Here is a 56,998-nt window from a genome sequence, read left to right as displayed (position 1 = left end):
TGCTCTTCACCGCCTTCTTCAGCAGCTCGGCCAGTTCATCCTTGCTGGCCCCCAGCTGGGCTTTCAAGGCGACCAGGCCCAGCTGCGCCTGCATGTTGTTGGCATCCTTCTGCAGCAGCTTGCCGAAACGGGCCTCGGCTTCCGCGCCCTTCTTGTCCTGCAGATCCATCGAGACCAGGCCGGCCACCGCCGGGTAGTAGGACGGGTCGATCGCCAGCGCCGCGTCGAACGCCTTGCGGGCCGCATCGCGGTTACCGCGCATCAGCTCGATCCGGCCGCGCAGATTGGCATTGGACGGCTTGCCGGCCTGCTTGCGCTCCAGCCCCTCCAGCGCCTTCAAGGCCGACTCATATTCCTTCTTGCGCAGATGGGTGCTGATCAGGGCCAGGTCGGCACTGACCCCGGTATCGCTGGCCGCGATCGCCCGCAGCTCGTCGAGCCCCTGGTCGGTACGCCCCTTGACCACCTGGGTCAGGGCCAGCGCGGTGCGGCTCTTGGCATCCTGCGGGTTCAGCTTGCTGGCCTGCGCGAACAGAGCCTCGGCCTTGCTCATATCGCCCAGATGCAGCTGCGACTCCGCCATCAGGGCCAGCGCCTCGGGCACCGGCGGCTGCGCCTCCACCAGCGGCTGCAGCACGCTCTGGGCCTTGCTGAAGTCGCCGCCGCGCAACTGCACCTGGGCCAGCAGCAGGCGCACGCCGCGGTGGCCCGACGCCAGCTTCAAGGCCTTCTGCAGATGCGCCTCGGCCTGCGGCAGGTTGCCGCGCCGGTACTCGATGCCACCGGCCACATAGAGCGCGCGCGCATTGTCCGGCGTCAGCCGCAGCGCGGCCTGGATCTGTTCATGGGCGGCCTTCAGCTCGCCCTGTTCCATCGCGACCACCGCGCCGTAGAAGGCCGTCTGCGGATGTTTCGGTGCCAGCGCCTTCAGCGCATCCAGCTGCGCCTGCGCACCCGGCAGATCCTTCTTGCTCAGCAGCACCGAGATGACCGCACCACGCGCGGCGATGTCGTTCTTGTTGTGCTTGATGGCCTCCAGATAGGCCGCCTGCGCCGCATCGCGCGAGGCCGGCTGCACGATCAGCAGATCGCCCTTCAGATGCCAGGCGTCCGCCTTGGCGGGCTCAGCCGCGATCACCTGCTCGATCAGCGCCAGCGCGGTCTCCGCGTTGCGATCGGCCATCGCCAGTCGCGCCTTCAGCAGCAGCGCCTCCGGATAGGCGGCCTTGGCTTCCAAGGATGCTTCTGCCGCGGCAGCGGCCTCCTGCTTCTTGCCCAATGCAGCATAGGCCGTGCCGAGCGAAACCTGGAGATCCGCCATGCCGCTGGGCGAGCGCAGCACGGTGCTCGCATACTGCGAGATGAGCTTGGAATACAGCTGCTGGCCCAGCAGGCTGCGCGCCGCCCAAGGCGCCACCCGATCCGGCGGGAAGCCCAGCTCCGCCGCCTTGCTCAACTCGACACCACCGCCGACGAAGTCACCGCTCTCGACCAGCAACTGGCCCAGCAGGAAGCGCGCCTCGGCCAGCGACGAATTCTTCTGCAGCGCATTCTTCAGCTGGATCACGGCCGCCTTGCCGTCCTGCTTCTCGATATGCGTCTTGGCCGAGGCCAGCAGGCTCTCGGCCGATTCGCCGCCGCAGCCGGCCAGCAGCAGGGACAGGCTCAGCCCCAACCCGATCCCCAGTCCCCTCGACATCCCTTGTTTCTTCTTGTGGTTCAGCATGGCTCCGTTCCGGCTTGTTGTGTTCTTGGTATCGGCTACTTGATCTGCAAACGGTTCATCAGGTCGTACAGGGTCGGCCGGCTCACGCCGAGCAGCTCCGAGGCCTTGACGATATTGCCGTCGGCACGCGCCAGCGCGGTCACCACCGCCTGCCGCTCGGCGCGCTCGCGCACCGTGCGCAGGTCCAGCACATGCTCGGCATCCTCGAGCGCCGCCTCGGGCACGCGCAGGCCCAGATCCTCGCCGGTCAGGCGGTCGCCGTCGGCCATGATGACGGCGCGTTTCATCAGATTCTGCAGCTCGCGCACATTGCCGGGCCAGCGGTAGCTCTCGATCAGGCGCGCGGCATCCTCGCTCAGCGCCAGTTGCGGGCGGCGCTGCTCGCTGGCATAGCGCTTCAGGAAGGCGTGGGACAGCAGCACCGCGTCGCCCTGGCGCTCGCGCAGCGGCGGGATCTCGATCACGATCTCGGCCAGGCGGTAGTACAGGTCCTCGCGGAAGCGTCCCTCGGCGATCAGCTGCTTCAGATCCTGATGGGTCGCGCCGACCACGCGCACATCGATCGGGATCTCCTGGCGCCCGCCGACCCGCTCCACCGTGCGTTCCTGCAGGAAGCGCAGCAGCTTGGCCTGCAGCGCATGCGGCAGATCGCCGATCTCGTCCAGCATCAGGGTGCCGCCATGGGCAGTCTCGATCTTGCCGATGGTGGTCTTGTTGGCGCCGGTGAAGGCGCCCTTCTCGTAGCCGAACAGTTCGCTCTCGAGCAAGTTCTCGGGAATCGCCGCGCAGTTGATCGCGACAAAGCGCCCCTTGCGCTTGGAGGCGTCATGCAACCCCTGCGCCAGCAGCTCCTTGCCGGTACCGCTCTCGCCCAGCAGCAGCACGGTGGCATCGCTGGGCGCCACCTTCTCGATGGTGCGGCAGAGCTTTTGCATGCGCGCATCTCGCGTAACCAGCCCGCCCAGCACATCGGGATGCTGGATTGCCTGCAGGCGCTGGTTCTCCTGCTGCAGCTCGTAGAGCCGGTAGGCGCGCTCCACCGTCAGCGACAGCACGTCCGGGTCCACCGGCTTGGCCAGGAAGTCGTAGGCACCCAGGCGGATCGCGCGCAGCGCATTGCTCTGGTCGTTCTGTCCGGTCAGCACGATCACCTTGACCGCCGGATCCAGCTCCAGCAGCTTCTCCAGCAGCTTGAAACCCTCGGAGACGGAGTCCTGGTCGGGCGGTAGACCCAGGTCCATCGTCACCACCGCCGGTGAGTGGCGGCGGAACTGCAGCACAGCCGAGGGGCCGTCATCCGCCAGCACCGAGTCGAAGCCGTCCAGCGACCACTTGATCTGCTTTTGCAGCGCCAGATCGTCCTCGACGATCAGCAGGGGTTGAGAACGCGGCGTACTCATTTGGCGCTCAGCATACCCAGATCCGAGGCCTGCGAGGCGCGGAACAAGGGCAGCAGGATGGTGATCCTGGTGCCACGGTCGAGTTCACTGTCCACTTTGATCTTGCCTCCCAATTCGTGCAGGTACTGAAAACTCTCGAAGGCACCGATGCCCATGCCACTGGTCTTGGTGGTCTGGAAGGGCTTGAAGAGCCGGGTACGGATGAATTCCTCGGACATGCCGCAGCCGGTGTCACCGACCTCGATGCGCGCATAGCTGCCCTCCACATCCAGCTGCAGCCAAACCTGACCCTGCTCGGGTGTGGCATCGAAGGCGTTCTGCACCGCATGCCCGATCACGCGCTCGACGCGCTCCTCATGGCCGCGGGTGCTGGCCGAGGCGCGGATGTCCAGCCGCAGTGCGCGCCCCTTGCCCTCGGCCGAGGCCGCCAGGCGCTTGGCGATCGGCACCAGCTCGACGCCATGCGCCGTACCATGTGGTGCCTCGCCCTCGCGCAGCTGCAGCATCAGCTGGCGCATCTTGTCCAGCGAGTTCTCGACGGTCGCCAGCATGTCTTCCTGGAACTCGGGGTTGTCGCGCAAGCGGCGCGCATTCTTCATCATCAGCGAGAGCTGGGTGACGATGTTCTTCAGGTCATGCACAACGAAGGCCGACATGCGGTTGAAGGCATCGAACTTGCGCGCCTCCAGCAGCGCCTCGGTGGCCTGCATCTGCGCCAGGTAGCTGGAGGCCTGGCTGCTGGCCGTGCGCAGCAGGTCACGCACCTCCCAGTTCAGCTCCATGCGGGTGCGCGGATGCCCCAGCAGCACGAAACCGGTCAGCTCCGGACCGACCAGCAGCGGCACCAGCAGCCAATAGCGGCCATCGTCCCGCAACCAGGCCGGCGCCTCGAAGCCGCGGTAATGCTGAGGCGCACGGCGCAGCTCATCCAGATCCACAATCCAGCCGCTGCCGCGCAGGAACTGCGCCATCGGCGCGTCGCCGCTCTCCGGCTCCGTTCGCGGCTGCAGGTTCCAGATGGCGGCCTGCACATAGTCGCCCTGCCCGCTCTGGCGCAGCCACAGGCCGCCGCTGGGGCTTTCGACCAAGTTCGCGATGCCCTTGATGACCGAGATGCCGAGCTCCTGTGGTGAGCTCTGCGAGGACAGCATCGCGGTGAACTTCAGCCATTCCTCGCGATAGTCGTAGCGATAGCTGAAGAAGTTCTTGTTGATGTAGACACGCAGCTTGGCCCGCAGTGCGCCGGAGAACAGCATCATCACCAGGGCGAGCAGCCCGATGAACACCAGGGCCATCTGCATCGCGCGGCCCCAGTTGCCGCCGGTGTAGCGCACGTAGTAGCCGACGCCGGACACCAGCAGCAGGTAGGCGCCAGCGATCAGCAGGGTGGCCGACTGGAAGGCCGCCGCGCGCGAAACATGCAGCTTCAGCAGCCAGTCCCGATGCCGGCGCAGCGCGATGTAGAGCAGCGGCGCCGCGACGCTATGAACCGCGGGACGGATGCCGTAGGCATCGCCATCGAACTGCTGGAACAGCGCGGCCTGCGAGAAGGTGTAGAGATCGAACACGAAGACCGAGCCCAGCGCCAGACAGACCGGTTTGGCACCCCAGCGCGCGTCGCCGCTGCTGTTGCGCAGTAGCTGCTCCACCAGCATCAGGCCGACCACCGCCAGCGCCAAGCCCGAAAAGGCCACCGCGCGCTCCCAGACATGCGCACGGTAGGGTCCCAACTCCTGCAGCAGCTGCAAGCCCAGCGCCAGCAGCACCGCGACGGCGGCGAGGCGGGTCATTGAGCGAGGGGAGCGCGTCAGCGGCGTCTGGCCCGGGTCCGGGCGCAGGAGCAGCAGCACGAAGGCAAACCAGGCGCCATAGCGCAACGCATCGACCACCGGCAGCCAGAAGTCCGCCAGCGACCACCAAGCCTGCGCCTGCGAACCCAAACCCAGCAGCGACCAGCACAGGCTCAGCAGCAGAGCCAGGCAGAAGCTCTGGTCGGCCCGGGCCGGCCGCTGGCGCATACGCAGCAGCCGGGTCAGATAGACCAGCAGCAGCGTCGCATAGCTCAGCGTGGCCAGGGCATAGGACGCCACGCCGATATTGATCTCCCCGTCAAGCATGAGTCATTCCACCATGCCCGATACCCGCCGAGCCATCGGCGCAAACGCCGAGTCGGCCTTGCACAAGAAGATCAGCGTGCGCCCTTGCCCGTCAGCACCACCGCCACCGTTTCCAGCAGGATCAGCAGATCCAGAAATAGGGTGTGGTTCTTCACGTAGTAAAGGTCGTACTGCAGTTTCTCGATCGAGTCTTCGACGGTCGAGCCATATTCGTAGCGGACTTGGGCCCAGCCGGTGACACCGGGCTTGACGCTGTGGCGCACCGCGAAATAGGGAATCTTGGCAACCAGCTCGTCGACAAAGAACTGGCGCTCGGGGCGCGGCCCGACCAAGCTCATCTCGCCCTTCAGCACATTGATCAGCTGCGGCAGTTCGTCGATGCGCACGCGGCGGATGAACCGCCCGACCCGGGTGACCCGGTCGTCGTTCTTGCTGGCCCAGCGCGGCTTGCCATCCTTCTCCGCATCCGCCCGCATGCTGCGGAACTTGATGACCTTGAAGCCCTTGCCGTTCAGACCCACGCGCTCCTGGCGATAGAACACCGGACCACGCGATTCCAGCGCCACCGCCAGCGCCGTGATCAGCATGATCGGGGCGGTCAGGATCAGGATCAGCGAGGAGAACAGCAGATCGAAGACGCGCTTGACCGCGGTCCGCAGCACGCCCTGGTTGAAGCCGTCGCCGAAGATCAACCAGCCCGCATTCACATGGCTGATCTTGATCTGAGCCAGCGTCTTCTCGAAGTAGGTGGCAATATCGACCACTTGGATGCCGTAGAGCTTGCAGTCCAGCAGTTGCCGCAGCGGCATGCTGCCGCCACGCCGCTCGGACAGCGCCACGACGATCTCGTCCACGCCCAGGTGCAGCGCCGTTTCGGTCAGGCTGCCCTGCGGCTCGATCAACTCGGCACGCGCCACTTCGGGCAGGGTTTCATTGGGGCCGGCGAAATAGCCGACGATGTGCACATGGGGGTCGGCCGCCTTCAGCGTCAGACCCACGGTCTTGGCCACCTCGCCGGAACCGAAGATCATCACCTTGGTCTTGGCCTGGGCCTGCACGCTGGAATGCGCGGCATAGACGCGATGCGCCAGCACCGCTGCCACAGCGGCCATCGCGGCGAAGGTCATCAGTTCGCGGTGGTCGGCGCTGCTGGGCAGCAGGCTGAAGATGCCGTAGGCCAGCGGCAACGCGATCAGCAGGGCCAGCAGGCCGCGAGCGCAGGATTCGGTCAGCGAGCGGTTGTGCACATGCTGATAGAAGCCGGTGGCGGAATTGATCACGAACATGCAGCCCGCCAGCGACAGGCCATGCGAAGCCGCGAACGGAATGATCTTGCCGGCCCCTTCTCCTTGACTCAGCACCACGGCAAACAAGGCCACGATGATCAGACCGACGTCAAAGAAAATCTGGAGCAGCGTGCGCCTGTGCAAATAGTGATTGAATATCCGAACCATGCTCATCCCCAGTCGCATTGCCCGGATGACCATTGCCACATCCGAGCTGGATTTCTGCCTGCCCTGAACCTCTTGGGCTGCCTAGTCGACTCACACTGGCTCGGCGCCTGTGCCGTACCACTGATTCGGCATCAGGATCTTTGAAGACCCGCTTCGAGGTATTGCGATGATGAAACCCGCTGTGCGGCCGCATCATGCCCTCCTGCCTGGGTCTTGAAAGCCCCCCGTTTAAAGGGTGCTTCGCCCCTGGAAAAAGCCTCGTTGGCCCGAGGTAAACAGGGCCTTCTTGTGGCACCCCTAATTCATAGGATGCCACCCGCCGGAGCCGTTCTGGAACCAGTAACGACCGCAGTAGATCCGAACTTCAGCCCGCCGTTACAAGCACAGCCCAGGCGCCGCGTGCGTATTCCACAAAGCCCTGCGTGGCGAATTGGAATGGCAAAAAAAAACTGACTAGGAACGAAGCTCAGCCAGGCTCACATGGTGAGCGAGCGGGCGAGGAGGATGGCGGCATGTATCCCCGAGGAGGTGAGTCGCCTGACCTGCTCGGGAATTCCGAGACAGTAATTCCTAGAAGACGGCGGGTTGCAGGTCTTGACGGAGTTGCTGCTTGAACTCCGCCGGGGTCAAGTATTGCAGGCTGCTGTGCAGCTTGACCTCGTTGTAGTGCTGGCGCCATGACTCGATGACGACCGTGGCCTCACGGCGCGAACGGAACCACTCGACTGACAGGCACTCGTCGCGGAACTTGCCGTTGAAGCTCTCGTCAGCGCCGTTCTGCCAGGGCTTGCAGGGGTCGTTGAGCACGGTGGCGATGCCGGCGCCAGCGATCCACTCCAGGATGGCCAGGCTGACGAACTCCGGCCCGTTGTCCGAACGCATGAACAGCGGCGCTCCGTGCACGCTCACTAGGCGCGACAGCACCTCGATCACGCGCTTGGAGCGGATGGAGCCGGCCACGTCGATGGCCAGGCATTCCCGGGTGTACTCGTCGATGACGGTCAGGCACTTGAGCTGCTGGCCGGTGGCCGTGGTGTCGAAGACGAAGTCGTAGGCCCAAACCATGTTGGCCTTGAAGGGCATGTGTACGCGCGGCCTTGTCGACGCAATGCGCTTGCGCGAGCGCTTCCTGGGCACCAGCAGGCCCGTCTGACGCCACAGCCGATGCGTGCGCGACCAGCTCAGCTCGAAGCCGCGCCGACGCAGGAAGATGCGGATGCGCCGGTAGCCGTAGCGTGGGTACTGGGCCGACAACTCCTTCATCGCCTCGATCACCGGCGCGTCCTTGGCCGGCAGGCGCGGCTTGTAGCTGGGCGTGGCTCGCGACATGCCAATGAGCCCGCAAGCCCGACGCAGGCTCAGGCCCCGCTCGCGAGCGAAGGTGACCTGGGCACGTCGAGCCGGCGGGCTCGCCATTTTTTTTCGTTGATTTCCTTCAAGATCGCGTTGTCCAGCGTGGCCTCCGCCAGAAGCTTCTTGAGCCGGCTGTTCTCTAGCTCCAGCGCCTTCAGCCGCTTGACGTCGGCCACCTCCAACTGGCCGAAGTGCTTGCGCCACGCGTAGATCGTGGGCTCACTGACCTTGTGCTTCTTGGCCGCCTCGGCCACCATCTACTCTTCCGTGAATCGACTCTTTCTCATGGGCTCCTCGGGGAATGGAGCCATCTTCTCTGGGAATCAATGTCTCGGAGAAACCGGGCAGGTCATGAGCCGCCGCAGACAAAGAGAAGCAGGTACAGGCCACTGCCGTCGCCCAGACGCCTGCGGGGATCACCCAACTTGATGGTCCGGATCGTCAGATCAGACGGGATCAGGTTGCGAGCCATGCAGTAACTCCTGACGCGCTTCGCGTGCTTTTTTCAGGTTACTGCGAAAGTTACTGCATTGCCAGTCGGACGTCCGGGGACAAAGCGGCATGGTGCAGGCAAAAGAAAAGACCTAAGTGATTGATTCATTAGGTCTTTCGGATCTCTCGGGACCGTCTGGGACGTCCTGAGATCGTTGAATGGTGGAGCCGGGGGGAATTGAACCCCCGTCCGCAAGCCATCACCGGGCAGTTCTACATGCTTAGCCTTCTGATTTGAGTCTTACGCCGTCGTCGCGCAGGGGCACGCTACGAACAACGCCAGTCACTAGATCTCGCGCCCGGTTGTGTGACCCAACTGGACGCCAGCCGATGTGAATGACCTCTCAGCCTAGCCTTGCGGCATCGGCCCGGCCCATCGGCCAACCGTTGAGAGGCTCACCGTTGTTTAAGCGGCGAGGGCAAACTTTTCGTCGTTTGCAGTTACTTTGTTTCCAGTGGTTTTACGAGCGGACTGGTGCTCGGCATGCCCTACTCCGGATCCGCACCCACGTCGAAACCTGGTCGGCCCCAGAAGTTCCTAGATTATGCCAGCTGCAGACAATTCAAGAGCCGTGCTCAGGAAGAAACTTCCATCGCGACGCTCGCCGTCGGAGCAATGGCGGCGGCGCTGATCACATGCGCGAGCAGCTGCTGTGGCGTGTCGACGATCAGATCCGCCCCCCAGGCCTCGATCGGCTCGCCCTGCCCCAGATAGCCCCAGGCCACGGCCACCGTCTGCATGCCAGCGGCGCGACCGGCGGCGATGTCGCGCGCATCGTCGCCCACATAGAGGCAATGCTGGGGCACGATGCCGGCGCGGCGCGCGGCCTCCAGCAGCGGCGCCGGGTGCGGCTTGGTATGCGGCGTGGTGTCGCCGCCGATCACTGCGGCGGCGCGCTGCGCCAGGCCCAGGCCGGCGGTGAGCGGCAACGCAAAGCGCTCGGACTTGTTGGTCACGATGGCCCAGCAGAGGCCTGCCGCGGCCAGGCCGTCGAGCAGCGCGGCGACGCCGTCGAAGGGCCGGGTTTCGCGCAGCAGGCGCGCCTCGTAGCGGTCGAAGAATTCGGCTCTCAGCGCCTCGAAGCGCGGATCCTGCGGCGTCACCGCAAAGGCCAGGCCCATCATGCCGCGCGCACCGGCGCCGACCATCGGGCGCAGATGCTCCAGCGGCAGCATCGCCAGGCCGCGCGCGGCCAGCATCTCGTTGGTCGCGCCGGCCAGGTCGGGCGCGCTGTCGACCAGGGTGCCGTCCAGGTCGAACAGCACCGCGCGCAGGTCGGTGCGCAGCGCGGTCGACGCCAGGGAGGATGAAACGGTGGCGCTCATCGTCGTCAGGCCGGCCTGCGGCAGGCGATCATGTAGTTGACGTCGGTGTCGCTGTTCAGGCTGTAGCGCTGCGTCAGCGGGTTGTAGCCCAGGCCCTTGGCGCTGTGCAGTTCCAACCCGGCCTCGCGCGCGAAGGCGGCCAGCTCGGCCGGCTTCAGGAAGCGCGCATATTCATGCGTGCCGGCCGGCAGCATCTTCAGCACATACTCGGCGCCGACGATCGCGAACAGGAAAGACTTCAGGTTGCGGTTCAGGGTCGAGAAGAAGACCCAGCCGCCGGGCTTGACCAGCTCGGCGCAGGCGCGCACCACCGAGGCCGGATCCGGCACATGCTCGAGCATCTCCATGCAAGTGACCGCATCAAACGAGGCCGGCCGTTCGGCCGCCAGCGCCTCGACCGCGATCTCGCGGTAGTCGACGTTGGCGGTGCCCGCCTCCATCGCGTGCAACTGGGCCACCTTCAGCGGCTTGGTCGACAGGTCGATGCCCAGCGCGTTGGCACCCTTGCGCGCCATCGAGTCGGTCAAGATGCCGCCGCCACAGCCCACGTCCAGCACCGTCAGCCCGGCCAGCGGGCACAGGCCGTCGATCCAGGCCAGGCGCAGCGGGTTGATCTGGTGCAGCGGCTTGAATTCGCTCTCGGGATCCCACCAGCGGTGGGCCAGTTCGCCGAACTTGGCGAGCTCTTGGGGGTCGGCATTGATCATGATGGATCGGCATGGTAGCGGATGGGCCGCCACAAAAAAGAAAACCCCGCCGAGGCGGGGTTGGTAAGCGCAGGCGGCACAAGGCCGCCGGACACATTACTTGTTGCGGGTACCGACCACTTCGATTTCCACGCGGCGATTCTTGGCGCGGCCTTCGGCGGTCTTGTTGTCGGCGACGGGCTGCTTCTCGCCCTTGCCTTCGGTGTACACGCGGTTCTTCTCGACACCCTTGGAGACCAGATAGGCCTTCACGGCTTCCGAGCGCTTGACCGACAGCTTCTGGTTGTAGGCATCGGTGCCGACGGAGTCGGTGTGACCCACGGCGATGATGACTTCCAGATTGATGCCACCGGTCTTGGAGACCAGGTCATCCAGCTTGGCCTTGGCTTCCGACTTCAGCACCGACTTGTCGAAGTCGAAGAAGGCGTCGGCGGCGAAGGTCACCTTTTCGCTCACGGGAGCGGGCGGGACGACCGGAGCGGCAGGCTTCGGCGCGGGGGTCGGCGCGGGGGTCGTGGCTGGCTTAGCAGGCTCAGCCTTGGGCACCGGCTTCAGTGCACCGTCGCAATCCTTCGCGGCGGTAGCCGGGGTCCAGTTGGAATCGCGCCAGCACAGTTCGTTGGTACCGTTCTTCCAAACGGTGCCATCCGTTGCACGCCAGTTATCCACGGTCTGAGCGAATGCGCCAGACGTGGCAACAGCAGCGACTGCGAAGAGCGACGCCACGCGGTTCAGTTTCTTCATGATTCTCCTCTCAAGGAAGGCCGCAGTTGCCCTGCGAAATTGTCCGAAGCTGGAACAAAACCTTAGGAGACACCTTGCTACGGGTTTCTCCTAGGGACTGAGCGATTGTGCCATAGGGCATCGGGACGTCTGCATTGTGGCGGGCCTCTTCGTTAGCTATACGCTCAATGTTGCGCAGGTACTACAGCGCGGCGCAATTAGAATTCCCGCTTTCAGCCTCTATCGACGCAGGCGCGGGCCCGCTGCGGCCGCGCGTCTCACCATCGCATGACCCAATTCGCCAAGGAAACTCTGCCGATCAGCCTCGAAGAGGAGATGCGGCGCTCCTACCTCGACTACGCGATGAGCGTGATCGTCGGCCGGGCCCTGCCCGACGCGCGCGACGGCCTGAAGCCGGTGCATCGCCGGGTGCTGTTCGCGATGCACGAGCTGAACAACGACTGGAACCGGCCATACAAGAAATCGGCCCGTATCGTCGGCGACGTGATCGGTAAATACCACCCGCACGGCGATACCGCGGTGTACGACACGATCGTGCGTATGGCCCAGGATTTCTCGCTGCGCCATATGTTGGTCGACGGCCAGGGCAATTTCGGCTCGGTGGACGGCGATAACGCCGCAGCCATGCGATATACCGAAATCCGGCTGGACAAAATCGCGCATGAAATGCTGGCCGATATCGACAAGGAAACGGTCAATTTCGGTCCCAACTATGACGGTAGCGAAAAGGAACCCCTGGTCCTGCCGACCCGGCTGCCCAACCTGCTGGTCAACGGCGCCACCGGCATCGCGGTGGGCATGGCCACCAACATCCCGCCGCACAACCTCAACGAGGTGGTCGACGCCTGCCTGCACGCGCTGAAGAACCCGGACTGCTCGATCGACGAGCTGATGGAGATCATCCCGGCACCGGACTTCCCGACCGCCGGCATCATCTACGGCATGGCCGGCGTGCGCGACGGCTACCGCACCGGCCGCGGCAAGGTGGTGATGCGCGCCAAGGTCCATTTCGAGGACATCGACCGTGGCTCGCGCCAGGCCATCATCGTTGACGAGATCCCGTTCCAGGTGAACAAGAAGACCCTGCTCGAGCGCATCGCCGAGCTGGTCCACGAGAAGAAGATCGAGGGCATCAGCCACATCCAGGACGAGTCGGACAAATCCGGCATGCGCGTCGTGATCGAGCTCAAGCGCGGCGAAGTGCCCGAGGTGGTGCTGAACAATCTGTACAAGCAAACCCAGCTGCAGGACAGCTTCGGCATGAACATGATTGCGCTGGTCGACGGCCAGCCCAAGCTGTGCAATCTGAAGGACCTGATCTCGGTGTTCCTGGAGCACCGCCGTGAGGTCGTCACCCGCCGCACCATTTTCGAGCTGCGCAAGGCGCGCGACCGCGGCCATGTGCTGGAAGGCCTGGCCGTCGCGTTGGCCAATATCGACGAGTTCATCGAGACCATCAAGACCTCGCCGACCCCGCCGGTGGCCAAGGCGGCGCTGATGAGCAAGAGCTGGGACAGCTCGCTGGTGCGCGAGATGCTGACGCGCGCCGAGGGTGGCAGCGCGGCCTACCGCCCCGAGGGCCTGCCGGTGCATTACGGCATGCAGGCCGACGGTCTGTACCGCCTGTCGGAAGACCAGGCCGGCGAGATCCTGCAGATGCGCCTGCAGCGCCTGACTGGCCTGGAGCAGGACAAGATCGTCAGCGAGTACAAGGACGTGATGGCCGTCATCGCCGACCTGCTGGACATCCTGGCCAAGCCCGAGCGCGTCACCGTGATCATCGGCGAGGAGCTGATCCAGGTGCGCCAGGAGTTCGGCCAGACCAAGATCGGCGCGCGCCGCAGCCTGATCGAGCACAACGCCCAGGAACTCGGCACAGAAGACCTGATCACGCCCACCGACATGGTGGTCACGCTCTCGCACACCGGCTACATCAAGAGCCAGGCGCTGAGCGAATACCGCGCCCAGAAGCGCGGCGGCCGCGGCAAGCAAGCCACCCAGACCAAGGACGACGACTGGGTCGACCAGCTCTTCATCGCCAACACGCATGACTGGATCCTGTGCTTCTCCAACCGCGGCCGCGTCTACTGGCTGAAGGTCTGGGAAGTGCCGCAGGGCTCGCGCAACTCGCGCGGCAAGCCGATCGTCAACATGTTCCCGCTGCAGCAGGACGAGAAGATCACCGTCGTGCTGCCGCTGACCGGCGAGTTCCGCACCTTCCCCGAGGACCATTTCATCTTCATGGCCACCGCGATGGGCACCGTGAAGAAGACCTCACTGAAGGACTTCAGCAACCCGCGCAAGGCCGGCATCATCTCGGTCGACCTGGACGAGGGCGACCACCTGATCGGCGCCGCGCTGACCGACGGCAAGCATGACGTGATGCTGTTCAGCGACGGCGGCAAGGCAGTGCGCTTCGACGAGGACGATGTGCGCCCGATGGGCCGCCAGGCCCGCGGCGTGCGCGGCATGATGCTGGAGCCCGATCAGCGCCTGATCGCGATGCTGGTGGCCGAGGACGAGAACCAGAGCGTGCTGACCGCCACCGAGAACGGTTACGGCAAGCGCACCGCGATCACCGAGTACACCCGCCACGGCCGCGGCACCAAGGGCATGATCGCGATCCAGCAGAGCGAGCGCAACGGCCGTGTCGTCGCCGCGACCCTGGTGCATGCCGATGACGAGATCATGCTGATCACCGACAAGGGCGTGCTGGTGCGCACCCGCGTCAGCGAGATCCGCGAGCTGGGCCGCGCCACCCAAGGCGTGACCCTGATCGCGCTGGACGATGGCGCCAAGCTCTCGGGCCTGCAGCGCATCGTCGAGAACGACGCCAACGAAAGCGGCGAATCCACCACTCCGGACGCCACCCCGGACGCCGATGCCGGCGACGACAGCAGCAGTAGCAACCAGGAATGAATATCTTGTCCCACTCCAGCAAGTCCTTCCCCGCCCGCTTCCGCACCCTGACCGCGGCCACCCTGATCGCCGCCGGCGGCGCCGCCATCGCCCAGACCGCCGCCGCCCCGGCGGCCACGCCGGCCAGCCCGACGAGCAGCCCCGCCAAGAAAGAGCTGGTCGCCCGCGCGCTGCAGGCGCAGCAGGCCGGCCTCGAGGCGATGTCGCGCGCGATGCTGCAGCAGCCGGTCGGCAATCTGATGCAGGGCGCCGGCCAGGCGCTGCAGCAACTGCCTCAGGACAAGCGCGAGGCCACCGCCAAGGCGATCGAGGCGGACATCAAGAAATTCGTCGACGAGACCACGCCGCTGATGCGCGAACGCGCCCTCAAGCTGGCGCCCAGCACCGTTGGCGCGATTCTGGAAGAGCGCTTCAGCGAGGACGAGCTGAAGCAACTGGTCACCTGGCTGGAATCGCCGGTCAACAAGAAGTTCAACCAGATCGGCCCGGAAATGCAGCGCGCGCTGGCCGAGAAGCTGGTGGGCGACACTCGCAGCACCATCGAGACCCGCCTGAAGGCGCTGGAGCAGAGCATCGTGGCCAAGCTGAATGCCGCCCGCCCCGCCCCGGCCGCCGCGCGATAGATTCAGCGGCACGATCGCGTTCTCGGCCAGGTCGACCTGGTCGTCACCGGCTCCTGGTCCAAGAAGAGCGCGGCCGAGGCGCGCCGCTACGCCGATGTGCAGATCGCGGCCGATGGCGCTGCGAGCCGCTACACCGACATCCCGGCGCCGAGCGGCTGGCAGTTGCGCCGGGACGCCGCCTATGTGCACCTGTGCAGCAACGAGACCATCGACGGCGTCGAGTTCCACGAGTTGCCGGACCTGAAGGCCTTGGGCAGCGATGCACCGCTGGTGATCGACTGCTCCTCGCATCAGCTGTCGCGCCCGCTCGACTGGGCCAAGGTCGGCCTGGCCTTCGGCGGCGCACAGAAGAACGTCGGCCCCTCGGGTGTCACCCTGGTGTTCGTGCGCGAGGACCTGCTGGGCCAGGCGCTGCCGATCTGCCCCTCGGCCTTCGACTACAAGACCGTGGCCGAGGCGCAGTCGATGTACAACACCCCGCCCACCTTCGGCATCTATGTCGCGGGCCTGGTGTTCAAGTGGCTGAAGAACTTTCGCTATGCCGGCAAGAGCGGCGTGGCGGCGATCGAACAGCGCAATATCGACAAGGCACGCCTGCTCTACGAGGCGCTGGACGCCTCCGATTTCTACGACAACCGCGTCGCGGCCCATTGCCGCTCGCGCATGAACATCCCCTTTTACCTCCGCAACGAGGGCCTGAACGAGGCCTTCCTGGCCGGCGCCAGGGAACGCGGACTGCTGCAACTCAAAGGCCACAAGTCGGTGGGCGGCATGCGTGCATCCATCTACAACGCCATGCCGCTGGAAGGCGTGCAGGCGCTGGTCACGTACCTGAAGGACTTTGAGAAGCACCATGGCTGATCCGGCCGACACCCACCCCAAGACCCCGATGCCGCCGGAACCGGTGGCCGATCCCGCGCTGCTGGCGCTGCGCAACGAGATCGACACGCTGGACCGCCAGCTGCTCGCGACCCTGAACCAGCGCGCCAAGGTGGCCGAACAGGTCGGCGAGCTCAAGCGCCGCGAGGGCACGCCCTTCTTCCGCCCGGACCGCGTGGCCCAGGTGATCGCGAAGATCCAGAACGCCAACCAGGGCCCGCTGAAGGGCGAGCATGTCGCCGCCATCTGGCGCGAGATCATGTCGGCCTGCCTGGCGCTGGAGTCGCCGCAGCGCGTCGCGGTGCTGGGCCCGATGGGCACCTTCTGCGAGCAGGCCGCGATCGAGTATTTCGGCGGCGCCGCCGACCTGATCTACTGCAACAGCTTCGACGAGGTCTTCCACGCCACCGCCAGCGGCAGCGCGCAGTACGGCGTGGTCGGCGTCGAGAACATGACCGAGGGCGTGGTCACCCGCTCGCTGGATCTGTTCCTGCACACCCCCGCCCATGTGGTCGGCGAGGTCAGCCTGCTGATCCGCCACAACCTGGTGCGCAAGGAGAACTCGCTGCAGGGCGTCGAGGCGGTGCTGGCCCACCCCCAGGCGCTGGCCCAATGCCAGAACTGGCTCAACAAGCACCTGCCCGGGGCCGAGCGCCGCGCCGTCTCCAGCAATGCCGAGGGCGCGCGCCTGGCGGCCGAGAACCCCGCCTGGGCCGCGATCTGCAGCGAGCGCGCCGCCACCCTGTTCGGCCTGCATATCGCGGCCCACGCGGTGCAGGACGAGGCCTACAACCGCACCCGCTTCGCCGTCATCACCCTGCCGCAGACCATGGCGATGCCGCCGGTCAGCGGCCGCGACTGCACCAGCCTGATCGTCTCGGTGCCCAACAAGCCCGGCGCGATGCATGACCTGCTGGTGCCGCTGAAGACCCATGGCGTGTCGATGACGCGGCTGGAATCGCGCCCGGCGCGCACCGGCCAGTGGGAGTACTACTTCTACATCGACCTGGACGGCCACCCGAGCGAGCCCCATGTGGCCGCCGCGCTGGCGGAATTGCGCCAGATCTGCGCGTTTTACAAGATGATTGGGGCCTACCCGATCAAGACCTGAAGTAGCTTTTCCATGTTCAATCAACTCGGCGTGATCGGCTGTGGCCTGATGGGCGGCTCCTTCGCGCTGGCCATGAAGAAGGCCGGCCTGGTCAGGCGGGTGGTCGGCTACAGCAAATCGCCCTCCACCACCGAGACCGCCAGGAAGCTGGGCGTGATCGACGTGGCGGCCGAGTCGGCCCTGCTGGCCGTCTCCGGCTCGGACATCGTGCTGCTGGCGGTGCCGGTGGCCGCGACCGAATCGACCCTGCGCGCGGTGCGGCATCTGGTCGACCCCAAGGTGCTGTTCATGGACGTGGGCTCGACCAAGTGCGACGTGGTCGACGCCGCCAAGCGCGCGCTCGGCAAGCAGCTGCCGGCCTTCGTGCCGGCGCACCCGATCGCCGGCAAGGAATCGGCCGGTGTCCAGCATGCCGACGCGACGCTCTACCAGGGCCGCCAGGTGATCCTGACCCCGCTGCCGCAGACCGATGCCGCCCTGGTGCAGAAGGCCACCGATGTCTGGTCCGCCCTGGGCGCCCAGGTACTGAAGATGACGCCGGAGAACCATGACGCCGCCTTCGCCGCCGTCAGCCATCTGCCGCATCTGCTGGCCTTCGCCTTCTTCCAGGCGGTGGCCAGTCAGCCGGCGGGGCGCGATTTCCTGTCGCTGGCCGGCCCGGGCTTTCGCGACTTCACCCGCATCGCCGCCAGCGACGCGGCGGTCTGGCGCGACATCCTGATGGCCAACAAGACCGAGGTGCTGCTGCAGTCGCGCCTGTTCCGCCAGGCGCTGGACGCGCTGGAGGCCATGATGCAGGGCGGCGACGCCGCGCAGCTTGAGGCCCGCATCCGCCTGATCGCCGAGGCGCGTGCCAACTGGCACATGAACGTGCCGCGCGGCGCCTCCCGCAAGGACTCCTGAATCCCCTTCTCCCCCATGTTCAAGACCCCCTTCCTCGACCTGCCGCCGCTGCGGTCGGCGGCCGGCACGGTGCGCCTGCCGGGCTCCAAGAGCATCTCCAACCGCGTGCTGCTGCTGGCCGGCCTGTCCGAGGGCCAGACCCTGGTGCACGACCTGCTGGATTCGGACGACACCCGCGTGATGCTGGCCGCACTGCGCGAGCTGGGCTGCCGCCTGGAGCAGGAGCCGCTGGGCCCGCTGAAGGTCACCGGCATCGGCGGCCGCCTGAGTGTCCAGCAGGCCAAGCTGTTCCTGGGCAACGCCGGCACCGCGATGCGCCCGCTGACCGCCGCGCTGGCCCTGCTGGCCGCGACCCAGGGCGGCGACTTCGAGCTCTCCGGCGTGCCGCGCATGCACGAGCGCCCGATCGGCGACCTCGTCGACGCGTTGCGCGGCCTGGGCTGCCCCATCGACTGCCTGGGCCATGAAGGCTACCCGCCGCTGCGCCTGAAGGGCCAGGCCGCGCTGCGCCTGGATGCGCCGGTCAAGGTGCGTGGCGATGTGTCGAGCCAGTTCCTGACCGCGCTGCTGCTGGCCCTGCCGCTGGTGGCCGAGCGGGACATCGAGATCGAGGTGGTCGGCGAGCTGATCTCCAAGCCCTATATCCACATCACCCTGGAACTGCTGAAGCGCTTCGGCATCGAGGTGCGCCGCGATGCCGACTGGCAGCGCTTCACCATTCCCGCCGGCAGCCGCTACCGCTCGCCCGGCGCGGTGCATGTCGAGGGCGACGCCAGCTCGGCCTCCTATTTCGTCGCGCTGGGCGCGATCGCCGCCAGCGCCGCACCGATCCGCATCGAGGGCGTCGGCAGCAGCTCGCTGCAAGGCGACGTGCGCTTCATCGAGGCCGCCCAGGCCATGGGCGCCGAGGTGCGCGCCGAGGCGAATGCGCTGGAGGTCAAGCGCGGCGCCTGGCCTCTGAAGGCCCTGGACCTGGACTGCAACCATATCCCCGACGCGGCGATGACCCTGGCCGTGATGGCGCTCTATGCCGACGGCCCCAGCACCCTGCGCAATATCGCCAGCTGGCGCGTCAAGGAGACCGACCGCATCGCCGCGATGGCGGCCGAGCTGGCCAAGCTCGGCGCCCGGGTCGAGGAAGGCCCGGACTGGATCACCGTGCATCCGCTGGGCGCCGGCGCCTGGCGCCCGGCCGCGATCCGCACCTATGACGACCACCGCGTCGCGATGTGCTTCTCGCTGGCCGCCTTCAATGCGCTGGTGACGGATCGGCCGGTGCCGGTGCGCATCCTGGAGCCGCATTGCGTCGCCAAGACCTTCCCGGACTACTTCGAGACCCTGTTCGAGGTGGTCGAGGCCCGCATCGAAGACATCCCGGTCATCACGATCGACGGCCCCACCGCCTCCGGCAAGGGGACCCTGGCCGACGAGGTGGCCCGCTCGCTGGGCTACTGGGTGCTGGATTCTGGCGCGCTCTACCGCGCCACCGGCCTGGCGGCCAGCCGCGCCGGCATCAACCTGGACGATGGCCCGGCGGTCGCCCGGGTCGCGGCCGGCCTGGACCTGCATTTCGAGCAGGGCCGCGCCTTCCTCGACGAGGAGGACGTCAGCGACGCGCTGCGCCAGGAGGCCACCGGCCTGATGGCCTCGCGGGTCGCGGTGCATGCCGAGGTGCGCACCGCGCTGAACCAGCTGCAGCTGGACTTCCGCCGCCTGCCGGGCCTGGTGGCCGACGGGCGCGACATGGGCTCGATGGTGTTCCCGGCCGCGCCGCTCAAGGTCTTCCTGACGGCGAGCGCCACCACGCGCGCCGAGCGCCGCCATAAGCAATTGATTTCCAAGGGAATTTCGGCTAATATCGCGGACTTGCGTGCGGATCTTGAGGCACGCGATGCGCGCGACAAGGGTCGCAGCGCGTCGCCGCTGCAGGCCGCGCCAGACGCGCTTTCGCTGGACAATTCGGCCCAGACCATCGAGGAATCGAGGGACCTGGTGCTGGCTTGGTGGCGGGAGCGCCGGCCGTTCGGTTCGCAAGGCTGAACGGTCTTTACCCGGGCCCGCCGCCCTTCCCTCCGAACGTCAGTTCATCGAGGGCGGCGAACTCAACAACCTAACCCGCGGGTCCGCCCGCAGACACCATGTCCCAAACCCAAAACGCCACCGGTGGTGAGTCCTTCGCCGCTCTGTTCGAAGAGTCGCTGCAAAAAGCCGACATGCGCTCCGGCGAGGTCATCTCGGCCGAGGTCGTGCGCATCGACTACAACTTCGTGGTGGTGAACGCCGGCCTGAAGTCGGAAGCCTACGTCCCTATCGACGAATTCAAGAACGACCAGGGCGAACTGGAAGTTCACGTCGGTGACTTCGTCTCGGTGGCCATCGACGCCATCGAAAACGGCTACGGCGACACCATCCTGTCGCGCGACAAGGCCAAGCGCCTGGCTTCCTGGCTGGCCCTGGAAACCGCGCTGGAGTCCGGCGACTTCGTGACCGGCACCGTTTCCGGCAAGGTCAAGGGCGGCCTGACCGTCCTGGTCAACGGCATCCGCGCCTTCCTGCCCGGCTCGCTGCTGGACACCCGCCCGGTGAAGGACATGAGCCCGTTCGAGGGCAAGACCATGGAATTCAAGGTCATCAAGCTCGACCGCAAGCGCAACAACGTTGTGCTGTCGCGTCGCGCCGTGGTGGAAGCCTCCATGGGTGAAGAGCGCGCCAAGCTGCTGGAAACGCTGTCGGAAGGCGCGATCGTCCAGGGCGTGGTCAAGAACATCACCGAGTACGGTGCGTTCGTGGACCTGGGCGGCATCGACGGCCTGCTGCACATCACCGACATGGCATGGCGCCGTGTCCGCCACCCGAGCGAAGTCGTTCAGGTCGGCCAGGAACTGACCGCCAAGGTCCTGAAGTTCGACGCCGAGAAGAACCGCGTCTCGCTGGGCCTGAAGCAGCTGGGCGACGACCCGTGGTTCGGCGTCTCGCGCCGCTACCCGACCAGCACCCGTCTGTTCGGCAAGGTCACCAACATCGCCGACTACGGCGCGTTCGTCGAGATCGAGCCGGGCATCGAAGGCCTGGTGCACGTCTCCGAAATGGACTGGACCAACAAGAACGTCGCTCCCTCGAAGATCGTTTCGCTGGGCGACGAGGTCGAAGTCATGGTGCTGGAGATCGACGAAGACAAGCGTCGCATCTCGCTGGGCATGAAGCAGTGCAAGGCCAATCCTTGGGAAGAGTTCGCCGAGAACGTCAAGCGCGGCGACAAGGTCAAGGGCCCGGTCAAGTCGATCACCGACTTCGGCGTGTTCGTGGGTCTGGCCCAGGGCATCGACGGCCTGGTGCACCTGTCCGACCTGTCCTGGCAAGAGACTGGCGAAGCTGCCGTGCGCAACTTCAAGAAGGGCCAGGAAGTCGAAGCCATCGTGCTGGCCGTGGACGTCGAGCGCGAGCGCATCTCGCTGGGCATCAAGCAGCTGGACGCCGACCCGTTCACCAGCTACACCTCGGTCAATGACCGCGGCATGTCCGTGACCGGCAAGGTCAAGACCGTCGACGCGCGTGGCGCCGAGATCGATCTGGCCGAAGACGTCACCGGCTACCTGCGCGCTTCGGAAATCTCCCGCGACCGCGTGGAAGACGCCCGCAACGTGCTGAAGGAAGGCGACGAAGTGACGGCCATCATCGTCAACATCGACCGCAAGACCCGCAACATCCAGCTGTCGATCAAGGCCAAGGACAGCGCCGACCAACAGGAAGCCATGCAGCGCCTGTCGGCCACGTCCGAGCGTGAGAACGCCGGCACGACCAGCCTGGGCGCCCTGCTGCGCGCCAAGCTGGACAACCAGAACAACTAATCCCTGTTCTGCGACCCCGGAGCCCTCACGGGCCCCGGGGTCCGGTGATCCGCAGGCTCGCCACTCATCCGAGGGCGAGCCTGCTCTTCTTCCGAACCACCCTTCTACAAGAATTCCATCGTCATGACCCGTTCCGACCTTGTTGCCCACCTGGCCGAGCGCTTTGGCCAGCTGACCCAGCGCGACACCGAGTTCGCGGTCAAGACGATCCTGGACGCGATGTCCGACGCGCTGGCCAAGGGCCACCGCATCGAGATCCGCGGCTTCGGCAGCTTCTCGATCAACCGCCGCCCGCCCCGCATGGGCCGCAATCCGCGCAGCGGCGCCCAGGTGCTGATCCCCGAGAAGCTGGTGCCCCATTTCAAGCCGGGCAAGGCCCTGCGCGAGGCGGTCGACATCCAGTTGCCGGCCGACGACAGCGACGCACGCTGACTGAGCCGCCGGGCGTCCGACGGCGCCTAGAATCCGCGCAATGCGAGTTTTCGTCTGGCTCTTCCGGGCCTTCATCTTCTTTGCCCTCTTCGCCTTCGCGCTGAACAACAGCCAGGAGGTCGAGGTGCGCTGGTTCTTCGGCCACGAGTGGCATGCCCCGATGGTGATCATCGTGCTGCTGGCCTTCGGCTGCGGCGCCGCCCTGGGCGTGCTGGCGATGGTGCCGGCCTGGTGGAAGCACCGCCGCGTGGCCCAGCGCCAGCAGCAGTTCCCGCCTGATACTCCGGCCGGCGCCACAGCGGAACCTCCGACCCCCAACGCCGGCGTGGTGCGCGATGGACTTTGACCTGCGCTGGCTGCTGATCGCGCTGCCGATCGCCTTCGCCCTGGGCTGGCTGGCCTCCAAGCTGGACACGCGCCAATGGAAGCGCGAACAGCGCGATGCCCCCAAGACCTTCTTCAAGGGCCTGAACCTGCTGCTCAACGAGCAGCAGGACAAGGCCATCGATGCCTTCATCGAGGCGGTGCAGAACGACCCCGACACCTCGGAGCTGCATTTCGCCCTCGGCAATCTGTTCCGCCGCCGCGGCGAATATGAGCGCGCGGTGCGGGTGCACCAGCATCTGCTGCAGCGCGGCGACCTGCCCAAGAGCGAACGCGAACGCGCCCAGCATGCGCTGGCGCAGGACTTCTTCAAGGCCGGCCTGTTCGACCGCGCCGAGGAGGCTTTCGGCCAGCTGCAGGGCACGCCCTTCGAGACCGAGGCCGAGCTGGCCCTGCTCTCGCTCTACGAACGCTCGCGCGAATGGCGCAAGGCCGCCGAGGTGGCGCGCCACCTCGAGCAGGGCGGCAGCGGCTCCTTCGCCGCGCGCATCGCCAACTACCTGTGCGAGCTGGCGCTGGAGGCCCAGGGTCGCGGTGACGATGCCGAGGCCCAGGCCCTGCTGGCCGAGGCGCGCAAGGTGGCGCCACGCGCCGCGCGCGCCCATGTGCTGGCCGGCCAGCTGCTGGCGCGGCGCGATCAGCCCGAACAGGCAATGGCCGCCTATGCCGGCCTGCTGAGCGCCAACCCCGAATCCTTCCACCTGGTCGCGCGCGACTATGCCGAAGCCGCCCTGGCCGCCGGCCTAGGCAACCAGGCCCTGGCCACCCTGCAGGCCCAGTACCAGCGCAGCCCCGGCATGCAGTTGCTGGCCGCCATCGCGCGCCTGGAGCCCGCCACCAGCGCGCAGCGCCAGCGCCTGCTGGAACATCTGCGCGCCGAACCCAGCCTGTCGGCCGCGCGCGCGCTGCTGACGCACAGCGGCGCCAGGCTCAGCGAGGAGGAAGCCCCGCTGGTCGGCGCCGCGCTGGACCGCGCGGTGCGTCCGCTGCAGCGCTACCGCTGCGCCGCCTGCGGCTTCGAGGCCCAGCATTATTTCTGGCAATGCCCCGGCTGCCTCAACTGGGACACCTATCCCCCGCGTCATGTCGAAGAGCTCTGAGCGCGTCATCCTGTGCATGAAATGGGGCACCAAGTACGGCCCCGAGTATGTCAACCGCCTCTACGCGATGGTGCGCCGCCACCTGCGTGGCGAGTTTCGTTTTGTCTGCCTGACCGACCTCAGCGAGGGCGTGCGCGCCGAGGTCGAATGCCTGCCGATCCCGCCGCTGGCGCTGCCGCCCGGCAGCCCGGAGCGCGGCTGGACCAAGCTGACCACCTTCGAGGCCGATCTGCACGGCTTGCAGGGCACCGCCCTCTTCCTCGACCTGGACGTCGTGATCGTGGACGACATCACGCCCTTCTTCGAGGTGCCGGGCGAGTTCCTGATCATCCACGACTGGAAGCGCCCCTGGCGCATCACCGGCAATTCCTCGGTCTACCGCTTCGAGATCGGCAAGTACCCCGAACTGCTGGCCAAGTTCCGCCGCGAGTTCGACGCGATCCGCCAGAAGTTCCGCAACGAGCAGGCCTACCTCTCGGACGAGATGCAGCAAAAGGGCCTGCTGCAGTACTGGGACGGGTCCTGGTGCGCCAGCTACAAGTACCACTGCATCCCGCGCTGGCCGCTGAACTATCTCCGCGCGCCCGCCATCCCGGCCGGCGCGCGCATCCTGATCTTCCACGGCGTGGTGAACCCGCCCGACGCGCTGGCCGGCCGCAACAACGGCAACTGGCGGCGCGCCAAGCCGGCGCCGTGGATTGCGGATCATTGGCGCGAATGAACGCGCGGCATGCGGCCGTCCGCCTGTTTGCTTGAGCTCTTTTCACATGAGTATCGACACCCGCCCGCACACGGCCGTCCAGATCCAGCTCAACGGCATGGGAGATCTGGTCTGGCATGCGCAGTACCTGCGCTGCATCGCCGAGCAGAGCCGCGACGGCCAGATCACCCTCATCGCCCCGCCGACCGCGATGGCCCGCGACCTGATCGGCCATGAGCCCTGGCTGCGCGAGGTGGTCGACTTCGACCGCCGGCCCCGCCGCGTCGAGCGCCGCCGCGGCCGCCACAGCGGCCTGCCGGGCCTGATGCGCCTGGGGGCCGAGCTGGCACCGAGCCGCTTCGACCGGATGATCATGTTCTCGGACCATCCGGGCCGTACGGTCATCGTCTGCTGGCGGGCCGGCATCCGCCAACGCATCGGCTACGGCGCGACCTGGCTGCAGCGGCTGATGCTGAGCAAGACGCCCTGGATCGACTTCTACGACGGCCCGGATGTCCGCAGCTATCACGAGGCCACCCGCTTCGCGATCACCCAGGGCTTCTGTGATGCCCCCATCGTGCCCCGCATCAGTGTGCGGCCCGATGCCGTGGCGCGGATGAGCGAGCGCCTGGCCGGCCTGCCCCGCCCCCTGTATGCGCTGGCGATCGGCTCCTCCGAGCCCTGCAAGCAATGGGGCGCCGCCAACTTCTCCGCGCTGGCCACCCTGCTGATCGAGTCCGGAGGCGGCGTGTTCCTCACCGGCGGCCCGCTCGAGGCCGAACTGGCCGAGGAGATCCTCGGCGGCATCCCGGCCGAACTCCGCGGCCGCGCGCTGGCCGTCACCGATGGCAGCGCCGCCGACACCGTGGCGGCCATGTCGCTGGCCACGGTCTGCATCGGCAACGACACCGGCGCCACCAACATCGCCGCGGGCGTCTGCACGCCGAGCTGGGTGCTGCTCGGCCCGCGCCCCCCGCTGCCCCATGACCCCGAGATGCTGAAGCTGCTGCAGGCGCCACAGCTGGCCGACATCCAGCCGGCCGAGGTGGTCCGGCAGGTGCTCGCGAGCATGGCCGCCCCGCTCGCCACTCACGACCCACTTTCCCGACCATGAGCCTCCAGCCCCCAGCCAGCACGCCGACGATCTATCTGGACCTCACGGATCTGATCCTGTGGGTCAAGAAGCATTCGAACGTCACCGGCATCCAGCGCGTGCACCTCAACTACGCGCTGCATTCCCTCGACAAGGGCGTCAAGTTCATCATGTTCCACGGCCGCGCCTGCAAGCGGGTCAGCCTGGTGGCCCCCGAGGTGGTCGAGTACATGGGCGCCCTGCTCTCCGGCCAGATCGAGCCCGATGCCGCGCGGCTTTATCGCCTGTGCCCGAATGCGCGCCTGAGGCCGTGGAAGGACTACCAGGACAAGTACCGCGACAAGCCCGCCAAGTACTACTGGCACACCTCCGCGAGCGCGCTGCAGTTCTACATCACCCAGCTGCTGTTCCAGCGCCGCATGCCCGCGCCCGAGTTCAAGCCGGGCGACGTGCTGCTGAATGTCGGCCGCAGCTGGATCATCGGCGGCTATGTGCAGAACATCGAGCAGCTCAAGCGCCAGCATGGCATCTCGGCGCAGATCCTGCTGCACGACGTGATCCCGGTCGGCTTCATTCAGAAGTCCAGCGAGAGCCGGATCTTCACCCAGTTCATCAAGGAGAGCTTCCGGGCCTTCGACCGCTTCTTCACCAGCTCGGAATACAACCGGGGCGAGATCCGCAAGTACATGCTGGAGTTCACCGGCGCCGAGAAGCCGATCGAGAAGTCCCTCTTCGGGCAGCACATCAATTCGGAAGGCGTGGCCAAGGCGCCGCTGCCCGCTGGGCTCACGCCGGACCGCTACCTGCTGACGGTCGGCCGCGTGGCCGAATCCAAGAACCAGGCGCGCCTGCTGCAGGCCTGGGCCCGGGTGATCGAGACCCGACAGGATGCCGGGCTGCAACTGGTGGTGGTCGGCAGCGTCAACAAGAAGTACCAGGCGCTGAACGAGATCCTGAAGGCCAAGCCCGTGCTGCAGGAACGCGTGCGCTTCGTCAGCAATGCATCCGACGAGGAGCTCGACGCGCTGTACCGGGCCTGCCATTTCACCGTGTTCCCGTCGCTGATCGAAGGCTACGGCCTGCCGGCGGCCGAGTCGGTCAGCTACGGCAAGTTCTGCCTGGCCTCCCATGCCGCCTCGATCCCCGAAGCGGCGGGCGAGCATGCGGGCTTCTTCGATCCGCTGGATGTCGACGACATCTACGCCAAGCTGGTGCAGTTCATCCAGGACCAGCCCCTGCTGCGCGAGCGCGAGGCCCTGATCCGCGCCACGCCGCGCATGTCCTGGGCCGAGGCGACCGCCGACCTGCTGGCCAAGGCGCGCCGCCCGATCCGCGCAGCCGCCGGCTAACGCCGCGTGAGCAGTTGGTCCACCGCGGCAGCCAGGCTTTGAGCGATGCTGGCTTCTAACCCCGGCGGCAATTCGGGCAGCGGTCCCTGCCCGTTGGGCGTCAACAGGAAAGCCCGGCCGACCTCGGCGCCCTGGGCCGCCTCGATGTCCGAGGCCTTGTCGCCGAACATCACCGAGCCGCCCAGATCGATATCCAGCACTCGGGCGGCCCGCAACAGCATGCCGGGCGCCGGCTTGCGGCAGTCGCAGCGGATCCGGTAGACCGGCAGTTGTGCATCCGGCAGATGCGGGCAATGCTCGATCGCCGCCAGCCGCACGCCCTGCGCCGCCAGATGCTCGTGCAGCTGCGCGCTCAGGCGCTGGAAATCGGTCTCACCATACATGCCGCGGCCGATGCCCGACTGGTTGGTCACCACCACCAGCAGATAGCCGGCCTCCTGCAGGCGCCGCATCGCCGCCACCGCCCCGGGCACGAACTCGAAATCCTCCCAGCGGTAGACATAGCCATGGTCGATGTTGATGACGCCGTCCCGGTCCAGGAAGGCGGCCTTGCGCGTCCCGCTCATCGGGCCGGCGTCCCGCGGATGCTGTGCACCAGGGCCGTGGTCGAGTAGCCCTGCACAAAGGGGATCGCCAGCGAGCGGCCACCCCAGGAGCGCACCAGCCGCGTCTCCTCCAGCGTCTCCATGTCGTAGTCGCCGCCCTTGACATAGATGTCGGGCCGCACCCGCGCCAGCAGGGCCACCGGCGTCGCCTCGGCGAAGAAGGTCACGGCATCGACGCCGGCCAGGCCGGCCAGCACCAGGGCGCGGTCTACATCCCGATTCAGCGGGCGCTCCGGCCCCTTGCCCAGGCCGCGCGCCGAGGCATCGGTGTTGACGGCCACGATCAGGCTGCCGCCCAGCTGGCGCGCCGCATGCAGATAGCTGACATGGCCACGATGCAGCACGTCGAATACACCGTTGGTGAAGACCAGGGGACGCGGCAGCCGGGCCAGGCGCTGCGCCAGGGCCTCGTCGCTCAGCGTCGCGGCGTCGATCAGCTTGTCTTCCAGCGCCCAGCTCGGCGTCGCCGTGCTCATTGGGTAATCTCCGGGCTTCGCACTGCGGCGCGAGCCCCCTTCGGGGTGGCCGGGCGGGGACTCATGCGCTCAGCTCCTCGTAGCTGACCGTCGCGGTGCCGAACTTGCCAACCACGATGCCGCCCGCCTTGTTGGCCAGGCGCATCGCTTGGCTCAGCGGCAGGCCGGCGCTGAGCAGCACGGCCAGGGTGGCGATCACGGTGTCGCCCGCGCCGGTGACGTCGAAGACCTCGCGCGCACGCGCCGGCTCATGGGTCACGCCCTCGGCGTCGAACAGGGTCATGCCCTCCTCCGAGCGCGTCAGCAGCACCGCGCCGACATCGATGTCCGAACGCAGCTGCCCCACCTTGCGCAGCAGTTCGGCCTCGTCGCCCCAGGCGCCGGTCACCTGTGCCAGTTCGGCGCGATTCGGCGTGATCACGCTGGCGCCGGCATAGCGGCGGTAGTCGCGGCCCTTGGGGTCGATCAGCACCGGCTTGCCGGCGGCACGGGCCAGCTCGATCATGCGCGGGATATGGGTCAGCCCGCCCTTGCCATAGTCGGAGAACAGCACCACATCATGCCGGGCCAATTGCTCCTGGAAGGCATCCAGCATCTCGCCCAGCACCTCATGGTCGGGCTCGTTCTCGAAGTCCACGCGGATCAGTTGCTGGGCGCGGCCGATCACGCGCAGCTTGACGATGGTGTTGAGCTTGGGGTCGTCGCGCAGCGCGGTCTCGACCCCTTGCGCATGCAGGAGCTCGCGCAACCGGCGCGCGGGCTCGTCCTGGCCCACCACGGTCAGCAGGGTCGCGCGCGCGCCCAGGACCTTGACGTTGAGCGCCACATTGGCCGCGCCGCCCAGGCGCTCCTCCTCGCGCTCCACCCGCACCACCGGTACCGGCGCCTCCGGGGAGATGCGATCCACCGCGCCGTACCAGTAACGGTCCAGCATCACATCCCCCACCACCAGCACGCGGCGCTGGGCCAGCAACTCGCGGCCGGGCAAGCCTGCGGCATTCGTCTTCATGTCGGAAGCGCCCATCTCAGTCCAGGCCCATCTCGGCTTCGATCACGCCGCACAAGGTATGGCCGATCAGGATATGGGCCTCCTGGATGCGGGCCGTCACCGCATGCGGCACGATGATGGCCGCGTCGCAGAGCCCGGCCAGTTGGCCGCCATCGCGGCCCAGCAGGCCCAGCGTGAAGACGCCCAGGACTCTGGCCGCCTCGACCGCCCGCAGCACATTGCCCGAATTGCCCGAGGTGGAGATCGCGACCAGGCCGTCACCGCTGCGTGCCAGCGCCGTCAGCTGGCGGGCGAACACCTGGTCGAAGGCATAGTCGTTGCCGATGCAGGTCAGCGCCGAACTGTCCGTGCTCAGCGCGATCGCCGCCAGCGGGCGCCGGTCCTTGATGAAGCGCCCGGTCAGCTCGGATGCCAGATGCTGGCTGTCCGCGGCCGAACCGCCGTTGCCGCAGAACATCAGCTTGCCGCCCGCGCCGAGGATGCGCGCCAGCTGCTGCCCGGCCGACTGGACGGCCGGCTCCAGGGCATGCAGCCCGGCCATCAGTTGCTGATGTTCGGCGAGATTGCGAAGAAACAGGGAACTCATCGGATCGGGTCTCGAGGCGGTTGAAGCGGTTCGCGCCACCTTCCCGAGGCGGCACCGGCGCATGATTATCGGGCCATGGCGCGGGCGGCCAAGCCGGCAATCGAGGCGACAATACCGCTCCCGCTTCACCCGGCCCTCGGGCCGCCAGCCTTGATGTCAGCCGTCCCGGACACGAAAGCCACCCTCCGAAGCCTGCTGGTCTTTGTCCGCCCCTACCGCCTGGGCGTGGCCCTGACCCTGCTCGCCTACCTGGCCGCCGCGGCCACCGAGCCGCTGATCCCGGAGCTGCTCAAGCGCGTGTTCAAGCCCGGCTTCGAGCAGGAGACCTTCTCGATCTGGTGGGTACCGATCACCCTGATCGGCCTGTATGTGGTGCGCGGCCTGGCCAGCTTCGCCGGCCAGTACCTGCTGAACTGGACCGTGCTGCGCAGCGTCAACGACCTGCGCCAGGCCCTGGTCAACGCCCTGCTGCGCGCCGACGCCAGCGTCTATACCAGCCTGCAGCCCGGCATGGCGGTCACCAAGGTGATCAACGACCCGCAGCAGTCGCTCTCGATGCTGGGCCATACCCTGGGCACCCTGCTGCGCGACGGCCTGCCCGCCGTCGCCATGCTGGTCTACCTGTTTGCGCTGAACTGGAAGCTGACGCTGATGTCCATGGTGACCTTGCCGGCCATGGCCTTCGTGGTCAAGAAGGTCAACCTGCGGGTGCGCAAGATGGGCACGCTCAGCTACGACGCGCAGATGAACCTGGCAGCCAAGGTGGACGACGTGACCCGCGCCTGGCGCGTCGTGCGCAGCTTCGACGCGGCCAACCATGAGCGCGAGCGTTTTGCCGATATCTCCATGGAGGTGCGCCGCAACTCGCTGAAGCAGGCCGCCGCCGGCGCGCTGAACCAGCCGCTGTCGCAGCTGGTGGCCAGCGTCGGGCTGTCGCTGATCGCCAGCATCGCGCTGCTGCAGGCGCGCAGCGAACAGGCCTCGGCCAGCGAGTTCGTCGCCTACATCACCGCGCTGCTGCTGCTGATCTCGCGCCTGCGCCACCTCAGCGACCTGGCCACACCGATCACCAACGCCACCGTGCTGGCGCGCGGCTGCCTGCAGCTGCTGGATCTGCCGGCCGAGCCCGACGCCGGTCAGCGCGAGCTGCGCGGCCCGGTGCAGGGCGAACTGCGGCTGCAGCAGGTGCGCCTGCAATACCCCGGCGCCGACAAGCCGGCGCTGAACGGCCTGGACCTGCTGATCCCGGCCGGCAAGACCACCGCCCTGGTCGGCGCCTCCGGGGCCGGCAAGAGTTCGGTGATCCATCTGTTGCTGGGCTTCGGCCGGCCCGATGCGGGCCGCATCCTGCTGGACGGCCTCGACATCACCGAGCTGAAGAAATCCGAGCTGCGCCGCCAGTTCGCGGTGGTGTCGCAGGACATCGTGCTGTTCGACAGCTCGGTGGCCGACAACGTCGCCTATGCCCAGCCGCGCGACGAGGCCAAGCTGGAACAGGCGCTGCGCGCCGCCCATCTGTGGGACTTCGTGCAGGGCCTGCCGCAGGGTCTGGAAACCAATGTCGGCGCCAACGGCAGCAAGCTCAGCGGCGGCCAGCGCCAGCGCCTGGCGATCGCGCGCGCTCTCTACAAGGATGCACCGGTCTGGGTGTTCGACGAGGCCACCTCGGCGCTGGACACCGAGAGCGAACGCGCGGTGCAGCAGGCGCTGGACCAGTGGCAGGGCAAGAAGACCCTGATCCTGATCGCGCACCGCCTGTCCACCGTGCGCGCGGCCGATGCGATCCATGTGCTGGCCGACGGCCGCGTGCTGGAGTCCGGCAGCCATGCCGAGCTGCTGGCGCGCGACGGCGCCTATGCCGCGATGGTCCAGGCCCAGCTGGGTGACTGAAGAAAGATGAAAACATGCCGGCGCCGGTGGCTCGCGATGGCGCTGCTGGCGCCGGGCTGGCTGTGGGCGCAGCCCCATCTGCTGGAACTCAATCAGGCCGACCGCGCCGAGCTGGAATCGTTGCCGGGCATCGGCCCGCAACTGGCCGAGCGCCTGCTGGCGGCACGCGCCCAGGGCCCGTTCGCCGACTGGGCCGAGCTGCGCCGCCGCGTGCGCGGCATCGGCCCGGCGCTGGCGCGGCGCCTCTCCGACGCCGGCCTGCGCGTGCGCGGGCGGGCGCTGGAGGAGGCGCCGCCCGCGGCAACCGCCTCGGCATCCAGCGGCTGAAGGCGCGCCTCGTCGATCAGCCCGCCAGCGCCCGCGCCGCCTCGTCGATCAGCGCCGCCACCTCGGCCGGCCGCGAGGCCAGCGAGGCATGGCTAGCCGGCAGGCTCAGCAGCTTGCGTGGCTGCATGCGCTCGGCCATGTGGCGCTGGTTGTCCGGATGGATCATCCGGTCCTCGGTCGAGAGCTGGTACCAGCTCGGCTTGTGGCGCCAGGCCGGCACATCGATCGTGTCGCCGAAGGTGCCGGCCAGCGGCGCCTTCTGCGTGACCGCCATCACCAGCGCCTCGTCCGCGCTCAGGTCCTGGCAGAAGCTTTCATGGAACTTGTCGTGGCGGGCCCAGAGGTAGCCGTCGCTGTCCGGCTCGATATTGGCGATCGCGGCGGGCGGCCGCGCATGGGTGATGCCACCCGGGCTTTCGCCGGCATCGGGCGCGAAGGCCGCGATGAAGACCAGGCCCTGCACCTGCGGCAGATTGCCGGCCTGGCTGATCACCGCGCCGCCATAGGAATGGCCGACCAGCAGCACCGGCCCGGGCTGCTGCGCCACCATCTTGCGGGTGCGCTCGGCGTCATCGGCCAGCGCGGTCAGCGGCAGTTCGACCGCGCGCAGGCGTTGATGCCCCAGGCGCGCCAGTTCGACGATGGTCTTGCTCCAGTGCGCCGCGCCGCCCCAGAAACCATGCACCAGGACGATGCTCAATGCTTCACTCATGATCGGGTTCCTTTGCTCAAGATGATGATCGATCGGGCTCCCTGTCACGGCATGCATGCTATGCCGCCCCGGCGCTGCGCGGTGCGATCAGATGCCCGCCAAAAGGGGCATAGCAGATCCGGGGCGCCTCAGCCCGGGATGCTCTCAACGAAGCCGGCGCGCCGGCGCCGCATCGCGGCCGGATCGACCGTCGGCGCCTGGGCCGGCCAGCCGAAGAAGCGCTGCACCTCGGCGCGGCGCGCCAGGGTGTCGGCCATGCCCAGCATGATCAGCTCGCCGGTGAAGGCCGGCTCGAACAGCAGATAGCTGGTCAACGCCGAACCGCTGGCGCCCTTGCCTTCGCCGGCCACGCCGACGCTGCGCAGCAGCCCGCGCATGCTGGGTGGCAGGCTGCCCTGGTGCTCGGCCGCCAGCTCGTCCAGGCGCCGGCTGGGCGCGATCACCAGCACCTCGACCGGGCGCAGCGGCGTGTTGCGCCGCGCCTCGGGCGGCAGCAGCGACAGGGTATGGTTGATGCGCTGCAGCCGCTCGACATCGACCGCCAGTGCGTCCAGGAAGATGTTGGACAGCGCATGGCCGGCGATCTGGGCCATGCTGGGATGGCCCTCGTTGATCACCTCGCGCCGCCCCGGCGGCTCATGCATGCGGCCGGCGCCGATCACCAGCACCCGCTCGGCGCCCAGATGCACGGCCGGCGAGATCGGCGCGCTCTGGCGCATCGAGCCGTCGCCGAACCATTCCGGCTGGCCATCCAGTTCCAGCTGCTCGGCCGGGAAGATGAAGGGAATGGCCGAGGAGGCCAGCAGATGCTCGATGCTCAGCCGCGTGCGCACCGCCAGGCGCTGCGAGCGCTGCCAGGGCGCGATCGGCGCATGGGTTTGATAGAAGGTCACATGCTGGCCCGAGGTGTAGCTGGAGCCGCTGATCGCCAGCGCCCGCATATGGCCCTGGTCCAGCATCTTCTCCAGCCGCTCCAGCCGCACCCAGCGCCGCAGCAGATCGCCCAGCGGCGCGTTGTCCAGCAGGCTGCGAGGCCGGCTGCGCTTCCAGCGCGCCAGCGCCCAGCCCAGGCTCATCATCGTCATCCAGCGCGCGCCGGTGCGTATCACCCCCAGCGAATCGGCCGCATAGACCTGCTCGACATGGATGTTCTGCCAGATATGCATCAGCCCGTCGACCGCGGCGTCGAAATCGTCCGCGATGCAGGCCAGGGTCGCCGCATTGATCGCGCCGGCCGAGGTGCCGGCGATGATCGGAAAGGGGTTCAGCCCGGTCGGGCCGCCGACACCCGCGTCGCGCCGCAGCTGCGCCAGCGCCGCCAGCACGCCGACCTGGTAGGCCGCACGGGCGCCGCCGCCGGTCAGGATCAGGCCAGTGATGGGGATGGGGCTGCCGAAGGATGTACTGGGCTGCTGCGACACCCCGCCAGCTTACGTCCAGATACAGCCCCCGATCATCCGATCTCACCCGATGCCGGCCACCAAACCCGCTTTGTGGCGCCGCTGCCTCGCCCGTAACCAGCGCCGCAGGCGCTGCGGCAGGCTCAGCCCCTGCAGCGGATAGTCCGGCACCGGCCGCCCGGCCAGCGCGTAGTAGCGCTCCAGCAGACCGGAGCGCAGCAGGGCCTGCTCCTGCGCCTCGCAGGCGAAATGCGCCACCAGCACATCGCCGACCACGCAGCCATGGCGCCCGGTCAGCGAGGGCAACACCGCCGACAGCCATTCCTCCTCGTCGGCATCGTCGGGACAGAAGCGCTGGCCCAGCCTGAGCACGTCCTGACCCCAGAAGCCCAGGCAGTTGATCGACAGGCGCGACAGCGAGACCGGGAAATCCGGCACCCGGAACGGCTCCAGCCGGCCCTGCTCCACCTGGGCCAGGAAACGCTCGTGCAGACGCAGGGCGAACGCCGGGCAGGCTCCACCGAGCGGGTCCGAGGCCTGGCAGCTCAGCCGCTCCGGCAGCTCGAGCTTGGCGTGGTGCTTCAGCAGCCAGCTGCAGATCGCGTTGTTGACCACCAGGGCCGACCACCACAGCGGCACCGGCCGCCCCAGCAGCTGGGCCGCCTGGCGCTGCGCCCGCGCGGTCTGGCGCAGCCGCTCGAGCGCGCCGGGTTCCAGGTAGACCACATCGTCGTCGATCTTGATGTAGAAGGCGCGCGGGTCGTCGCAGCGGCGGTAGAAGCGGTTGCTGCTGCGATGGCAGCCCTCGAAGGCCGGGATGGAGACGACACGGATGCGCGGGTCGCGCTGGGCCAGGCGGCGCAGATAGACCCGGTCGCTCTCCCGGCGGCAGTTGTCCCACAACTGCCATTCGTGCAGCCCGGGCTGGCTCAGCAGATGGTGGGCCAGCAGCTCCAGGTAATGCTCGCGCCCGGCGGGCGTGACGACGACAAGTTTGCTCGGCATGCCCGGATCATCCCGATGCGGCCTGAGATTTGCATGAACCGCCGGATGGGCCGCGCGGCCCAGCAGCTGTCACCGAAGCAAGTGACAAATGCGCTTCACGGGGCAATGAAACAGGGCGGCGTTGACCGTACGCAATGGCCGCCGCGCGCCACCCTTTAGCGTTGGGAATCCGGCCGATGCCCATGCCATCCCATGCAGCCCGCGCTGCGCGAGGAGACCCCGATGAGCCCAGCTCCGCTGCTGCCGCTATGCCTGTCGATGGCCGGCCTGCTCACCCTGTCCCTGCCGCTACGGGCCGCCCCCCCGAGCTCTCGTCCGAGCGCCTGGAGACCCTGCGGCGCCAGTTTGCCGAACAGGCCCAGCGGCTGGATGCGCTGAAGCGCTCGATCGCCAATGAGGAAGCCCGCATGTCGGAGGCCCTGCGTGCGCTGGGCCTGGAAGCGCTGGCAGAGCGCCGCGGCACCGGAACGCAGGTAGTGGCCGCCGCCGAGCCGGCCGCCGATACCGGCGCCCGCGCCGCCGAGGTGGAACCGCTGCGCGACAACAGCCCGCAGCCGGCCAATGTGGCCCAGATCTTCGATCAGTCCGGCATCCTGACCCCGCACCGCAGCCTGGTGCTGGAGCCCTCCTTCCAGTACTCCTACTCGTCCAGCAACCGCGTCGCGCTGGTGGGCTACACCATCATCCCCGCCATCCTGATCGGCGTGATCGATGTGCGCGAGGTCAAGCGCAACACCTTCACCGGCACCCTGGCGGCGCGCTACGGGCTCAGCAGCCGCCTCGAGATCGAGGCCCGCGTGCCCTATGTGCGGCGCTCCGACAGCAGCATCGGCCGCGAGATCCTGAAGGAAACGGGCTTCGCCACCAATGTCGCCTTCGATTCCAGCGGCCATGGCATCGGCGACATCGAGCTGGGCATGCGCTATCAGCTCAACGACGGCGGGGTCGACAAGCCCTTCTATGTGGCCGGCCTGCGCCTGAAGACGCGCACCGGCCGCGACCCCTTCGAGGTCGAGACCAACAACAGCGTCAACGGCCTGCGCGACGGCGTGCAGGCGCAGCTGCCGACCGGCTCGGGCTTCTACGGCCTGCAGCCCAGCCTGACCGTGCTCTATCCCTCGGACCCGGCGGTGCTGTTCGGCTCGATCAGCTATCTGCACAGCTTCAAGCGCGACAACGTCGTGCGCAAGACCAATGACGGGCCGCAGGAGCTCGGCAGCATCCAGCCCGGCGGCGTGCTGGGCTTCAATTTCGGCATGGGCCTGGCGCTGAACGAACGCTCGTCCTTCAGCATCGGCTACGACCACAGCTCGGTCGGCAAGACAAAGCAGAACGGCACGACCGCGGCCGACGCGGTGCGCGTGCAGCTCGGCACCCTGCTGCTCGGCTATGCCTATCGCCTAGGCCCCAAGAAGACGCTGAACTTCACCCTGGGCGCCGGCATGACCCGGGACACGCCCGACATCACCCTGACCCTGCGCATGCCGATGAATCTCTAGCCGCCCACGCTGCGGCTGTGCGGCGCTAGCGGCGCAGCGAGTCGGTCACGCCTTCGCGAATCGTCGTCTGCAGGTTCAGCGAGCGCAGCATCTGCATGCTGTTGACGGTTGCATTGATGACCGTCAGCGCCTGGATGCGCTGGTCGTTCAAGCTGTTCTGAATCACCGTGCCCGGCATCGCCGAGGGCAACAGCAGCTGTGGCGCCACGCTGTTGCCCGCGCCGCTCTGGATCAGGGCCAGGCTCTGGCCGGCAGCGCCGGTGGCTTGGCCCTGGCCATTCAGGTTCAGGCTGGTGGTCGTGACCAGGGCGCCGTTGATATAGACGCTGCGCTCGATGCCGAAGGAGACCTGCAGGCCGTTGGGTCCGCTGAAGCCGCCACGGATCGCGTCGAGCGAACGGCCGTTCAGCGCCAGCCGGGTCTCGCCCAGCGCCTGACGCGGACTGCCGGGCGGGCGCGGCGCCTCGTTGGCCGTCGGGCGGCAAGGCGCTTCCTCCGGCTTGCGTGATGGCAGCTCCTCGCCTTCCCTGCCGCAGGCCAGCGGCAGCGCCACCTGGGCAATCGGCGGCGTCGAGCCATGGCCCGGCAGAGGCGCCGCCAACAGGCGATTGACGGCCGGCGGCGCGGGAACGGTCGGGTCGAGCCTCGGCACGCCATCGCGCAGGCGCGCCAGCACCGGATCGGCCGGTGCTGGCGGCAGGCTGGCGTGCCGGGGTTCCGGCGCGTCGGGGATCGCTGGCGGACCCGCTTGAAGCTCGGGAGCGGGTGCCGGATTCAAGTCCCATGCGGCCGGTGGTGCAACCGGATGCATCGAGCCCGCCAGCGAAACCTTGCGTCTTTCCTGCGCTTCCGGCTCCTCAGGGGGCGCCGGCCTGGGTCGTTCCGCGGACGGATCGAAGCCGAGCATCGCGGCGATCCGCCGTGGATTCATGCCCACTGCCTCGAGCTCCTCGGCCACCGGCAGGCCCTCGGCCTCGACATCGGTGGTGTTCGGGCGCGCCGGATCGCTACGCGTCAGGATGTGCGAGACCTGGCCGGACAGCGTCTTCTCGCGAACCGGCATCGGCGCCGCGGGCTCGCGTTCGACGGTTTCCTCCGGCGCCATGCGCTGAATCGCCAGCACCAGCCGGCGTTGCAAATCTTCATCCCGCGCGGCCACTGGAGGGGCTGCGGGGATCGGGATCGGATCGATGGCCGCAGGCGCCTCGGCTTCAACAACCGGCTCTTCGGCCGGCTGCGCTGCGGCAGGCTCGGGCATACGGGGCAGCTCGGCCAGGGGCAGCCGCGACAACTCGCCCACCGGCTTGTACAGCGGTGGCGCCAGGCCCAGCGGCACGATGCAGCCACCGCCCAGCAGCGAAACCAGGCAGGCCAGACGTCGGGTGGAGGTGTTCATGATGCGTCCGGCCTTCACGACTCAGAAATCCCCGGGGCCCAGCTTGGGCAGCAGCATCGAGCCCAGGCCGTTGCGATTGATGGCCAGGTCGGTCGGTGCCCGGGGCACGATCTTCCATTCGGCATCCAGGTTGAAGCGCGCCCGGTCCTGCTGGTTGTTGATCACGAACAGGATCTGGTTGGTCCAGATCTGCTGGAAGCTGGCCTGGCTCATCGCGCGCAGGCCGCCGGACGGATCACCGATCAGCACCCGGCCCTGGCGCAGGCCCTTGATGACGATGAAGTGGTGATAGCCCTGCTCCTGGATCAGCGCGATCGCGGGGATGTTGGCGCGGCCCAGCATCTCCAGCGTCGCCTCGAAGCCGTTGGCCTCGAAGCCGAGCGTCTGCAGATAGCGTTTCATGTCGAGCAGCGAGAAACCCTCGCGCTTGATCTTCTCCTGGTCGCCATGCCGGTACATACCCTCGAACACCGTCTGTTCGTTGACGCCGTGCCGGTAGTGATGGGCCAGCAGGGTGGCGATCGCCGCCGAGCCGCAGCTGAAGTCGAACTGCTGACGGATCGTCGAGCGAAAGCGCAGCTCGCGCAGGCTGGTGGTCGGCACCGAGAAGGCGCCACCGATCTGCAGCGGCGGCTCCACGGTACCGGCCCACGCACCGCCCGCCAGAAACATCAGGCAGCACAGCGCGTTCGCTTGCTTCATCGTCATCCTGCGGCCCCGCTGGCTACTTGAGCTGAACATTGATGATGGTCGCGCTCTGGATCAGCACGTTGTTGCCGGTGTTCTGCACCAGCATCGGCACGCCCGACATGCCGGACAGGGCTCCCTGGCTGACCAGGTTGCCGCCGGTCGAGACATTGACCGCGCGGTTGTCGGCCACCACGCCGCGCAGGCTCATGTCGTTGAAGGTGTCGGTGCCGCCGCGCTGCCCGCCCAGCCGCTGCGCATCCAGCGGCCGCGCCTGCAGCGGGTTGTTGGCAAGCGCCGGGCTGGGGACCGCGGGGGTCTGCAGGACCTCCTGCGCCAGCACCAGCCCCTGACCCGCCAGACCACCCAGCAAAGCAAACAGCGGCAGTACCGCAAACCTGTGGTGATTGCCCATGGCACACCTGCTTTCTCGTAGGTGGCGCCATGCCGGGACAACGGCCCCGGCATGGCGCGCTTCCAGCCGCTTGCGCTGCTACTTGCCGACGTTCAGGTTGGCCTGCACGTTGACGCTTTGCTGCACCAGGGCCGCCATGCCGCTGTTCTGTGCCGCCACCATGATGCCGGCCGCCGACATGCCGACGCTGGTCATCGCGTTGGACATGTTGAACACCCCGGCGCTGACCGCCAGCGTGCCGCCATTGCCGCCAGCGCCGCCGGTCGCACCGTTGCCGACGCCGCCCGCGCCGGCACCGCCCTGGCCGCCCGCGCCGTCACCGCCCTGGCCGCCCTGACCACCGCTGCCACCGACCGCGCCCGTGGCGCCGTTGCCGGCGGTGGCGCTGCCATTCGAGGCCGAGGTGGAGGCGCCGCCATTGGTGGCGCTGCCATTGGTGGCCGAGCCGCCCGAGCCGCCGCCGCCGCCGTTGTTGGTGGCCTGCGCGCCGCTGCCCGCGGTCGAGGTCGCGGCACCACCGGACGAGGAGGATGTGCCGGTATTGCTGCCGCTGGTCGAGGTCGCCGCGCCGCTGCTGCCCGCGCCGCCGGTGCTGGACGAGGTGCTGGCGCTGGTGCTGCCGCTGGCCGTAGCGCTGCCGGTGGCGGCGCCGCCGCTGCTGGTGCCGCTGTTCGTGCCCGCGCCGCCGGAGGCGGTCGCCGCGCCCGAGGTCCCCGCGCCGCCCGCGCCGCCAGTGCCGGCACCGGTCGCGCCGCCATCGCCGCCGCCGCCGCCTTCGGTGCCATTGCCGCCGCTGCCGGCGCTTCCACCGCCGCCGCCGCCGCCGCTGCCGGCACCGGCCAGGCTGCCCGCGGCGCTCCAGCCGCCCTTGGCCATGCCGGCCACGCCGCTGCTGCCGCCGCTGGACTTGTTGTAGGCATCGGTCGAACCGCCCGAGGACCTGCTGCCCGACAACGCACTGCCGCCCGAGGCCTTGCTGTCCGAGTTCGCATGGCCGGTGTCCTGCAGATTGCCTGAGACGGCCGAACCGCCGATGCTGCCGGCGCTGCCGCCGCGGCCGCCGCTCGCATCGCGGGCCGAGCCGCCATCGCCACCGCTGCCGGCGCGTGCCGAGCCGTTCATCGCGCTGCCATTGCGGGCATTGCCGGCCGAGGCACTGCCGTTGTTGGCATCGCCGCCGCTGCCGCCATTGCCGCCGTAGCCGCCATCGCCCGCCGAGCCGCCCGAGCCACCAGTACCGCCGGCCCCGGTACCGCCGCGGCCATCGCCGCCATAGCCCGCGCCGCCCTTGCCACCGGCGCCGCCGCTGACACTACCGCCATTCGATGCGGTATTGCCGATGCCATACACGGTCACATTGGAGACCGAGCCTTCCAGCTTGCTGCTGGCGACGGCCTTGCTGTGGTTGAAGGAGTTGGTCAGATTGGCGGTGCTGGTCGCGCCGTTGTTGGCGGCCGCCGTGCCGGAACCATCCGCCGCGGCGCGCCCGGAGTTCTCGCGGTTGTCGCCCGACTTGTCGATGCTGGTCGTGCGGGTGTCGGTCTTGCTGACCGTCTTCGTGCTGGTGCTGGTCTTGTTGACCGTCTTGTTGTTGGTCTTGTTGACCGTGCTGGTGCTGTTGTCCTGCACCGCCTTGGAATACTCGTTCGCCGTCGGCCCGGTGTTGTTCGTCTGGGTCGAGGTCGCCGCCGCCGACTGGGTGACCGAGTCGGCCGTGTCAGCATTGTTGTTGTTGACCGGATTGGCCCACACCGTACTCGCACCGCCAAAGGCCAGCGTGATCGCTGCGGCGATGACCGTCTTTCTCATCGTTGTCATAGATCGCTCCTTGCTTGTTGAGTGAGTGAGTCCTGCGCAAATTGGCACGAGGGCCAACCGGCAAGCTCTATGCAGGATTGATGCCATGCCAGATTCCGAATCCAAACCATTGATTCATAAGAAGAATTCTGCTGACTCCGGGACTCGGCGCTGCGCCATGCGCGTCGGACCGGTTCGAGTTGTCTCAAGCCTGAGACGCCGCGCTGGGCCGCCGCGTCGGGGGCCGGCCGAGAGACCCGAGCAACCGCTTCGGAATCCCTCAGGATTCAGTCACTTGGCGGGACGACCCGGCCAGTTGCAAGGCTTTGCGACGGGTGTTTCGCCCATGACACATATTGCGGCTTGAAGATCCGGAGGTACCGTCAATTGCCGATGTCGTGCTTGGCCATCAGGCGGTACAGGGTCGCGCGCGAGACGCCCAGTTGCTTGGCCGCCAGCGTGACGTTCTGGCCGGCCTGATTCAGGCTCAGGAAGATCGCGACGCGCTCCGCCTCGGTTCGGGCGTCGTCCAGCGCTTCCCAGCCGTTCGCCTCGCGTTCCGGCGGCTGGATACCGAGGTCCGCCGGCGTGATCACCCGCCCTTCCGCCATCACCATCGCGCGCCGCACGCGGTTGATCAGCTCGCGCACATTGCCGGGCCAGTCATGCGCGGCCATCGCACTCAGCGCACGCTGGCTGAAGCCGCGCAGGCCGGGGCTGCGGTCGGTCGCGAACTGGTCGAAGAAGTGGCGCGCCAGCAACTCGATATCGCCGCGCCGCTCGCGCAGCGGCGGCACCTGCAGGGGGAGCACATTGAGCCGGTAGTACAGGTCCTCGCGAAAGGTGCCGGCCGCCACCGCCGCCTGCAGGTCCACGTGGGTGGCCGCGATGATGCGCACATCCACCCGCAGGCTCTGCGTCGTGCCGACCCGCATGATGGTGCGCTCCTGCAGCACGCGCAGCAGATTGACCTGCAGCTCCATCGTCAGATCGCCGATCTCGTCGAGGAACACGATGCCGCCGTCCGCCGCTTCGAACAGGCCGCGCTTGTCGCGGTCGGCACCGGTGAAGGCCCCGCGCACATGGCCAAACAGCTCCGACTGGATCAGCGCGGCCGGGATCGAGCAGCAGTTGATCGAGATGAAGGGACGATCCGCCCGCGCCGAGTATTTCTGGATCGCCTGCGCCGCCAGCTCCTTGCCGCTGCCGCTCTCGCCGCTGATCAGCACCGGCGCATCGACCTGGGCGACGCGGCGGATCTGGCGCAGCAAGGTGCCGATGGCCGGGCTCTGGCCGACGATGGGCGTGTCGGCCAGCCGCGGCGGCGGCCCGGCGCTCGAGGCGCGGCGCAGCGCGGCATGCCCGCTGGCATGGCCCAGGGTCTGGAGCAGGCGCTCGCCATCGGCCGGCAAGGTGTGATGGTCGAACAGGTGATCGAGGATCAGGCGCTGGCAGGTCTGGCAGCTCAGCGATCGCTGGCCGAAGGCGCCCACCCAGGCCTGCGCGCTGTGCATCTCCACGAAACCCTGCAGTTGCTCCAGCTGGCCCTCGGCCGGCTCGAGCGCCAGCAGCAGCCCGACCAGGAAGTCCCGGCTCTGCAACAGCCGGTTCGCAGCGGCCTCGCTGGCCGCCACATGGACCTCCCAGCCGGCCTCGCGCAGCAGGGCATAGACCCCTTCATGGGCCGATGCCTCATCAGCGATGCAGATCACCCGGTTCTCGCACATCTTCTTGCCGACCTCAGGCCGGCAGCATGCCTTTCAACCGGGTTTGGCCATTGAGTGAACGCAAGCGGGCAGGGTTTGCATGTCCCTAAATCAAGTGAGATCGAGGGCATCGCCGCGCCGCGACCGGCGGATCGCCGGGTTGGAGCGGACCGGTGTGCGCGCCGCGATGGCCGGATCCGCATGGCGCCGCACGCTTAGGCCGACCAGACCGCGCGTGTTGCGCGCCAGCTCCCGCAAACGCTCCAGGTCGAGGATGTCGATGTCCCGGTTGTCGACCTGCAGATAGCCCCAGTCGACCAGCGCGCTGAAGGAGCGGCTGATCGTTTCATGGGCCAGGCCCAGATAGCTGGCGATGTCGCGCCGGCACATGCGCAGCAACAGCCGCAGCGGTGACTGCCCGCAGGCCTGCATGCGATCGGACAGCTGCACCAGGAAACGCGCCAGGCGCACCTCGGCCGCCACCGCCGCCATCAGCTCGACCACATCGCCGCAGCCTTGCAGCTGCCGGCTGGCGGCCCGGTGCAGCATGCGGTTCAGCGCCGGCACCCGGGTCTCCAGCCCCAGGATCTCGGCATTGCTCAGCGTGAAGACCGCGGCGTCCTCCAGAGCTACCGCTGTGCTGGAATGCTGGCGACGGCACAGGCCGTCGAAGCCCAGGACCTCGGCCCGGCCGACAAAGCTCAGCACCTGCTCGTAGCCGTCCTCGGCGGTGCGGTAGACCTTGAAGGCCCCGCGCGTCACGAAGCTGATGGACTGGGCCGGACTGCCCTCGCGAAACAGCACGGCGCCGGCGGACACCGGTAGACCGCGGACCGGATAGCCATCGCTGCCGGCATCGGCCTCCTCGGCCGCATCCATCAGGCGCAGCAGGTCCGAGAGGCAGGCATGGCGCCCGGGATCGGTGTGATGTGGCCCAAGATCGGCACGGCCTGCACCGGCGCGCCAGCGAGACTGGTCCATGGCATCTCCTTGCCCGCTACGGCCGCCCGCAAGACGCCACGGGAACCCCGGGGTTCCCGACCTGCCTTCTGTGTGCACGCCTGCGATTGATGCGGCCACCAGTCCCTGAGCCGCGAAGCATCCTGCGAAGCCCGGTCCGATGCAACCCCTCGCTTCATGTGACGGGAGCAGGGGACACGCGCCCTCGTCACGCCCCTTACTCGACCTCGTAAACGATGCGTGCGGGCTCCGGGCTCAGCTCGGCAAAGCGTTGCAGCGCCTCGTCGCAGGGCCAGAAACGGCTGTCCTCGCCGAGATCCAGCCTGGCCTGGCCCTGGGCCAGGAAATGGTGGGTCTGCACCTTCAGGCCCTGGCTGACCGTGCCCTGCTCGCTTTCCACCTTGCGCGCCGGCCAGGTCTTCACGACCTCGGCCAGCGGCGGCAAGCTGCTCTTGACCGGCAGGTAGACATAGCGGCCGAAGCGCGCGCGCGCCGCCGTCAGGCTCCAGATCTGCTGGATGTTCATGCGCAGGCCGCCGGAGAAGCGATCGTTCTGCACCTTGCCCGAGACGATGATCAGCTCGTCCTCGGCCAGCTGTTCCTTGTTGGCGTTCAGCAGCTCCTCGTTGGCCACTGCCTCGATCGCATCGCTCTTGTCGTCGAGCTTGAAGATCGCGACCCGGCCGCGGTTGCCGTTGATCACCCGCATGTCGCTGACGATGCCGGCCACCATCACCGGCTCACGGCTGTCCTGCAGCTCAGCGATGCGGCGCTTGACCATGCGGCGCACCTCCTCGCCGCTCTGGTCGAACAGATGGCCGCTGAGGTAGTAGCCGATCGCAGTCTTCTCGAGGCTGAGCTTTTCCTTGATGCTCCAGGGCGCCACCTCGACCAGCGGCGGCTCCGCGGTCGAGGAGCCATGGGTGCTGTCGTCGAAGTCGAACAGGCCGCCCTGGTTGGCGTTGGCCTGCAGGTTGTCGGCATAGGTATAGCCCAGGGCCACGCTGGCCAGCAGGCGCGCGCGGTCGGGCTCCAGCGCGTCGAAGGCGCCGGCCTTGATCAGGGCCTCGACCACGCGCTTGTTCACCTGCTTGCGGTCCACCCGCACGCAGAAATCGAAGAAGCTCTTGAAGGGCCCACCCTCGTTGCGTGCCGCGACGATCGCCTGGATCGCGCCGACGCCGGTGCCCTTGACCGCGCCCAGGCTGTAGTTGACGCGCTTCGGGCCCAGCGGCTCGAAGCGGTGCACGCCCAGGTTGACATTGGGCGGCTCGAACTCGATGCCGAACAGCTTGGCATCGTTGAGTAGCACCTTGAGCTTGTCGGTGTCGTCCGATTCGATGGTCATGTTCGCGGCGAAGAACTCCGCCGTGAAATGCACCTTCAGCCAGGCCGTGTGATAGGCCAAGAGCGAGTAGGCGGCGGCGTGCGACTTGTTGAAGCCGTAGCCCGCGAACTTCTCCATCAGGTCGAAGACCTCGTCGGCCTTGTCCTGGTCGATGCCCTTCTCCGCGGCGCCCTTGCGGAACATCTCGCGGTGCATGGCCATCTCTTCGGCCTTCTTCTTGCCCATCGCGCGGCGCAGCATGTCGGCGCCGCCGAGGCTGTAGCCGCCCAGCACCTGGGCGGTCTGCATCACCTGCTCCTGATAGACCATGATGCCGTAGGTCTCGGCCAGCACGGGCTCCGTCAACGGATGCGGGTACTCGACCACCTCCTTGCCATGCTTGCGCGCAACGAAGGTCGGGATCAGGTCCATCGGACCCGGGCGGTACAGCGCGTTCAGCGCGATCAGATCCTCCAGACGCGAGGGCTTCGCGTCCTTCAGCATCTTCTGCATGCCGCTCGATTCAAACTGGAACACCGACTCCGTCAGGCCGTCGGAGAACAGCTTGTAGGTCTTCTTGTCGTCCAGCGGGATCTTCTCGAAGGCGAAGTCCTTCTGCTCCGGATAGCGCGCAACGATAAAATCCTTGGCCAGCTCCAGGATGGTCAGGGTGGCCAGGCCCAGGAAGTCGAACTTCACCAGGCCAATCGCCTCCACGTCGTCCTTGTCGTACTGGCTCACCGCGCTGGTCGAGCCGGGCTGCTGATACTGGGGGCAGAAATCGGTGATCTTGCCGGGCGCGATCAGCACGCCGCCGGCGTGCATGCCGATCGAGCGCACCGTGCCCTCGACGCGCGCCGCCAGGCCCAGCAGGCCGGCGACCTCCTCGTCCTCGCGCTCGCGCTCCTCGATCTCGGGCGACTCGTGGCGGGCGTAGACCATCTTGGCCTTGTCCGGGTCGAAGTCCGGCGGCAGCTTGGCCAGGGTCACGGTCTTGCCCGGCGGCGCCGGCACCAGCTTGGCGATCGAGTCCACATGGCCAAAGCCCATGCCCAGCACCCGGCCGATATCGCGCAGCGCGCCCTTGGCCGCCATCGTGCCGAAGGTGGCGATCTGACTCACCGCGGGGCGGCCGTACTTGTCCTTGACGTACTCGATGACGCGGTCGCGATTACCCTGGCAGAAGTCGATGTCGAAGTCGGGCATCGAGACGCGTTCGGGATTCAGGAAACGCTCGAACAGCAGGTTGTACTGCAGCGGGTCCAGGTCGGTGATCAGGAGCACATAGGCGACCAGCGAGCCGGCGCCGGAGCCCCGGCCCGGGCCGACCGGGCAGCCGTTCATCTTCGCCCACTTGATGAAGTCACCCACGATCAGGAAGTAGCCGGGGAAGCCCATCTTGATGATGGTCTCCAGCTCGAACTCCAGGCGCTCGACATAGCGCGGGCGCTGCGCCTCGCGCTTGGCCGGGTCCGGGTAGAGCAGCTTCAGCCGGTCCTCCAGGCCCTCGAAGGAGAGCTTGCGGAAGTAGTCCGCCATCGGCATCTTGCTGCCGTCTTCCAGCAGCGGCGTCGGGAAGTTCGGCAGCTGCGGCTTGCCCAGCACCAGGGTCAGGCTGCAGCGCTTGGCGATCTCCACCGTGTTGGCGATCGCGCTCGGGATGTCGGCGAACAGCGCCTCCATGTCCGCCTGGCTGCGGAAGTACTGGCCCGGCAGGAAGCGCTTGATCCGCTTGGGGTTGGCCAGGGTCTCGCCATCGGCGATGCACACGCGCGCCTCATGGGCGTCGTAGTCCTCCTCGGCCAGGAACTGGATCGGGTGCGTTGCCACCACCGGCAGCTGCAGCTCGGCCGCCAGCGGTACGCTGGCCCGCACCAGCGCCTCCTGGCCCGGCAGACCGGCGCGCTGCAGTTCGATGTAGAAACGCCCCGGGAAGATCGCGGCCAGGCGCTGCGCCCAGTCGCGCGCCTTGGCCTGGTCGCCCATCAGCAGGGCCTGGCCCAGGCCGCCGAACTGCGCGCCGGACAGGCAGATCAGGCCCTCGCCCAGCTCCTCCAGCCACTCCCATTTGACGCAGGCCTGGTTGCGCACCACGTTCTGGATCCAGGCGCGCGACAGCAGCTCACTCAGGTTCAGATAGCCCTGGATGTTCTGCACCAGCAGCAGCAGGCGGGTCGAGGACTTGTCCGAAGCCTCCGGCTCCAGCCAGCAGTCGGCACCCAGGATGGGCTTGACGCCGCTCTTGCGGCAGGCGTTGTAGAACTTCACCCCGCCAAACAGATTGGCCAGGTCGGTCAGGCCCAGCGCCACCTGCCCGTCCTTGGCCGCCGCCTTGGCGGCATCGTCGGTTCGCAGGGTGCCGTCGACGACGGAAAACTCGGTATGGGTGCGCAGGTGAACAAAAGCCATCTGCCAATTGTAGAGAGTGGGCCGAGCCGCCCTCGGGCTTTCGCCGTCAGGCAAAAGCCATGCGTGGATTGACCCGAGAGCTCGTCGTCGCCGGCCAACGGCCGCGCCACAAGCGCCGGCAAGGCGGCTATGCTCGCGCCCCATGCCCAAGACCGCCCTGCTCCCGACCGCGCTGGCCGCGCTGCTGCTGCCGGCCATTTCCGCCATTGCCGCTCCCGTTGCCGCGCCGGCCCAGCCGCCGCCGCCGCTCAGCAGCGCCGAGGTGCTGGCCCAGTCGCCCGCGGGCGACTGGCGCGCGCTCGATCCGGAAAGCACCCTGCTGATGGAGCTGCAGGGCCCGCGCGGCCCGGGCCAGGTGCTGATCGAGCTGGCGCCGCGTTTCGCGCCGCGCCATGTCGCCAATATCCGCAGCCTGGCGCGCGGCGGCTTCTACGACGGTCTGGCCGTGGTGCGGGTGCAGGACAACTTCGTCACTCAATGGGGCGACCCGGACGGTGATGATCCGAAGAAGGCCCGCCCGCTGGGCAAGGCCGAGGCCAAGATCCCGGCCGAGTTCTCGATTCCCTACCAAGGCCTGCCGCTGACCCGCCTGCCCGATGTCGACGGCTGGGCGCCACAGACCGGCTTCGTCGACGGTTTTCCCGTGGCCGCCGATCCCAAGGCCAACAAGGCCTGGCTGGCCCATTGCTACGGCATGGTCGGCGCCGGCCGCGGCAATGCGATTGACTCCAGCACCGGCGCCGAGCTCTATGCGGTGATCGGCCATGCGCCGCGCGGCCTGGACCTGAACATCACCGTGGTCGGCCGCGTACTCAAGGGCATGGAGCTGCTGGCCAGCCTGCCGCGCGGCGGCCCGAACATGGGCTTCTACGAGCAGGCCGAGCAGCGCAGCGCGATCCAGCGCGTGCGCCTGCTGACCGACATGCCCGAGGCCGAGCGCCCGGCCCTGCAGGTGCTGCGTACCGACAGCAAGACCTGGACCGCGCTGCTGGATGCACGCCGCCACCGCGGTGGCTGGTTCGTGCACAGCCCCGGCCATATCGAGGTCTGCAGCGCCAGCGTGCCGACCCGCCCGGTCCCCTGAGGCGCCACGCGACGAAGTTCCCTCCCCCAGCGTGGACCTGCGAACCCTGTTCCTGGCGCAGACCTGCGCCCTGCTCTCCATTGCCGCGATCCTGTGGGTCGCGCGCGGCCCGGCCGACCGGCACAACGGCCTGAGGACCTGGACCCTGGGCGTCAGCGCCCAGGGCATTGCCTATATGCTGCTGGCCGCGGCCGGGCAGCTGCCGCCGCTGCTGTCCGCGGTGCTGGCCAATGCCGCCGGGGGCCTGAGCGTCGCGCTGTTCTTCGTCGCGCTGCGGCAGTTCCTCGGCCGCCCCTGGCATCTCCCGGGCCTGGCCCTGATGGTCGGTCTCGTCACCCTGGTGGCCGCCCTCAGCGGCAGCCACTATGTCGCCTCGACCATCTTCAACGGCTTTGCCTACGGCCTGCTGCAGCTGCTCAACGCGCGCCTGCTGTGGCGCCAACCGGCACCGGCGCTGCAGCGCATCCAGCGCCTGGTCGCGCTGTTCTACCTGCTGATGGGCCTGCTGCTGCCGCTGCGCGCGCTGGCGATGTGGCTGAACGCCGGCTCGGCCCGCTACCTGGACCTGCCGCCGGGCTGGCAGCTGCCGGTCTACCTGTTCTCCTTCGTCTTCATCATCGTCACCAACTTGGGCTTCCTGCACCTGTGCAAGGCGCGCGCCGAGGCCGAGGCTCGCGCGCAGGCGCTGACCGACGAGCTGACCGGGCTGCCGAACCGCCGCGCGCTGGACCAGGCCCTGCACGAGGCGCTGGAGCGCGCCGCCCGCGGCTCGCGCGCCTTCGCGGTGATGATGGTGGACGTCGACCATTTCAAGGCCATCAACGACCGCTTCGGCCACCATGCCGGCGACCACGCGCTGCAGGACTTCGCGCGCCGCCTGAGCCTGGACGGCCGGCCCGGGGAGCGGGTCTTCCGCTATGGCGGCGAGGAGTTCAGCCTGCTGCTGGCCGACACCGAGGCGCCACAGGCGCGGCAGCGCGCCGAGCAGCTGCGCGCCCAGGTCGCGCTGCCGCCGCCCGAGCTGACCCGCGCCCGCAGCGCCAGCTTCGGCCTGACCCATTGGCGCCCCGGCGACAGCGCCGACGCCCTGCTGGGACGCGCCGACATCGCCCTCTATCGCGCCAAGACCCTGGGGCGCAACCGGGTCGAAACAGAGTAACGAACAGCACTCGAGCCGGGCGATGGGCGCACTTTGCCTACAATCCTGCCCTTCCTATGCAGAACCCCGCCATCCTCAACATCTCGGCCTACAAGTTCGTCGGCCTGCCCGATTGCCATGCGCTGCGCGATCGCCTGCATGAGCGGGCGCAGGCGCTGGGCCTGAAGGGCACGGTGCTGCTGGCCGAGGAAGGCATCAATCTGTTCCTGGCCGGGCCGGGCAGCGCGGTGCGCGACTGGGTCGACACCCTGCGCGCCGATGTCCGCTTCGCCGACCTGAGCCCGAAGGAGAGCTGGAGCGAGGCGGTGCCGTTCAAGAAGCTGCTGGTCAAGGTCAAGCCCGAGATCATCCGCATGAACCACCCGGCGATCCGGCCGGACCGCGCCGAGCGCGCGCCGGCGCTGCCGGCCGCGACCCTGGCGCGCTGGCTGGCCCAGGGCCATGACGACGACGGCCGCCCGGTCGTCACCCTGGACACGCGCAATGCCTTCGAGGTCGACTACGGCACGTTCGAGAACGCGATCGACTGGCGCATCGGCAAGTTCAGCGAGTTCCCGGAGGCGGTGCAGCAGCACCGCGAAGCGCTACAGGGCAAGACCGTCGTCAGCTTCTGCACCGGCGGCATCCGCTGCGAGAAGGCCGCGATCTACCTGCAGCAGCAGGAACTGCCGGACACGCCGATCTACCAGCTGGAAGGCGGCATCCTGAAGTATTTCGAGGAAACCGACGGCGCCCATTACCGCGGCAGCTGCTTTGTGTTCGACCAGCGCGAGGCGCTGGACGCCGGGCTGGCCCCGGCCACCGAGATCCAGCGTCCCGCCAGCGAGGCCCACCGGGCCCCCTGAGCGAGCGAGCAAGAGACCGGCCGGCCGAGCGATCCGCAAGCAGTAACAAGCGACCGCCCCGAAGAATGAAGCGCGAACCCCTGGGTCCCGGCGGCTGGCTGCTGCGCCTTGCCGGCCTGCTGGTGCTGGGCCTGGCCCTGGGCCTGGCCGCCTTCCGCGCGCCGGAGCGTCCGCTGGAGAGCCTGGTGGCGCGCTGGGCGCCGCCGCCCTCGGACTTCCTGGACCTGGACGGCCAGCTGGTGCATTACCGCGACGAGGGGCCGCGCGCCGATCCGCGGCCGCTGCTGCTGCTGCATGGCACCGGCTCCAGCCTGCACACCTGGGAGGGCTGGGCCGCCGCGCTGCGGGCCGAGGGCCGGCGCGTGATCACGCTGGACCTGCCCGGCTTCGGCCTGACCGGCCCCAGCGCCGACGGTGACTATCGCGAGGCCGCCTACCTCGATTTCCTGCGCCGCCTGCTGGACCGGCTGCAGCTGCCGCAGGTGGTGCTGGGTGGCAATTCGAGCGGCGGCCAATTGGCCTGGCGCTTCGCGGCCGAGGAACCGGCCCGCGTGGCCGCGCTGGTGCTGGTCGATCCCGCCGGCCAGCCCTGGCCGGGCGGCGTCGAGCCGACGGCGCTGCGCCTGGCGCGCCTGCCGGGCCTGGAACTGATTGCCTCGGGCCTGCTGCCGCGCCGCGTGGTCGAGCAGCAGCTGCGCGAGGCCTATGGCGTGCCGGCCAGGCTGCGTGCCGAGGTGGTGGACCGCCATTTCGAGCTGACCCTGCGCGAGGGCAACCGCGCCGCCCTGGTGCAGGCGCTGCGCCAGCAGCGCCCCGGCCAGCATCTCGAACAGCTGGGCACGCTGCGCCAGCCGACCCTGATCCTGTGGGGCGGGCGCGACCGGCTGCTGCCGCCGGCCCAGGGCGAGGCTTTTGCCCGCGCGATCCCGGGCAGCCGGCTGCAGGTCTTCGAGCCGCTGGGCCACCTGCCGCAGGAGGAGGATCCGGCCACGACCGTGGCGGCGCTGCAGCAGTTTTTGCATTCGCTCAAACCCTGATGCCCGGCGCGCGCCGGGCCATGCAACACTCAATCCCTTACGCTATCCGCACATACTCTGGAGATCCTATGCAACGACGCTTATCTCTGATCGCCGTGGCCGCCCTGGCCCTGAGCGCCGCCACCGCCGTCCAGGCCCAGGCCCCCGAGTGGAAGAAGATCCGCATCGGCGTCGAGGGCGCCTACCCTCCGTTCTCCGAGGTCGGCCCGGACGGCAAGCTCAAGGGCTTCGAGATCGATTACGCGCTGGCCCTGTGCGCCGAGATCAAGGCCGAGTGCACCCTGGTGCAGCAGGAGTTCGATGGCCTGATCCCGGCCCTGCAGGCGCGCAAGATCGACGCGATCATCGCCTCGGTGTCAATCACCGACGAACGCAAGAAGACGATCGCCTTCTCGGCCCCCTACTACAGCACCCCGGCCCGCCTGGCCGCCAAGGCCGACGCCAAGCTGGACATCTCGCCCGCCGGCCTGAAGGGCAAGAAGGTCGGCGTGCAGCGCGCCACCATCCATGAGAAGTTCGCCGCCGACACCTTCAAGGGCGCCGAGATCGTGCGCTACGCCACCCAGGACCAGGTCTTCCTGGACCTGAAGTCGGGCCGCCTGGACGCCACCGTGGCCGACATGGTCGCCACCGACCTGGGCTTCCTGAAGACCCCGGCCGGCAAGGGCTTCGCCTTCATCGGCCCGAGCTACACCGATCCCAAGTACTTCGGCGCCGGCGTCGGCGTCGGCCTGCGCAAGGCCGACGAGAAGACCCTGGCCAAGAAGTTCAACGACGCGATCGGCGCGCTGAAGAGCAACGGCACTTTCAAGAAGCTGAACGACAAGTACTTCGAGTACGACATCGCGCCGAAGTAACGGACCACCCCCTACCGGCTGCGCCGGCCCCCTCAAGGGGGCACGTCCGAGGGCCCGGCAAAGCCGGATCCCCGGACGTCACTCGATGAATCGCGCCGGCTGTGCCGGGCGCTCATCGAGGGCGTGGGCTGATGGACGAATTATGTTTTTGCACGGATTTCTGCCGAGCTTGTTGCAAGGGGCGCTGGTCACGTTGAGCGTGGCCCTGGCGTCCCTGGCGCTGGCCATGGTGCTCGGCCTGGCCGGCGCGATGGCCAAGCTCTCCCGCTGGCGCTGGGCCAAGGCCCTCGCCTATCTCTACACCACCGTGATCCGCGGCGTGCCGGATCTGGTGCTGATGCTGCTGATCTTCTTCGGCGGCCAGGTCGCGGTGAACCACATCGCGCTGGCGCTGGGCCACGAGGAATACATCGACATCGACCCCTATCTGGCCGGCGTGGTCACGATCGGTTTCATCTTCGGCGCCTACCTGACCGAGGCCTTCCGCGGCGCCTTCCTGGCGGTGCCGCCGGGCCAGCGCGAGGCCGGCCTGGCCTATGGCATGAGCCCCTGGCAGGTGTTCGTGCGCATCAGCTTCCCGCAGATGTTCCGCCATGCGCTGCCGGGCCTGTCGAACAACTGGCTGGTGCTGATCAAGAGCACCGCGATCGTCTCGGTGATCGGCCTGTTCGACCTGATGACGCGCGGCTCGCAGGCCGCCGGCGCGACGCGCGAGCCCTTCGTCTTCTATGCCGCCGTGGCCGTGATCTATCTGGTCTTCACCAGCGTCTCGGAACTGGTGTTTGACCGGCTGCAGAAGCGCTTCGCCGTCGGCCAGCGCCAGGGCAAGCTCTGACCCCCGCCCAGCCCCTCCCTTCATGAATCTGGAAGTCATCACCGAGAACCTGCCGCTCTATCTGAGCGGCGCCGTCGCCACCTTCGAGCTGCTGCTGATCTCGCTGGCGCTGGGCCTCACGTTCGCGATCCCGCTGGCGGTGCTGCGCGCCCTGCCCAACCCCTGGCTCTCGCGGCCGATCTGGCTCTACACCTATGTGTTCCGCGGCACGCCGATGCTGGTGCAACTGTTCCTGATCTACTACGGCCTGGCCCAGTTCGAGTGGATGCAGCAGAGCGCGCTGTGGCCCTACTTCAGCTCGGCCTGGTTCTGCGCCTGCCTGACCTTCGCGCTCAACACCTGCGCCTACACGGTCGAGATCATCGCCGGCAGCATCAAGTCGCTGCCCGCCGGCGAGATCGAGGCGGCGAAGGCCCTGGGCATGAGCCGCTGGGTGATGCTGCGCCGCATCGTGCTGCCCTCGGCGCTGCGCCGCGCGCTGCCGGCCTACAGCAACGAGGCGATCTTCATGCTGCACGGCACCTCGCTGGCCAGCATCGTCACCGTCATGGACCTGACCGGCGCCGCGCGCCAGGTCAACTCCACCTACTACCTCCCCTTCGAGGCCTTCATCACCGCCGCGGTGTTCTACTTCCTGCTGACCCTGACCCTGGTCGGCCTGTTCCACGCGGCCGAGCGCCGCTGGCTGCGGCCCCTGATGCCGCGTTGACGCCGCGCTGATTCCCTGTCCCATGCAAACCCTCCGACATCCCCTGCTCTCGCCCGCCCCGGGCACCCAGCGAGAGCTGATCTCGCTGCATTACGGCCAGGCCGGCAGCGCGGCCGGCAAGGCCTATATCCAGGCCTCGCTGCATGCCGACGAGCTGCCCGGCATGCTGGTCGCCCACCATCTGCGCCGCCGCCTGGAGGCGCTGCAGGCCGAGGGCCGCATCGCCGGCGAGATCGTGCTGGTGCCGATGGCCAACCCGATCGGCCTGTCCCAGCATCTGCTGCACGGCCATCTGGGCCGCTTCGAGGCCAACTCGGGCGAGAACTTCAACCGCCATTACCCCGACCAGATCGACGCGGTGGCCCAGTCCGTCGAGGCCCGCCTTGGCCAGGACCCGGTGCAGAACACCCGCCTGCTGCGCGAGGCGCTGCGGCGCGCGATCGACACCAGCCCGGTCGACACCGAGCTGCAGTCGCTGCGCCGCACCCTGATGACCCTCGCCTGCGACGCCGACATCGTGCTGGACCTGCATTGCGACGCCCAGGCGGTGATGCATCTCTACACCGAAACGCCCTGCGCCGCCGATTGCGAGCCGCTGGCGCGCTTCCTCGGCGCACGCCTGACCCTGCTGGCGCAGGACTCCGGCGACAAGCCCTTCGACGAGATCTGCTCGCAGCCCTGGTGGCGCTGGGCGCAGCGCTTCGCCGGCCGCTTCCCGATCCCGCAGGCCTGCCTGTCGGTGACGGTGGAGCTGCGCGGCCAGGCCGATGTCGAGCATGCGCTGGCCGAACGCGACGCGCAGCAGATCATCGACTTCCTGACCTGGCGCGGCCTGATCGCCGGCGCCAAGCCGGCCCTGCCCGAATCACAGGGCGATGCGCGGCCGCTGGCCGGCAGCATGCCGATCAAGAGCGAGGTGGCCGGCGTGCTGACCTTCCTGCGCCAGCCCGGTGACATGGTCAAGGCCGGCGAGGTGCTGGCCCATGTGATCGACCCGATCGGCAATGGCGTGACCGAGCTGCGCAGCCCGGTCGACGGCCTGCTGTTCGCGCGCGACTCGGTGCGCTTCGTGCGGGCCGGCATGAAGATCGCCAAGGTGGCCGGCCTCGATGCCCGCCGCACCGGCAAACTGTTGGGAGACTGAACGATGAGCGACAGCCTGATCGTCAGCGATCTCCACAAGCGTTACGGCGAGCGCGAGGTGCTCAAGGGCGTCTCCCTCTCCGCCAAGAAGGGTGACGTGGTCACCCTGATCGGCTCCAGCGGCAGCGGCAAGAGCACCTTCCTGCGCTGCATCAACCTGCTGGAGCAGCCGCACCGGGGCACGCTCTCGCTGGGCGGCGAGCAGCTCGCGCTGACGCCTGACCGCGACGGCAGCCTGAAGGCCGCCGATGCCAAGCAGCTGCAGCGCTGGCGCGCGCGCCTGGCGATGGTGTTCCAGAATTTCAACCTCTGGGGCCACCGCACCGTGATCGAGAACGTGATCGAGGCGCCGGTGCATGTGCTGGGCGTGCCCAAGGCCGAGGCGCTGGAAAAGGCCGAGGCCCTGCTGGCGCGCGTCGGCGTCGCCCACCGCAAGGCGGTCTACCCGGCCCAGCTCTCCGGCGGCGAGCAGCAGCGCGTCGCGATCGCGCGCGCGCTGGCCGTCGAGCCGGAGGTGATGCTGTTCGACGAGCCCACCTCGGCGCTGGACCCGGAGCTGGTCGGCGAGGTGCTGAAGGTGATGCGCGACCTGGCGGCCGAGGGCCGCACGATGATCGTCGTCACCCACGAAATGGGCTTCGCGCGCGAGGTCTCCAGCCACACCATGTTCCTGCACCAGGGCAAGGTCGAGGAGCAGGGCAACCCGCGCGAGGTGCTGGTGCGCCCGCAGAGCCAGCGCCTGCAGCAGTTCCTCAGCGGCGGTCTCAAGTAAACGGCATCTACAGCACGTAACAGGCCCGCCGTCGGCCGCCCTCTACACTGCCGGCCGGATCACGAGGCCGCAATGGCAGGAGAGGACGACCAGATGCCGAACATGACGACCGCCGCGCGCCGCGCGCTGCTGCCATCACTGTTGCTTGCGGCAGGTTCACCACTGGCGGCCCAGCCCGCCGCGCTGCCGAGCCAGGCCGCGCTGGAGGAATGCGCGGCGATCGGCGCGCCGACCGACCGCCTGGCCTGCTACGACCGGGCGATGGGCCGCGCCGTTGAGACCGCGCCAACGGCCGAGCCAGCGAGTGCCGCGGTGCCGGCCCCGAGCGTGTCGACCTCGCTGCTGGCGCCCAGAGGCGCGCCGCTGTCGGTCGCCGCGGCCGAGGGCGACGATGGGCGCCACAGCCTGCTGTCCAAGTACTGGGAGCTCGAACCCGAACACAAGCGCGGCGTCTTCAACTTCGTCGGCTACCGGCCCAACTACGTGATGCCGCTGCACATCACCAGCCGCATCAACCGCGCCCCCACCTCGCCCAGCCAGGAGACCGTGCCCCTGCCCAACTACCGGCGCGAGGAGGCCAAGTTCCAGCTCTCGCTGCGCACCAAGCTCGCGCAGGACCTGCTGCTGCCCGGCGCCGACCTCTGGGCCGCCTACACCCAGCAAGCGATGTGGCAGATCTGGAACGGCAAGGACTCGAAGCCCTTCCGCAACAGCGACTACGAGCCCGAGCTGATCTACATCGTGCCGACGCCCAAGGGCCTGCGCCGCCTGCCGCTGGACTGGCAATGGCGCTATGCGCAGGTCGGCATCGCGCACCAGTCCAACGGCCAGTCCGACCCGCTGTCGCGCAGCTGGAACCGCATCAACCTGGCGGCCGGCTTCGAGCGCGGCGACTGGTCCATCATCGCGCGCATGACCAAGCGCCTGAACGAACCGCTGGCCACCGACAACAACCCGGACCTGGTCAACTACCGCGGCCGCAGCGAGTTCCAGTTCAACTGGGCCCATGGCCCGCACACCCTGCAGCTGCTCTACCGCACCACCCTGCGCGATGTCGCCAAGTACGGCGCGCTGCAGCTGGAATGGACCTACCCGGTCTACGCCGACCAGCCCAACGGCCTGCGCTGGTATGTGCAGGCCTTCCGCGGCTATGGCGAAACCCTGACCGACTACAACTTCCGCCAGACCAGCATCGGCGCGGGACTGAGCTTTCTGCAGTTTTAGGGCCTGCTAACGCTACGGCAGCAGGCCCTAAGCCGGCAGCGGCAGATCGAGCCGGAAGCGCACCGGCTCGCCGCGCCCGGCGCTCTCCAGCCGCGCCTGGCCGGCATGCATCTCGGCGATCTGGCGCACCAGGTACAGGCCCAGGCCCGCGCCCGGGGCCTGCAGGGCCTGGCGGCCGCGGAAGTACTTCTCGAACAGGCGCGGCACCTCGTCGGCCGGCACCTCGTCGCCCGGGTTGCTGACGCGCAGGCTCAGGCCGCCCGGCGTCGGGCTGAACACCTGCAGCTCGATCACCCGGCCCGGCTCGGTATGGCGGTCGGCATTGGCCAGCAGATTGCGCAGCGCGACGCGCAGCAGGCCGGGGTCGCAGTGCAGGCGCTCGGGTAGCTGTTGTTCGTCGCGCAGCAGGACCCGCCCCTCGGGCCAGTCCGCCACCAGGTCGTCCAGCAGATCGACCAGCTCCTCGC

The 56,998-nt window shown here is 68.1% G+C and carries 49 protein-coding genes, 1 other RNA gene and 1 pseudogene (2 of these 51 cut by a window edge); 26 read left to right on the top strand and 25 right to left on the bottom strand.

All coding sequences use genetic code 11. From position 1 onward, the window contains the following. The 10 genes from prsT to ompA all read right to left on the bottom strand — a co-directional run. Positions 1–1,726, bottom strand: partial view of an XrtA/PEP-CTERM system TPR-repeat protein PrsT gene (gene prsT / locus G8A07_RS12605; protein WP_195797317.1) — the 5' portion only. Its footprint begins 1,067 nt before the window's first position; only the first 1,726 of its 2,793 coding nucleotides appear in the window; the start codon lies at positions 1,724–1,726; its stop codon lies beyond the left edge, outside the window. Between the two features lie 35 nt (positions 1,727–1,761). After that, the gene (gene prsR, locus G8A07_RS12600) at positions 1,762–3,126 is read right to left on the bottom strand and encodes a PEP-CTERM-box response regulator transcription factor (protein ID WP_195797316.1); all 1,365 of its coding nucleotides are present in this window, start codon (positions 3,124–3,126) and stop codon (positions 1,762–1,764) included. Continuing rightward, the gene (gene prsK / locus G8A07_RS12595; RefSeq protein WP_195797315.1) at positions 3,123–5,243 is read right to left on the bottom strand and encodes an XrtA/PEP-CTERM system histidine kinase PrsK; all 2,121 of its coding nucleotides are present in this window, start codon (positions 5,241–5,243) and stop codon (positions 3,123–3,125) included. The genes prsR and prsK overlap by 4 nt, the downstream gene beginning before the upstream one ends. A 71-nt stretch (positions 5,244–5,314) precedes the next feature. Further along, complete coding sequence (locus tag G8A07_RS12590) at positions 5,315–6,697, bottom strand: TIGR03013 family XrtA/PEP-CTERM system glycosyltransferase (RefSeq protein ID WP_195797314.1); 1,383 nt, start codon at positions 6,695–6,697, stop codon at positions 5,315–5,317. Between the two features lie 570 nt (positions 6,698–7,267). Next, a protein-coding gene (locus G8A07_RS12585; RefSeq protein ID WP_371816447.1) for an IS3 family transposase occupies positions 7,268–8,307 on the bottom strand; the annotation gives its coding sequence in 2 pieces (ribosomal slippage) (positions 7,268–8,121 and positions 8,121–8,307; 1,041 coding nt in all). A gap of 92 nt (positions 8,308–8,399) precedes the next feature. Further along, on the bottom strand, positions 8,400–8,522 hold the full coding sequence (locus G8A07_RS28085; RefSeq protein WP_256441108.1) for a hypothetical protein: 123 nt from the start codon (positions 8,520–8,522) through the stop codon (positions 8,400–8,402). Positions 8,523–8,702: 180 nt separating this feature from the next. Beyond that, positions 8,703–9,072: a transfer-messenger RNA gene (ssrA, locus tag G8A07_RS12580) on the bottom strand. A gap of 46 nt (positions 9,073–9,118) precedes the next feature. Beyond that, positions 9,119–9,868 carry a phosphoglycolate phosphatase gene (gene gph, locus G8A07_RS12575; RefSeq protein ID WP_195797313.1) on the bottom strand — a complete coding sequence of 250 codons (750 nt, stop codon included), beginning with the start codon at positions 9,866–9,868 and terminating at the stop codon, positions 9,119–9,121. A gap of 5 nt (positions 9,869–9,873) precedes the next feature. Continuing rightward, positions 9,874–10,575 (bottom strand): bifunctional 2-polyprenyl-6-hydroxyphenol methylase/3-demethylubiquinol 3-O-methyltransferase UbiG, encoded by a 702-nt coding sequence (gene ubiG, locus G8A07_RS12570; protein ID WP_195797312.1) that lies wholly within the window; start codon positions 10,573–10,575, stop codon positions 9,874–9,876. 96 nt (positions 10,576–10,671) lie between these two features. Further along, complete coding sequence (gene ompA / locus G8A07_RS12565; protein ID WP_195797311.1) at positions 10,672–11,319, bottom strand: outer membrane protein OmpA; 648 nt, start codon at positions 11,317–11,319, stop codon at positions 10,672–10,674. Positions 11,320–11,586: 267 nt separating this feature from the next. Here ompA and gyrA point away from each other — a divergent pair, with 267 nt between their 5' ends. The 13 genes and pseudogenes from gyrA (at position 11,587) to G8A07_RS12500 (ending at position 26,660) form a co-directional block, all read left to right on the top strand. Continuing rightward, positions 11,587–14,238: a DNA gyrase subunit A gene (gyrA, locus tag G8A07_RS12560; RefSeq protein ID WP_195797310.1), complete on the top strand. Its 2,652-nt coding sequence runs from the start codon at positions 11,587–11,589 to the stop codon at positions 14,236–14,238. A 5-nt stretch (positions 14,239–14,243) separates the two neighbouring features. Continuing rightward, complete coding sequence (locus G8A07_RS28280; protein ID WP_371816446.1) at positions 14,244–14,861, top strand: DUF2059 domain-containing protein; 618 nt, start codon at positions 14,244–14,246, stop codon at positions 14,859–14,861. 33 nt (positions 14,862–14,894) lie between these two features. Next, positions 14,895–15,722, top strand: a pseudogene (gene serC, locus G8A07_RS12550) (3-phosphoserine/phosphohydroxythreonine transaminase); the annotation flags it as partial. After that, positions 15,715–16,851, top strand: a complete 1,137-nt coding sequence (gene pheA, locus G8A07_RS12545) for a prephenate dehydratase (protein WP_371816445.1) — start codon at positions 15,715–15,717, stop codon at positions 16,849–16,851. The pseudogene serC and the gene pheA, both read left to right, overlap by 8 nt. A gap of 12 nt (positions 16,852–16,863) precedes the next feature. Beyond that, positions 16,864–17,754, top strand: a complete 891-nt coding sequence (locus G8A07_RS12540; RefSeq protein ID WP_195797308.1) for a prephenate dehydrogenase/arogenate dehydrogenase family protein — start codon at positions 16,864–16,866, stop codon at positions 17,752–17,754. A 15-nt stretch (positions 17,755–17,769) separates the two neighbouring features. Next, on the top strand, positions 17,770–19,794 hold the full coding sequence (locus G8A07_RS12535) for a bifunctional 3-phosphoshikimate 1-carboxyvinyltransferase/cytidylate kinase (protein ID WP_195797307.1): 2,025 nt from the start codon (positions 17,770–17,772) through the stop codon (positions 19,792–19,794). 98 nt (positions 19,795–19,892) lie between these two features. Then, complete coding sequence (gene rpsA / locus G8A07_RS12530; RefSeq protein ID WP_195797306.1) at positions 19,893–21,602, top strand: 30S ribosomal protein S1; 1,710 nt, start codon at positions 19,893–19,895, stop codon at positions 21,600–21,602. A 123-nt stretch (positions 21,603–21,725) separates the two neighbouring features. Further along, positions 21,726–22,034 (top strand): integration host factor subunit beta, encoded by a 309-nt coding sequence (locus G8A07_RS12525; protein ID WP_195797305.1) that lies wholly within the window; start codon positions 21,726–21,728, stop codon positions 22,032–22,034. Positions 22,035–22,074: 40 nt separating this feature from the next. Next, the gene (locus G8A07_RS12520) at positions 22,075–22,380 is read left to right on the top strand and encodes a lipopolysaccharide assembly LapA domain-containing protein (protein ID WP_195797304.1); all 306 of its coding nucleotides are present in this window, start codon (positions 22,075–22,077) and stop codon (positions 22,378–22,380) included. After that, a complete protein-coding gene (lapB, locus tag G8A07_RS12515; RefSeq protein ID WP_195797303.1) occupies positions 22,370–23,518 on the top strand; it encodes a lipopolysaccharide assembly protein LapB in 1,149 nt (382 codons plus the stop codon). The genes G8A07_RS12520 and lapB overlap by 11 nt, the downstream gene beginning before the upstream one ends. Further along, entirely contained in the window at positions 23,502–24,239 is a 738-nt protein-coding gene (locus G8A07_RS12510; RefSeq protein WP_195797302.1) for a glycosyltransferase, read from the top strand. Before lapB ends, G8A07_RS12510 begins: the two co-directional genes overlap by 17 nt. A gap of 46 nt (positions 24,240–24,285) precedes the next feature. Continuing rightward, positions 24,286–25,332 (top strand): glycosyltransferase family 9 protein, encoded by a 1,047-nt coding sequence (locus tag G8A07_RS12505; protein ID WP_195797301.1) that lies wholly within the window; start codon positions 24,286–24,288, stop codon positions 25,330–25,332. After that, a complete protein-coding gene (locus tag G8A07_RS12500; protein ID WP_195797300.1) occupies positions 25,329–26,660 on the top strand; it encodes a glycosyltransferase family 1 protein in 1,332 nt (443 codons plus the stop codon). Before G8A07_RS12505 ends, G8A07_RS12500 begins: the two co-directional genes overlap by 4 nt. On the opposite strand, the gene gmhB is transcribed toward G8A07_RS12500, so the two are convergent. From gmhB to G8A07_RS12480, 4 genes are all read right to left on the bottom strand, one after another. Then, entirely contained in the window at positions 26,657–27,226 is a 570-nt protein-coding gene (gene gmhB / locus G8A07_RS12495) for a D-glycero-beta-D-manno-heptose 1,7-bisphosphate 7-phosphatase (protein ID WP_195797299.1), read from the bottom strand. The two genes, G8A07_RS12500 and gmhB, sit on opposite strands and share 4 nt — an antisense overlap. Beyond that, positions 27,223–27,741: an adenylyltransferase/cytidyltransferase family protein gene (locus G8A07_RS12490; protein ID WP_195797298.1), complete on the bottom strand. Its 519-nt coding sequence runs from the start codon at positions 27,739–27,741 to the stop codon at positions 27,223–27,225. Before G8A07_RS12490 ends, gmhB begins: the two co-directional genes overlap by 4 nt. A gap of 61 nt (positions 27,742–27,802) precedes the next feature. Then, entirely contained in the window at positions 27,803–28,750 is a 948-nt protein-coding gene (rfaE1, locus tag G8A07_RS12485; RefSeq protein ID WP_195797297.1) for a D-glycero-beta-D-manno-heptose-7-phosphate kinase, read from the bottom strand. Between the two features lie 16 nt (positions 28,751–28,766). Continuing rightward, positions 28,767–29,336 carry an SIS domain-containing protein gene (locus tag G8A07_RS12480; RefSeq protein ID WP_195797296.1) on the bottom strand — a complete coding sequence of 190 codons (570 nt, stop codon included), beginning with the start codon at positions 29,334–29,336 and terminating at the stop codon, positions 28,767–28,769. Between the two features lie 153 nt (positions 29,337–29,489). Between G8A07_RS12480 and G8A07_RS12475 the strand changes: the two genes are divergently transcribed. Further along, a complete protein-coding gene (locus G8A07_RS12475) occupies positions 29,490–31,226 on the top strand; it encodes an ABC transporter ATP-binding protein (RefSeq protein ID WP_195797295.1) in 1,737 nt (578 codons plus the stop codon). A gap of 36 nt (positions 31,227–31,262) precedes the next feature. Next, positions 31,263–31,553 carry a helix-hairpin-helix domain-containing protein gene (locus tag G8A07_RS12470; protein ID WP_195797294.1) on the top strand — a complete coding sequence of 97 codons (291 nt, stop codon included), beginning with the start codon at positions 31,263–31,265 and terminating at the stop codon, positions 31,551–31,553. 16 nt (positions 31,554–31,569) lie between these two features. On the opposite strand, the gene G8A07_RS12465 is transcribed toward G8A07_RS12470, so the two are convergent. From G8A07_RS12465 to G8A07_RS12455, 3 genes are all read right to left on the bottom strand, one after another. After that, a complete protein-coding gene (locus G8A07_RS12465) occupies positions 31,570–32,265 on the bottom strand; it encodes an alpha/beta hydrolase (protein WP_195797293.1) in 696 nt (231 codons plus the stop codon). A gap of 128 nt (positions 32,266–32,393) precedes the next feature. After that, a complete protein-coding gene (locus tag G8A07_RS12460; RefSeq protein WP_249937318.1) occupies positions 32,394–33,686 on the bottom strand; it encodes a patatin-like phospholipase family protein in 1,293 nt (430 codons plus the stop codon). 42 nt (positions 33,687–33,728) lie between these two features. Next, positions 33,729–34,670 carry a hypothetical protein gene (locus G8A07_RS12455; protein WP_195797292.1) on the bottom strand — a complete coding sequence of 314 codons (942 nt, stop codon included), beginning with the start codon at positions 34,668–34,670 and terminating at the stop codon, positions 33,729–33,731. Between the two features lie 248 nt (positions 34,671–34,918). Between G8A07_RS12455 and G8A07_RS12450 the strand changes: the two genes are divergently transcribed. After that, positions 34,919–36,169, top strand: a complete 1,251-nt coding sequence (locus G8A07_RS12450; protein WP_249937317.1) for a DUF3187 family protein — start codon at positions 34,919–34,921, stop codon at positions 36,167–36,169. 25 nt (positions 36,170–36,194) lie between these two features. On the opposite strand, the gene G8A07_RS12445 is transcribed toward G8A07_RS12450, so the two are convergent. The 7 genes from G8A07_RS12445 to dnaE form a co-directional block, all read right to left on the bottom strand. Beyond that, positions 36,195–37,565, bottom strand: coding sequence for a hypothetical protein (locus tag G8A07_RS12445; protein ID WP_195797291.1), 1,371 nt, complete (start codon positions 37,563–37,565; stop codon positions 36,195–36,197). 21 nt (positions 37,566–37,586) lie between these two features. Then, the gene (locus G8A07_RS12440; protein WP_195797290.1) at positions 37,587–38,267 is read right to left on the bottom strand and encodes a C39 family peptidase; all 681 of its coding nucleotides are present in this window, start codon (positions 38,265–38,267) and stop codon (positions 37,587–37,589) included. 22 nt (positions 38,268–38,289) lie between these two features. After that, positions 38,290–38,667 (bottom strand): hypothetical protein, encoded by a 378-nt coding sequence (locus tag G8A07_RS27720; RefSeq protein ID WP_213086272.1) that lies wholly within the window; start codon positions 38,665–38,667, stop codon positions 38,290–38,292. 78 nt (positions 38,668–38,745) lie between these two features. After that, entirely contained in the window at positions 38,746–40,485 is a 1,740-nt protein-coding gene (locus G8A07_RS12430) for a hypothetical protein (RefSeq protein ID WP_371816444.1), read from the bottom strand. Positions 40,486–40,847: 362 nt separating this feature from the next. After that, the gene (locus G8A07_RS12425) at positions 40,848–42,191 is read right to left on the bottom strand and encodes a sigma-54 dependent transcriptional regulator (RefSeq protein WP_195797289.1); all 1,344 of its coding nucleotides are present in this window, start codon (positions 42,189–42,191) and stop codon (positions 40,848–40,850) included. 90 nt (positions 42,192–42,281) lie between these two features. Further along, the gene (locus tag G8A07_RS12420) at positions 42,282–43,151 is read right to left on the bottom strand and encodes a Crp/Fnr family transcriptional regulator (protein WP_195797288.1); all 870 of its coding nucleotides are present in this window, start codon (positions 43,149–43,151) and stop codon (positions 42,282–42,284) included. A 196-nt stretch (positions 43,152–43,347) separates the two neighbouring features. Then, entirely contained in the window at positions 43,348–46,866 is a 3,519-nt protein-coding gene (gene dnaE, locus G8A07_RS12415; protein ID WP_195797287.1) for a DNA polymerase III subunit alpha, read from the bottom strand. 142 nt (positions 46,867–47,008) lie between these two features. Between dnaE and G8A07_RS12410 the strand changes: the two genes are divergently transcribed. The 10 genes from G8A07_RS12410 (at position 47,009) to G8A07_RS12365 (ending at position 56,531) form a co-directional block, all read left to right on the top strand. Next, positions 47,009–47,950, top strand: coding sequence for a peptidylprolyl isomerase (locus tag G8A07_RS12410; protein WP_195797286.1), 942 nt, complete (start codon positions 47,009–47,011; stop codon positions 47,948–47,950). Between the two features lie 31 nt (positions 47,951–47,981). Next, a complete protein-coding gene (locus G8A07_RS12405) occupies positions 47,982–49,109 on the top strand; it encodes a diguanylate cyclase (protein WP_195797285.1) in 1,128 nt (375 codons plus the stop codon). A 56-nt stretch (positions 49,110–49,165) separates the two neighbouring features. Beyond that, positions 49,166–49,954 carry a sulfurtransferase gene (locus G8A07_RS12400; protein WP_195797284.1) on the top strand — a complete coding sequence of 263 codons (789 nt, stop codon included), beginning with the start codon at positions 49,166–49,168 and terminating at the stop codon, positions 49,952–49,954. A gap of 65 nt (positions 49,955–50,019) precedes the next feature. After that, on the top strand, positions 50,020–50,991 hold the full coding sequence (locus G8A07_RS12395; RefSeq protein WP_195797283.1) for an alpha/beta fold hydrolase: 972 nt from the start codon (positions 50,020–50,022) through the stop codon (positions 50,989–50,991). Positions 50,992–51,086: 95 nt separating this feature from the next. Continuing rightward, a complete protein-coding gene (locus tag G8A07_RS12390) occupies positions 51,087–51,848 on the top strand; it encodes an ABC transporter substrate-binding protein (RefSeq protein ID WP_249937316.1) in 762 nt (253 codons plus the stop codon). Between the two features lie 142 nt (positions 51,849–51,990). After that, positions 51,991–52,683: an ABC transporter permease gene (locus G8A07_RS12385; protein ID WP_195797281.1), complete on the top strand. Its 693-nt coding sequence runs from the start codon at positions 51,991–51,993 to the stop codon at positions 52,681–52,683. Positions 52,684–52,705: 22 nt separating this feature from the next. Continuing rightward, the gene (locus tag G8A07_RS12380; RefSeq protein ID WP_195797280.1) at positions 52,706–53,392 is read left to right on the top strand and encodes an ABC transporter permease; all 687 of its coding nucleotides are present in this window, start codon (positions 52,706–52,708) and stop codon (positions 53,390–53,392) included. Positions 53,393–53,414: 22 nt separating this feature from the next. Continuing rightward, positions 53,415–54,536, top strand: a complete 1,122-nt coding sequence (locus G8A07_RS12375) for a succinylglutamate desuccinylase/aspartoacylase family protein (protein ID WP_195797279.1) — start codon at positions 53,415–53,417, stop codon at positions 54,534–54,536. A gap of 3 nt (positions 54,537–54,539) precedes the next feature. Next, positions 54,540–55,307: an ABC transporter ATP-binding protein gene (locus G8A07_RS12370; protein ID WP_195797278.1), complete on the top strand. Its 768-nt coding sequence runs from the start codon at positions 54,540–54,542 to the stop codon at positions 55,305–55,307. A 93-nt stretch (positions 55,308–55,400) separates the two neighbouring features. Beyond that, positions 55,401–56,531: a phospholipase A gene (locus G8A07_RS12365; RefSeq protein WP_249937315.1), complete on the top strand. Its 1,131-nt coding sequence runs from the start codon at positions 55,401–55,403 to the stop codon at positions 56,529–56,531. Between the two features lie 27 nt (positions 56,532–56,558). Here G8A07_RS12365 and G8A07_RS12360 read toward each other — a convergent pair whose 3' ends face one another. Continuing rightward, positions 56,559–56,998, bottom strand: the 3' portion of a protein-coding gene (locus G8A07_RS12360) for a sensor histidine kinase (protein ID WP_195797277.1). The gene runs 1,606 nt beyond the window's last position; the window shows 440 of its 2,046 coding nt (coding positions 1,607–2,046); the start codon falls outside the window, past its right edge; the stop codon is at positions 56,559–56,561.

It is taken from the genome of Roseateles sp. DAIF2, from assembly GCF_015624425.1.
Taxonomy (GTDB): Bacteria; Pseudomonadota; Gammaproteobacteria; order Burkholderiales; family Burkholderiaceae_C; genus Kinneretia.
This window is presented reverse-complemented; position numbering and strand designations above follow the sequence as displayed.

Coding starts and splice junctions, on each gene's coding strand:
- prsR (WP_195797316.1), bottom strand. CDS start 3,126: ATGAGTACGCCGCGTTCTCAACCCCTGCTGATCGTCGAGGACGATCTG.
- prsK (WP_195797315.1), bottom strand. CDS start 5,243: ATGCTTGACGGGGAGATCAATATCGGCGTGGCGTCCTATGCCCTGGCC.
- G8A07_RS12590 (WP_195797314.1), bottom strand. CDS start 6,697: ATGGTTCGGATATTCAATCACTATTTGCACAGGCGCACGCTGCTCCAG.
- G8A07_RS28085 (WP_256441108.1), bottom strand. CDS start 8,522: ATGGCTCGCAACCTGATCCCGTCTGATCTGACGATCCGGACCATCAAG.
- gph (WP_195797313.1), bottom strand. CDS start 9,868: ATGAGCGCCACCGTTTCATCCTCCCTGGCGTCGACCGCGCTGCGCACC.
- ubiG (WP_195797312.1), bottom strand. CDS start 10,575: ATGATCAATGCCGACCCCCAAGAGCTCGCCAAGTTCGGCGAACTGGCC.
- ompA (WP_195797311.1), bottom strand. CDS start 11,319: ATGAAGAAACTGAACCGCGTGGCGTCGCTCTTCGCAGTCGCTGCTGTT.
- gyrA (WP_195797310.1), top strand. CDS start 11,587: ATGACCCAATTCGCCAAGGAAACTCTGCCGATCAGCCTCGAAGAGGAG.
- pheA (WP_371816445.1), top strand. CDS start 15,715: ATGGCTGATCCGGCCGACACCCACCCCAAGACCCCGATGCCGCCGGAA.
- G8A07_RS12540 (WP_195797308.1), top strand. CDS start 16,864: ATGTTCAATCAACTCGGCGTGATCGGCTGTGGCCTGATGGGCGGCTCC.
- G8A07_RS12535 (WP_195797307.1), top strand. CDS start 17,770: ATGTTCAAGACCCCCTTCCTCGACCTGCCGCCGCTGCGGTCGGCGGCC.
- rpsA (WP_195797306.1), top strand. CDS start 19,893: ATGTCCCAAACCCAAAACGCCACCGGTGGTGAGTCCTTCGCCGCTCTG.
- G8A07_RS12525 (WP_195797305.1), top strand. CDS start 21,726: ATGACCCGTTCCGACCTTGTTGCCCACCTGGCCGAGCGCTTTGGCCAG.
- G8A07_RS12520 (WP_195797304.1), top strand. CDS start 22,075: ATGCGAGTTTTCGTCTGGCTCTTCCGGGCCTTCATCTTCTTTGCCCTC.
- lapB (WP_195797303.1), top strand. CDS start 22,370: ATGGACTTTGACCTGCGCTGGCTGCTGATCGCGCTGCCGATCGCCTTC.
- G8A07_RS12510 (WP_195797302.1), top strand. CDS start 23,502: ATGTCGAAGAGCTCTGAGCGCGTCATCCTGTGCATGAAATGGGGCACC.
- G8A07_RS12505 (WP_195797301.1), top strand. CDS start 24,286: ATGAGTATCGACACCCGCCCGCACACGGCCGTCCAGATCCAGCTCAAC.
- G8A07_RS12500 (WP_195797300.1), top strand. CDS start 25,329: ATGAGCCTCCAGCCCCCAGCCAGCACGCCGACGATCTATCTGGACCTC.
- gmhB (WP_195797299.1), bottom strand. CDS start 27,226: ATGAGCGGGACGCGCAAGGCCGCCTTCCTGGACCGGGACGGCGTCATC.
- G8A07_RS12490 (WP_195797298.1), bottom strand. CDS start 27,741: ATGAGCACGGCGACGCCGAGCTGGGCGCTGGAAGACAAGCTGATCGAC.
- rfaE1 (WP_195797297.1), bottom strand. CDS start 28,750: ATGAAGACGAATGCCGCAGGCTTGCCCGGCCGCGAGTTGCTGGCCCAG.
- G8A07_RS12480 (WP_195797296.1), bottom strand. CDS start 29,336: ATGAGTTCCCTGTTTCTTCGCAATCTCGCCGAACATCAGCAACTGATG.
- G8A07_RS12475 (WP_195797295.1), top strand. CDS start 29,490: ATGTCAGCCGTCCCGGACACGAAAGCCACCCTCCGAAGCCTGCTGGTC.
- G8A07_RS12470 (WP_195797294.1), top strand. CDS start 31,263: ATGGCGCTGCTGGCGCCGGGCTGGCTGTGGGCGCAGCCCCATCTGCTG.
- G8A07_RS12465 (WP_195797293.1), bottom strand. CDS start 32,265: ATGAGTGAAGCATTGAGCATCGTCCTGGTGCATGGTTTCTGGGGCGGC.
- G8A07_RS12455 (WP_195797292.1), bottom strand. CDS start 34,670: ATGCCGAGCAAACTTGTCGTCGTCACGCCCGCCGGGCGCGAGCATTAC.
- G8A07_RS12450 (WP_249937317.1), top strand. CDS start 34,919: ATGCCTGTCGATGGCCGGCCTGCTCACCCTGTCCCTGCCGCTACGGGC.
- G8A07_RS12445 (WP_195797291.1), bottom strand. CDS start 37,565: ATGAACACCTCCACCCGACGTCTGGCCTGCCTGGTTTCGCTGCTGGGC.
- G8A07_RS12440 (WP_195797290.1), bottom strand. CDS start 38,267: ATGAAGCAAGCGAACGCGCTGTGCTGCCTGATGTTTCTGGCGGGCGGT.
- G8A07_RS27720 (WP_213086272.1), bottom strand. CDS start 38,667: ATGGGCAATCACCACAGGTTTGCGGTACTGCCGCTGTTTGCTTTGCTG.
- G8A07_RS12430 (WP_371816444.1), bottom strand. CDS start 40,485: ATGACAACGATGAGAAAGACGGTCATCGCCGCAGCGATCACGCTGGCC.
- G8A07_RS12425 (WP_195797289.1), bottom strand. CDS start 42,191: ATGTGCGAGAACCGGGTGATCTGCATCGCTGATGAGGCATCGGCCCAT.
- G8A07_RS12420 (WP_195797288.1), bottom strand. CDS start 43,151: ATGGACCAGTCTCGCTGGCGCGCCGGTGCAGGCCGTGCCGATCTTGGG.
- dnaE (WP_195797287.1), bottom strand. CDS start 46,866: ATGGCTTTTGTTCACCTGCGCACCCATACCGAGTTTTCCGTCGTCGAC.
- G8A07_RS12410 (WP_195797286.1), top strand. CDS start 47,009: ATGCCCAAGACCGCCCTGCTCCCGACCGCGCTGGCCGCGCTGCTGCTG.
- G8A07_RS12400 (WP_195797284.1), top strand. CDS start 49,166: ATGCAGAACCCCGCCATCCTCAACATCTCGGCCTACAAGTTCGTCGGC.
- G8A07_RS12395 (WP_195797283.1), top strand. CDS start 50,020: ATGAAGCGCGAACCCCTGGGTCCCGGCGGCTGGCTGCTGCGCCTTGCC.
- G8A07_RS12385 (WP_195797281.1), top strand. CDS start 51,991: ATGTTTTTGCACGGATTTCTGCCGAGCTTGTTGCAAGGGGCGCTGGTC.
- G8A07_RS12380 (WP_195797280.1), top strand. CDS start 52,706: ATGAATCTGGAAGTCATCACCGAGAACCTGCCGCTCTATCTGAGCGGC.
- G8A07_RS12375 (WP_195797279.1), top strand. CDS start 53,415: ATGCAAACCCTCCGACATCCCCTGCTCTCGCCCGCCCCGGGCACCCAG.
- G8A07_RS12370 (WP_195797278.1), top strand. CDS start 54,540: ATGAGCGACAGCCTGATCGTCAGCGATCTCCACAAGCGTTACGGCGAG.
- G8A07_RS12365 (WP_249937315.1), top strand. CDS start 55,401: ATGCCGAACATGACGACCGCCGCGCGCCGCGCGCTGCTGCCATCACTG.